The sequence below is a fragment of the bacterium genome (genome assembly GCA_030685015.1).
Taxonomy (GTDB): domain Bacteria; phylum CAIWAD01; class CAIWAD01; order CAIWAD01; family CAIWAD01; genus CAIWAD01.
On sequence record JAUXWS010000068.1, the window covers coordinates 1 to 57,671 of the forward strand.

Sequence of the window (57,671 nt, forward strand, 5' to 3'; positions counted from 1 at the left end):
CATCCCGAACAGAGAAGTTAAGCCCGCCCGCGCCAATGGTACTGCAGGGGTAACCCTGGGGGAGAGTAGGTCGTCGCCTGTGCTTTCTTCAAACGAAATGCCCCAACCGGGGCCTTTCGTGCTTTTTCGCGGGAAATTGCCGCCACGAGTGCTGGAGAGCATTTCCTAGTCTGGAGGAAAGGTGCAAAGCAGATTGGAGATCGCCCGCAATTGGCTGCCGCGCTACACCGGCATGCCGCTGGATGGGTTTGGCGATTACATCCTCCTGACCAATTTCCATCACTACATGGTCAGCTTCGCCCAGCAGTTCAAGTGCGAGATCCAGGGCATGGGTCGTCCCATGCAGGCCGCCACCGCGTCCAATGGCTTGTCCATCATCAATTTTGGTATCGGGAGCGCCAACGCCGCCACCATCATGGATCTGCTCAGCGCCCGCGCTCCCCAGGGCGTGCTTTTCCTGGGCAAATGCGGCGGCCTGAAGAGTTCCAGTGAGATCGGCAACTTCATCCTGCCCATCGCCGCCATCCGCGGGGAGGGCACCAGCCTGGACTACATGCCGCCCGAGGTGCCGGCCATGCCCTCTTTCAAACTGCACAAGTTCGTTTCGGAGAAGTTGAACGCCCGCCGCCTGGATTACCGCACCGGCGTCGTGTACACGACCAACCGACGCCTGTGGGAGCATGATGCGGCGTTCCGCGAGCGTCTCCAGCGCATGACCTGCCTGGCCATCGACATGGAGACGGCCACCCTCTTCATCGTGGGACATGCCAACGAGATCAGCCGTGGCGCCCTGCTGTTGGTGTCGGACGTGCCGGTCACACCTGAGGGCGTGAAAACCGAGGAGTCCGATCGCCAGGTCACCGAGAACTGGTCTGATCTTCATCTGCAGATCGGGATCGAATCCATGCTGGAGATCGGCATGAAGGGCGAACCCATCCGCCATTTCCACTACTAGGCATGCTGCCCTGGATTCCGGTCTTCCTGGGCTGCGGGTGGCTGGCCCGGCGGCGTGGCTGGCAGGCGGAGCGCCTCTCCACCTGGTTGAGCGCCTGGGCCCTGCGTGTGGCCCTGCCCGCCACTGTCCTGAAGGTTTTGGCGGGCATGCCCCTGTCCCAACTGAACCACCCCGCCGTCTGGTTGCCCTGGTTGCTGCTGATCCTGGTCCTGCCCCTGCTCTGGTTCAGCCTGCGCCGGGTGCCATTCCTGGACGCGGAGCAGGCGCGACTGCTGCTGCTGCTGATTCCCCTGGGCAACACCTCCTTCCTGGGCCTCCCCCTGTTGCAGGCCGTGCGAGGTGACGAGGCTCTGTCGTCCGCCCTGCTCTACGACCAGTTTGGCAGCTTCCCGCAGCTGCTGCTGTTGGGCACCTGGTTGCTGGAGAGCCATGCCGGCGCCGCCGGGTCCGGCCAAAGCGGCAGCAGGCGGGGCCACCCCGGCCAGGTTGTGGTGCGGCGCCTGGCGTCCTTCCCGCCTCTTCCTGTCCTTCTGCTCGCCTTGAGTCCGGCGGGACCGTGGTTGCGTGATGCGGCCGAACCCTTGCTCAGCCTGGTGGCGTGGACCCTGGTGCCGACCGTGATGGTGGCGCTGGGGGCGCGGTTGCGCATCAGGTTGCTGCCCAAGGATCGGCCCGCCCTGGCGCTGGGCCTGATGGGCAAAATGGTGGTGGTGCCGGCCCTTGCCCTGCTCGTGGCATGGCTGCTTGACTGGCGCAGTCCGGAGGTGCAGGTGGCCCTGCTGGAGTCGGCCATGCCGCCCATGGCCACTGCCGCGGCCTGGGCCGGCGATCGCGGCCTTTGCCCTTCGCTGGGCGCCGCCTTGGTCAGCGCGGGGATCATCGTGGCGCTTGTCTGGATCCCCCTGCTCTCGCTTGGCCTGACCTGGTGGATGGGATCGTGAAGGACTGGCGCGCCGATCTGGTGGTGCTGGGCGCCGGCGCCGCAGGGCTGATGGCCGCCATCCAGGCCAAGCAGGAAAGGCCCTCCCTCGATCTCTTGCTGGTCGAGGGGCGGCCCCGGCCCGGCGCCAAGCTGCTGGTGTCGGGCGGGGGACGCTGCAATCTGACCAACCGTCAGATTCGGCCCGGTGATTTCAACAGCGCATCCCCCCGCCAAGTGGCCCGGGTGCTCAAGGCCTTCCCGCTGACCGCCACCCTGGACTTCTTCACGGCCCTGGGCCTGACCATCGCCCAGGAGGAACATGGCCGGCTCTATCCCGCCAGCAGGCGGGCCGCCCATGTCCTGGAGGCCCTGCTGGCCGCGACCCACCGATTGGGCATCCGCTGGCTGATGGGCAGCCGCGTCACCCATGTCCGCCCGGAGGGGACGGTCTGGTGCCTGGAGGGGGAAGGCTTCCGCATCCAATCGCGACGGGTCATCCTGGCCATGGGTGGGTGCAGCCTGCCCCGGTCGGGATCCGACGGCGCCGGACTGCGCCTGGCGGCCCGCCTGGGGCTGCGCCTGACCGAGCCGATCGTGCCGGCGCTGGCATCCCTCACACTGCCGGACGGTCATGTCCTCCGTTCCCTGGCCGGGGTGGCGACGCCGGTCTCCCTGCGTCTCGAACACGAGAAGCGACGGTGGCGGGGTGAGCTGCTGTTCACTCACTTCGGGTGTTCGGGTCCCGCCGTCCTGGACGCCTCGCGCCACGTGCTGGCGGCACGCGCCCGGGGACGGGGCACCCGCCTCCTGGTTGACTGGCTGCCGGAGATGGCCGAAGACCGGCTGCACCAAGTGCTCGCTGCGCCTGGAGGAAGGGGCAGGGCGGTCGCGAGACTGCGGGAATGGCTGCCCGAACGGCTTGCTCAGACGCTTGTCGAGCTGGCCGGCTTGACGCGGGACGGCGGCCTTGCCCAGTTGGACCGGGGCCGACGCGTGCGTCTCGTCGATTGCCTGAAGAACCTGGAGTTGCCGGTGATCGGTGCCCGGTCCTGGCATCACGCCGAGACGACAGCGGGCGGCGTCTCGCTGGACGAGCTGGAGGCCACCACCCTGGAGGCCCGCCCCCGGCCGGGTCTCCACCTGTGTGGCGAGCTGTGCGACGTGGATGGGCGACTGGGAGGCTTCAACTTCCAATGGGCTTGGAGCAGTGGGGCTGTTGCCGGCAGGGGCGCGGCGCGGCTCCTTGATCAGCAGCGAGTCGACCAAATCGCGTGAGACATCCGCAGCATGCGCGCAGATAGCTCCAGCATGAACAGCGAAATCTCTGAGACACCGGTCTCGACCAGGACGCGAGTCTCATCAGAGGCCCGGGCCCGACAGGCTGCTAGTCCTCGGGTGGGCGTCCCGCCTCGGCCCGTTGATCCCCTTCCTGCAGCAGAGTGTCGAGGCGCTCCCGGGCTTCCTCCAGATCGGGAAGCGACTGGCGCAGATCCTGCAGCAGGGCGATGGCGGCCTCTCCTTCACCAGACTCAACCAGTTGCTTGGTCAGGTCCATGGCCGTTCGTTGCAGGCGCGACTCCAGATCGTCACGCAGGGCCTCGTGCAGGGCCTCGTACAGGTCAGGGAAGAGCGTGCCGCGGCGGGTCAGCGCCAGACAGGCGCCCAGCGCGTCCCGGGCGGGGAGGAGCCGCTGCTCGCGCAGGGCCTGTTCCGCCTGGTGCAGGGCTTGCCACGCCTCCAGGGCGTCCACCCGGACCTGCGCCAGATTCAACTGTGGAAGCCCGGAACCTGTCAGCACGGATCCGGCGCCCAGCATCTCCCGCAGACGGTGCACGGCGATGGCCAGACGGTGACGCGTGCGGGTTCGGGCCGCCGGGTCGGCATCATCCCCCCCCGTCGCCATGCGTCTGAACTCGCTTCGGCCCAATGGCTTGCGCAGCATGGCATTTGCCACCAGCAAGGAGAGCAGGATCCTGCAGCGCCGTCCGCCGGGCGCATGCCAGTCCAGGCTGCCTGGATGACGGAGGCGAATCCGGCCGAAGACCTGGACGTGCAACAGATTGTCCCGCTGGCCGTGATCGCCCGCCAGCTCGCGCGGATTCCAAATGCAGGCCTGCTCGGCGCGCCGCATCCAGGTCCGCTTTCTGCCCGTGGACAGCAGGCGGCCATGTTGCCGGCACCAGGCCTGGATGACCCGGCCCAACTGACGCTCCGCACACCACGCAAAGGCCGCCTCCTGCGCTGCGGAGGCCGCCGGCGCCAGATCTGGCCAGCGAAGGGACAAGGCCGCCATGACACGCAGGATGAGCAGGTGGTCCAGCCGTGCCACGGGCATCTCCAGCAGGACCTTGCCCTCCGCCAGCGCCTGGTCCTGCGCTCCCCTTTTCCAGGCTTGCAACAGACCCAGGAGAGCGGCGAAACGCGGCGGGTCATCCTCGTGGCTCGGGGGCAGGTGCGCCAGAAGGAAGGACTCGTCAGGCGCCGTCGATCGACGACGGGGCGACCATGTGCTGAGACAGTGCCAGAGCAGCAGGAATCGTTGAATGGGACGCTCGCCCTCCGCGTCCGGGGGCAGCCCGTCCAAGTGGACATCCAGCCACTCCTGGCGACCAAGCAGCATGATGCATTCGTAGCAGGCCAGTTCCTGTGCGATCCGGCTCATGGGATCGGTCGGGGCATGGGCGATCGTCTCAGGGGTCTCGCCGCACAACAGGAGCACGGCCCGGTGCCAGACTCCGGCGATGGCCATGTTGCGCGACAGTTCGCGCGTCTGCCAGATCTGCCGTGCCTCCTCCCACCGTTCCAGGAAGTCCGCCAGGCGTCCGCTCTGCAGCAGGAGGTGCAGGCCCAGGGCCGGCAACACGGCGTCACTGGCAGGGACCGTTCGCTCCAGTTCGCGCAGCTCGGCCAGCCGCGCCTCAGCCTCCTGCCTCGTCTCGAAGCAGCAGAGCAAGGGGATGCCCACGCGTTGCCTGACTAGATGTTCGAATTCGGGCGAGACAGGTTGGGCCAGCAGCAGATCAAACTGATGGCGGACCCACTGGGACAGGGCATGGCGGCCGCGCCCCCAGGCGATCAAGCCCATGTCGCCCAGGTAGACCAGCCAGGCCCGATGGTGGCGCAAGGTGGGATGACGATCCAGCAGGCCTGTCATTTCCCGGCGCAGGGCCTCATCGTCGGGGGCGCTGTGTCTCATGTAATGGCGGTTCAAATGGATGCAGCCCAGCAGCCTGGTCTCAGCCAGGTCCAGACGGTCGCCGTGGCGGCCCAACTCCATCAGGTCCAGGGCCAGATCGCGGAAGGATGCATCGCCCGCCTTCCCCTTGAGCAGGAAGAGCCGGGCGGCCAGCAGGCGGCTGACGGCCAGCCGCAGGTCCTCGTCGTCGCGCCAGGGCATGGCGTGGTCAAGCGCCTCGAGCAGGGCCGTCGCCACGGTTTCACCGTCGTCGATTCCGGCTTCACGTTCCAGCGATGTGACCATCTGGGTGGCGGTGCCCAGCAGGTCGAGCAACACCTGCTTGTCCGGCGACCGGGGCAGGACTGCCGCCAGATGACGGAAGACGGCGGGGGAATGGAGGGGAACGCCGCCGCGCAGGCACTCCACCAGCCGGGTCGGAGGAGGGACATGGTCCTGGCGCAGGAAGCGGGCGACCAGGCTGTCCTGGATCTGGAGAAGGGGACCCTGGACCGGCGGGCCGGCCAGGCGGTAAGGGAGACGGGCGGGCGGGCCAAGCACGCCGGCATCCTCAAGCCGATCGAGACATGATGCGCCTTCATCACCCAGAAGGAGGAGGGCGCTCTCGCGAGCAAAGCAGGACCCAAGCAGGGCCAGGGACCGCAGCAGAGTCCGCTCTTGCGCGGTTAGAGCCGCCAGGCGACCCTCCACCAGCTGGCGCACGCATTGCCGCACGATCTCCTTCAGCTGCTCGGGGACCAGGCGGCTCTGTCCGCGACCCGTGCCGATGTTGATCCAGCCGACCTGGAGGAGGTGGCGCAGGGCTTGTTTGAGCAGGAGGGGCCGTCCGTCGCATTCCTCCTGCAGGACGGCGGTGACCGACGGGCTGCTGGCCTGCCCCAGCAAGCTTTCCCACAGCGACCCCACTTCGTCAGCGGCCAAGCCCTCCAATTGCAGGCTGGTCATGGGGAGGAACTCCAGGTGCGAAGCCAGGGCCAGCAGGGGAGGGCGCCCGGCGATGACAAGGCCCAGCATGCAGGGGGGAAGGGATCGCAGCATGCCGGCCAGGCGCAAGGCCTCGGCGGCCGGGAGCAGGTCGCATTGATCCAAAGCCAGCAGATGGGGGCGGGCCCGCGACAGCTCGGGCAGCAGGTGCCGCAGGCGCTGTCCGCCGTCCACCCCACCGCGGGCAGCGGCCCGTCTGGCCGTTGTCGGACTGCGGGATTCCAGGTCCGCGGACAGGGCCTCCAAGGTGGCGCCGGCCAATGCGCCCCACGATGCGCGGGTCAGGGCCATTTCCTCGATCAACCGGCTCTTCCCCTGTCCCTCCTCTCCGCTCAAGAGAAGGATGGCCGGACCGGAACGATCCTCGATGGAGCGGCCGAAGGCGGCCATGGTCTCCCGCGCGGACCTGCGTCCGGCGAAGGGCAGACGTCCGCCGTGGAGGAAGTCGTGGAGGGGAGAGGGGGTCGCGCCAAGCATGTCTGAATGTATCAGTCCCCATCTGGCGGTGGAAAACAGGCTTTGGAACCGCCGACCGCACGGTTGGCCTTCGTCAGCTTGCTTGTTAATTGACTGATCCTTAGAATCACTGTTTCCTAACGCGGGCATGTGCATGACGGCCGATCTCAGCTTCCTGGAATACCGCCCCGTGGCCTCCTGCCTGGAAGAAATCCGGCGGGTCGCCCACCAGTTCCCGGATGAGCCGGCGCTGATCACGGAGAGCCTGGAGCAGACTCATGGCGCCTTGCAGGCCAGCGTCGAGGCAACCCGTGCCTGGCTCGCGGGGCAAGGTTTGCCGCCTGGCTGCAGCGTCCTGGTGCTGGTGCCCAACTGCCCGGAAATGGTCTGGCTGCAATTGGCCCTGCTGGGCATGGGCTGCCGCAGCGCCCTGATCGATGTCAAGACCAAGCGCGAAGCCCTCATCCAGATCGGGCAGGAACTCCTGCCGGCCGTGCTCATCTGCGCCGCTGAGTTGATCGCCCGGGGCGAGGAACTGCGCAAGCACCTGCCGCCCCGCACCGTCCTGCTGTCCACGGCGGACCTGCGGGCGGCGGCGCTGGTCGCGCCCCCCGCCACGTGGTCCGACCTGTCCACGGAAGGGCGCATCGCCTACTTCCGCATGGATCGGGAAGACCGTTGGCGGGGCGCCTGGTTCGGCCTGCCCCAGTTGGGTGCGACCGCCCAGCAGGTGAGGCAGCTCTACTCCCTGCACCGCGGGTGCGCCGTGCTTTGCCAGATGCCTGCTTCCCATTATCTGGCGCTGTCCTCCATGATCCTGCCCGCCCTCTGCGCGGCCGGGCACCTGGTCCTCCTGGATCGCACCTGCAGCGTGGATCTTGTGCTGGACATGGTGGCCCGCACGGAGCCCAGGTTGATGATCCACTACCGGAGGAACTACTGGTTCCTTCATCGCGCCGCCCAGCAACGCCACGAGGCGGGCCAGCCGCTGGGCCGGATCCTTCATGCCGTGGTCAATGCCGATTCCCCCCAACTGCCGTTTCGTTCCAGCTGGGAGGACCTGTTTCAGGGCCACCTGCTGGCCGGCTTCGCCACCACCTGGGCCGGCGCATTCCTGGCGCTCAACCTGCCCTGGCTGGAGGATCGGGAAGGCTTCGTGGGCAAGGCCCTGCCCGGTGTTGATCTGAGGATTCTTGATGAGACCGGCCAGGAGCGTCCCAGCGGGCGCTGGGGAGAGGTGATCTTCCGCAGTCCCGGCATGGCCGGCGAGCTGACGGCGGATCTGCGCAGCAGTCCGGAGGCGACGGAGGACGGCTGGCTGCGCAGCCAGCAGATGGCCATGATGGACACGGACGGCTTCCTGACCCTGGCCGATGAGGTCTTCGACGTCATCTGGCTGCACGGCTTCAAGGTCAGCCCATTGGAGATCGAGGAGCCCCTGTGCGAGTTGCCGGGCGTGGTGGATGCGGCGGCTCTGGGCGGCGCACGGGGCTCGCAGCCCGATCAAGTGCTCCTGTTCGTGCAATGCGAGACGGATGAGAGCGGACATCCCTGCTGGACGGAAGAGGCCCTGCGCGAGGAGTGCGTTCGTCTCTTCCCCCCCTATCTGCGTCCATCCCGCATCATCTTCGTGGACGAGATCCCCTATGACGATGAGGAATTCAAGCTGCGCAAGGACCTGAGACACCGAACCGAAACTGCTGATCCGTGGAGGACGACTTGAACATCCACAAGGCGGAGACCATCCGCAACATCGCCCTGGTGGGACACGAATCCACGGGCAAGACCATTTTCGTGGAAGCCATGCTGCGCCTTGCCGGAGAAATCAACCGACTGGGCACGATCGAAGGGCACAATACCGTCTCCGACTACACGGTCTTCGAGCAGGAGCGCCAGAAGTCGGTGTTCACCACCCTGTCCCAGTTCGAATGGCAGGGACACAAGTTCAATGTCCTGGACACTCCGGGCTTTTCCGACTTCTACGGGGAGGTGCAGGCCGGTCTTCACGTGGCGGACATCGCCGTTGTGCTGGTCAGCCCCATGAACGGCCCGGAGGTGATCACCGAGATGGTGATGGAGACGGTCGACGCCCGCCAGATGCCCTGCCTCTTTGTCTTCAATGGTCTGGACAAGGACCACATCCGCTTCGAGGAGGAGCTGGAGAATCTCAAGGGCAGCTTCCGGGGAGTGGCGCAGGTGCAGTACCCGCTGGAGACGGGCGAGTCCTTCACCCGCATCGTGGACGTGCTGAAGCGCAAGATCCTCGTCTTCGACGCCGAGGGACGCGTCAGCGAGCAGGACCTGGGCGGCGAGGCGGACCGGGTGGAGGAGCTCTACGCCGCCTTGCAGGAGACGGTGGCCGAAAGCGACGACGCCCTGATGGAGGCTTTCCTTGAGAACATGGAGCTGAGCGAGGAGCAGTTCAGCCAGGGACTGGCCCAGGGCGTGCGGTCGGGAGCCGTGCGCCCTGTGTTCTGTTCGGCCGCCCGCAAGCTGGTGGGCATGTCCCGCATCTTGGAGGTGATCGCGGCCAGCTATCCCTCGCCCCAGGCCCGGCCCGGCAACGGCCGGCGCGGCACGGAGGAGGTCGCGGTGCCCTGCGACGCGGCCGCCCCGGTCAAGGCCTTGGTCTTCAAGACGGTCAACGAGCAGCATGTGGGCGAGCTGTCCTTCTTCCGCGTGTACAGCGGCACGATTCGCACCGGCGACGAACTGGTCAACGCGCACACCAGCAACGCGGAGAAGATCGGCTCCCTCTTCAGTGTGGTGGGCAAGACACGCAAGGACTTGAACGAGGTGTCGGCCGGGGACCTGGCCTGCACGGTCAAGCTGCGCGGCACCCGCACCAACGATTCCCTTTGCACCAAGGGCAGCCTGCTCGAACTGACGCCGATCGTTTTTCCCGAGCCGGTCATGCGCACGGCCATCGAACCGGAAAAGGCCGACGACGACGAGAAGATGTCCACCGGCCTGACCCTCATCCACAACGAGGACCCCAGTTTCAGCATCCGCCAGGATCCCGAGTTGAAGCAGACCATCCTGGCCGGCCAGGGTGAGCAGCAGTTCAACCTGTTGCTGGAGAAGCTGGAGCGCCGCACGGGCGTCAAGGTGAAGCTGATCAAGCCGCGCGTGCCCTACCGGGAGACGATCACGGGCAACGCCGACGTCAAATACCGCCACAAGAAGCAGACGGGCGGCGCCGGTCAGTTCGCCGAGGTCTGGGTGCGCATCAAGCCGGGGGAGCGCGGCAGCGGATTCGTCTTCAAGAGCGAGGTGGTGGGCGGCGCCGTCACCATCCCCTTCCAGCAGGCCACGGAGAAAGGCATGCGCCAGCTCCTCGATGAAGGCGTCATCGCCGGCTGCCGGGTGGAGGACGTGGAGGTCACCATCTACGACGGCAAGATGCATCCGGTCGACTCCAAGGAGATCGCCTTCATGATCGCGGGGCGGGAGGCCTTCAAGCAGGGCTTCCAGGATTCCAAGCCCATCCTGCTCGAGCCGATCTGGGAGGTGGAGGTGAAGACGCCCGACGAGTACATGGGCGACGTGATGGGCGACCTCAGTTCCCGCCGCGGCAAGATCCTGGGCATGGATGGCGCCGGCAAGTACCAGGTGATCAAGGCCTTGGTGCCGCTGGCCGAGCTCTACCAGTACTCCACCACCCTGCGCTCCATGAGCGCCGGTCGCGCCACGCACCGCCGGCGATTCGACCACTATGAGAAGTGTCCGCCGGATGTGCAGCAGAAAGTGATCGAGGAGTATCAGGCGGAGCGGGCCAACGCCTGATCTGCCCTTTCCATGGCGAATGGCGGGGGGCCGGGCGTCAGCCTGGTCCCCTTTCCCATGCCGGGCCATCGGGTGGAAGTGGGTCGGCCGCTCCTCCGCTGGATCGGATCGAGGCTTCGCTACCTTCTCCCATCAAGAGCGAGGATGGCATGGACCGCATCTGGGCGCCCTGGCGCATGGCCTACATCCGCGGCTTGGACGCCTCGCGCAATGCGGGGCACACGGAGGGCGGGGTCGAGGAGTGCATTTTCTGCTGGAAACCCCGGCTGGAGTCGACGCACGACGAATCGAACCTGATCGTGGCGCGGCGCGAGAGCTGCTTCGTCATCATGAATCTCTATCCCTACAACAACAGCCATCTCATGGTCGTGCCCTACCGCCACCTGTGCGACTTCACCCTGCTCGAAGCTGTCGAATTGCTCGACTGCCAGCGCGCCCTGCAGGATGCCGTGCGCGTGATGCAACGCACCCTCCAGCCCCAGGGCTGGAACATCGGTCTCAACCTGGGCAAGGCGGCCGGCGCCGGCATCGACCAGCACCTGCACTGGCACGTGGTGCCCCGCTGGGTGGGCGACACCAATTTCTTCCCGGTGCTGGGGGAGACCAAGGTCATCTCCGAATCCATCCAGGACAGCTGGCAACGCATGCGAGATGGATTCGCCGCTCTCTGAGGGCGGTGCGCCGTCCCAGGGCCCACGCCGATTCTGGCTCCGGGCCTGCGTCTGATTGGCTCACCTGCGGAGGATTTCTACCTTGGCCGGGCGTGAAACGGATTCGATTCACAGATGTGAGGAGTGCGCCGTGAAGATGCGGATCCTGGCCATCCTGGCCCTGCTGGGTTGCTGGAGCGCTGGCCTGGCGGTCGAGACGGACAAAGCGACGGGCGACGCGATCAAGCTGGGCTTCACGGCGGACAAGCAGGCTGCCCTGGCGCGGGCCAAGGCCGAGGGCAAACCGCTGCTGGCCTTCTTCACCACCGAGTGGTGCGGCTGGTGCCGACGCCTGGAGGCGGAGGTGCTGGCCACGCCCGAGTTCGAGGCGGGCAGCGCCAGCTGGGTGAAGTTGGTCATCGACGCGGAAAAGGGCGATGGCGTGGACTGGGCCCGACGCTTCCACGTGAGTGGCTTTCCCACCCTCATCCTGCTGGACGCGGGGGGCGAGGAGATCGATCGCCAGCCGGGCTACTCCCCCATGCCGGATTTCCTGCGCACCCTCCAGGATTTCGAGCGCGGCGTGGGAACCCTCTCCGCTTTGCAGGCCGAACAGACCGCCCGCCCCGGTGACCACGGACTCACCCTGCGCATCGCCCGCAAGTTGACGACCCGTGGCCGGCCGGACGAGGCCACCGCCCTGCTGCAGGGCATCCTCGCGGCCGACCCCGCCAATCTCTCCGGGATGGCGGACGAGGCGGCCGCCGAACTGGCACTCCACACCTTCAGCCAGGAGCACGATCCGGCCGTGTTGGAAGCCGTCCTCTCCACGTGGAAAGGCGTGGAACAGGGACCCCAGATCTACAACCTGCTCATCGCCGGCGCGGCCCGCGCCGGGGACGAGACCCGCATGCGCACCTTGCTGGACAGGGCCGTGGACGACTACCCGGAAGATGCCCAGCTGCTCAACAGCTACGCCTGGACCTGCGCCGAGAAGGGCTGGAACCTGGAGAAGGCCGAGCGACTGGCCGAGAGAGCCGTGCGTCTCAGCGGGCAGGATCCCAACGTGCTGGACACCCTGGCCGAGGTGCAGTTCCGCCGCGGCCAGGGCGCCGCGGCCCGGGCCACCATCCAGCAAGCCCTGGCGATGAAGCCCGGGGACGCCTACCTGGAAGGCCAGCTCAAGCGCTTCCAAGGCCAACCCTGATCTGTCCCAAACATCGTTCCATCAATAGGAGTCCCCATGACCAAGCGCTTGGTCTTTCTGGCGACGGGTGCCTGCCTGTTCTTGGGGTGGGCCACGCATCTGCCCGCCGCCGGCTTCGCCATACATGAGCAGTCCGGTCGCGCCATGGGCACGGCCGGTGCTTTCGCCGCGGCCGAGGGTCCGGCCGGCATCTTCTACAATCCGGCCGGCATCGCGCGCCTGGAAGGCCTCCAGGTCGAGTTCGGCCTCAACGTGATCATGCCTGCGACGGATTTCATCGGGCCCACGGACCGTCCCGCTTTCGGCAGCTCATCCATGGAGAGCCAGGTGTTCACGCCGGTGGACATCTACCTGAGCGGCCGCCTGAGCGACCAGGCGCGCTGGGGTCTGGGCCTCTTCACCTACATGGGCCTGGGCACCAAGTGGGAGGAGGATTGGGTGGGGCGCACGGTGACGGAGGAGGTCGAGCTGCAGACCATCACCATGAATCCGGCCCTGGCCTTCGCCCTGAACGAGCGGAGCAGCCTGGGCGTCGGCCTGGACCTGATGTACGGCAAGGCCCTCATGTCCAAGGACAGCTACACGGGCTATCCTTTCAACGGATTCGTGGATGTGGAGATCGACGGCCACGGCTTCGGCTATGGCTGGAACATGGGCCTGCAGCACCGCCTGGCCGACGACTGGACCCTGGGCGTCTCCTATCGATCGGGCATGACCCTCTTCGCCGAGGGGGAGGCGGACTTCGCCATCCAGGACGTGGAGAACGCAAGCCACCAAGCGCTGCTGGGAGCCATGTTCCCCGCCACCGACGTGAGCCTGGACCTGGACATTCCGGACCTGGTCATCGCCGGCGTGGAATGGAAGCCCCAGGGATGGCTGGGCGGCCGCCTGACCTGGCGCGGGGACCTCGTCTTCACGCGCTGGAACGTCTACCGCAGCCTGGACATCGATTTCGAGACGAACACGGCGGCCCTGCGGGACAGCCACTCGCCCAAGCTCTACGAGAACACCTGGGCTTTCCGCACCGGGGCCGAGCTGGACCTGGGCGAGCGTTGGACCCTGCGCGGCGGCTGGTATTACGAGCAGAACGCCGTGCTGGACCACATGGTGGAACCCAGCCTGCCCGACGCCGAGCGCAACGGCATCAGCCTGGGAGCCACCTGGCAGGCCCGGGAGGATCTGGCCCTGGACGCCTATTTCATCCAGGTCATGTTGCAGGATCGGGTAAGCGAGTTCGCCGAGCTGCCCGGCGGCTACGAAAGCAGCATTCCCATCGTCGGCCTCAGCATGCGGAAGGGCTTCTGACATGAACACATCCCTGACCAATCGTTCGCATCTGCTGCTGCCCCTGGCGGTGGCCCTGGGCGTCGTCGGCTGCGGCACGAGCGACACCATGCCCACCTCCCCCACCTATTCCACCGCCGCCCAGCTGTCCGGCCTGCAGGCCTACGTGGCCATCGGCAACAGCCTGACCGCCGGCTACCAGAGTGGCGCCTGGGGCAATCCCGATCATGTGGCGACCAGCTATCCCAATCTCATCGCCCGCCAGGTGGGCATCACGGGCTTCAAGCAGGTCAGCTTGACGGGCACCGGGCTGGCCATGGTGGACAGCGACGGGGACGGCGTGCCGGATCGTGGCAACATGGTGGTCAACTTCACCGCGACAGGCAGCCCCGTGCTCAGCTACACGGCCACCGATCCGGCCAACCTGACGGCCTTGGCCACGGGGGCCGGGACCACCTTCGATTTCAGCGCGCCGCGCAACTTCGGCATCCCGGGCATCTCCCTCATGCACGCCGCCGGCGCGCCGCTGGGCCAGTACGCGGCGGGCAATCCCTACGCCTCATTCTATACCAATGCCGAGTCGGCGCCCAAGACCCAGGTCCAGTTGGCGGCCGAGGCGGGTGCCGGCTTCATCACCTGTTGGCTGGGCAACAACGACGTGCTGGGCTACGTGACCAGCGGCGGCACGGGCGCCATCACCCCCGCCGCCCTCTTCCAGGCCTCCCTGGACGGCACCCTGGCCGCCCTGGGCGCCACCCCGCGCCTGGTGGTGATCAACCTGCCCTCGGTCACCGCCATTCCCTACGTCACCTACTTCAATCCTGTCCTGATCGGCCTGCTGGACCAGATGGGCGCCCCCGTGCACGCCGTGTGGGCCATGGACGACGCCCTGGGCGCCGCCGTGCCGCTCTACATCGATCCGGGCACCAACAACTACGTGCTGCTGCCCGCCGCCAGCGCCATGGCGGCGGATCCCACCCTGGGCGCCAGCTCCGCCAATCCCCTGCCCGACGCCCTGGTGCTGGATGCCGCCGAATTGGCGGCGGCCCAAGCCGCCGTGGCGGATTTCAACGCGCGCCTTGCCGCCGGCGTGGCGGCGCTGAACACGCCGCAGCGGGAGCTGCCGGCCCTGCTGGTGGACATGCACGCCTACTTCAACGAAGTGGCCGCGGGCGGTCTGCATTACGGCGGACAGCGTTTCACCACGCAGTTCGTGTCGGGCGGCCTCTTCAGTCTGGACGGCGTCCACCCCACCTCCCTGGGCAACGCGGCCGTGGCCAACGAGATCATCGCCGCCATGAACGAGGGGTGGGGACTGAACGTGGCCGAGGTGGACCTGGCCGAGTTCATCGGCGTCAACATTGGCCTCGGCTCCGCCGGAGTGCCCCCCCTGCTGCCGGACTTCCGACAGGTGGTCGAGCTCTTCCAGCACTGATCGATCATTGCCTGTATCATGAAGCCCCGCGGCAACCGCCACGGGGCTTCATGTTGCCGCCCCGCGAATCGCTTGCGCCATCGGAATCGATATCGGAATCGGGATCGGGATCGGGATCGGGATCGGGAACGACAACCCCATGATGCCAGACAAGGAGAAGCATGGGAACCACGCTGCTGCTGGAAATCGAAGAGGGCATCGCCCTCCTCACCCTCAACCGTCCGGCCAGCCTCAACGCGCTCAACCATGCCTTGCTGGGCGAGCTGGAGGAGGCGGTCGTTCAGCTTGAGCAGGACAGCCAACTGCGCGCCGCCGTGCTCATCGGCGCCGGTGTGAAGGCCTTCGCCGCCGGGGCGGACATCGCCGAACTGGCGGGGCTGGACTCCCGGGGCGCCGCCGGGGTGGCCGCCCGCGGCCAGGGCATCCTGCGCCGCCTGGAGCGCTTGCCCAAGCCTGTCATTGCCGCCGTCAACGGCTTCGCCCTGGGCGGCGGCTGCGAGCTGGCCATGGCCTGCCATCTGCGCCTGGCCGCCCCCCACGCCCGCTTCGGTCAACCTGAAGTCAACCTGGGTCTCATTCCGGGATATGGCGGCACCCAGCGCCTGGCGCGTCTGGTGGGACGCGGCCGGGCCACCGAACTCTGCCTGACCGGAGCCATCATCGGCGCCGAGGAGGCCCTGCGCATGGGCCTCGTCAACCGGGTGGTGACGGCCTGGGCCAAGGACGCCCAGGGCGAGCCCGTCCGAGACGATAAGGGCCAGCCGGTCTTCGACCGCGAAGCCTTCCTGGAAGCCGCCCTTTCCCTGGCGCGGGACATCCTGGGCAAGGCGCCGCTGGCCGTGGCGGGCTGTCTGGCGGCCATCGACCGGGGCTTCGACCTGCCCCTCGACGCCGGACTGGCCGTGGAGCGGGACCTCTTCGCCGCCTGCTTCGGCACGGAGGACATGCGCGAGGGCACCGCAGCCTTCCTGGAGAAGCGGCCGGCGCAGTTCCGGGGCTGCTGATCCCCGCCGGCCGGTCGTTCCGCAGGCCGCTCCGTCCGCCTGTGCCTGGGGCCGCAGCTGCCGGACATGGACCAGGGTCACATGTGGGCATAATGTGCCCTTGCATCTCTGGGGACTGGGTGGTACACTTGGCGGTCCTGTTTCCGGCTCAAGCATCTGTCGCCGGGTGACGATAGACAGGGCACAGACGGGACGCGCCACGTCACACTCGAATGCAAGGATCCATATCGACGCCTGCCTGAATTGTTGTTTCGGTCTGCGCAAGGTTCGCTGACATGGAGACGATAATTCCCGCAGGCGTCCGTTGCCGGACGCAGGTCCGGTTTTTCTTTATCCGGGCCGCGTGGCCGGACGACAGCCGGAATGGACGAGGCTGTCACACAAGTTTCCAGGAGGATGCTACATGAAGCGAGTGACTCTCACCGCGGCGGCCCTGGCCATGGTGGCCATGCCTTGGCAACAGGCCCACGCGGTGTCCGAGGCCGCCGTGATCTGGCTCTTGATCAGCCCCGGTTCCCGCCCCGCCGGCATGGGCGAGGCCTTCGTGGCCCTGGCCGACGACGCCTCCGCCACGTGGTGGAATCCGGCCGGCCTGGCTTTCAGCCAGGGCCGCGACGTCCGCATCATGCATTCCGACTGGCTGCCCGCCTTCAACCTGGACGACATCTTCTTCGACTTCGCCGCCTTCTCCTGGCGGGCGGAATCCCTGGGCGGCACGATGGGCGTCTCCATCATCTATCTCAACGAGGGTGACCAGACCCACACTGGCGAGAACGGCGAGGTGCTGGGCGTCATCACCAGCAAGGAGTACGCCCTGGGCGTCAGCTACGGCACCAACCTCAATCCGGAGCTGGGCCTGGGCCTCACCGGCAAGCTGATCGTCTCCGACCTGGCCAGCGGCGTCAAGGTGGGCCAGCAGGAAGCGGGCATGGGCATCTCCTTCGCCGTGGACCTGGGCATGCTCTGGCAGACCCGCCTGCCCTACGCCGACCGGCCCCTCAACCTGGGCTTCAACCTGGCCAACATCGGGCCGGAGATCAGCTACGCCGACGAGGCGCAGGCCGATCCCCTCCCCACCAACCTCAAACTGGGCGCGGCGCTCAATGCCTACAACGACCAGCACAACGAGGTCAACCTGGTTTTCGACATCAACAAGCAGCTGGTGCACAAGGCGCTGAGCAACCTGACGCGCAAGCAGCTGGACGGCGAAGACGCCTATTGGAACAACCAGGGACAGCTCACCACCGAGGCCTTCGACAACCAGGGCAATCCCAACTCGCCGGCCTTCGACGCCGAGTACGAGACGGACCCCGTCTTCAAGGCCATGTTCACCTCCTGGTTCCCGCGCGGTGTGAAGAACGAGCTGCAGAACTACATCTACAACGTGGGCGCCGAGTACTGGTACCGCGGCGAGGCGGGCGGCCTGGGCAAGACCGCCTTCGGCCTGCGCAGCGGCTACCTGAACGACATGGCGGGCCACATCAAGTCCTACACGCTGGGCATGTCGCTGCTCGTCAACATGGTCTCCCTGGACTTCAGCTACGAGTTGTCCGCGGACAAGGACAACCCCTCGCCGCGCGACAAGACGATCCGCTACTCCCTGGGCTTCACTTTCTAGGCGGACATGAGGGGTCTAGGACCGGCTCGACGCATCCCCATCGTCCTGGGACCGCTGTTGGCGGTCCCAGGGCTGCTGCTGGCCCTGGCCGGAACGGCCCGGGGGGAAAGCCTGCGCCTGCTGGCCTTGCGCGTGGATTTCCAGCCCGACACCCTGGAGACGACCACGGGGGACGGCCGCTTCGAGAGCGCCTTCCAGTTCTCCCGTCGGTGGACGATTGATCCCCTGCCGCATGATTCCCTCTACTTCGATTCGCACCTGCGCTTCCTGTCCCACTGGTACGGCCGCGCCTCCCAGGGCGGGCTGGACCTGGAGTGGGAGATCTGGCCGCGGGGCGGGCAAGCGGCCTACCGCCTGCCCCACCCCATGTGGCACTACCACTGGAACCAGTCCCGCGACCGCACCGACGAGCAACTGGCCGAGCTCTTCCGCCACAGCCTGGAGGCCGCCGACGCCGACCCCGCGCTCGCTTTCTTCAACGAGGCGGGAGAACGGCGCTTCCACAGCGTGATCATCTTCCACGCCGGCGTGGGGCAGGATTTCGGCGAGGACGACACCCCCCACGACATCCCCTCCGCCTGGCTGGGGGCGCTGGACGGACAGACGATGCCGCATGAGACGACGGTGGGCGACGAGACGACGGGCTTGAGCTGGACCGTGCGCCAGGGCCTTATCCTGCCGGAGGGGGAGAACCACGAAAACTACCAGCACGGCCTGGCCGGCCTGCTGGTTCTGCAGTTCGGGCACGAACTGGGCCTGCCCAACCTGTACGACGGCCGCACCGGCCGCAGCGTGATCGGCAAATGGGGCCTGATGGATCAGGGCAGCGCCAACTACAGCGGCCTGTTGCCCGCCCCCCTCGACGCCTGGAGCCGCCTGCACCTGGGCTGGGGCAGCGTGGAGGTCGTGGCCGCGGCGCGGGACAGCGTGCAGGTGGCGGCGCCCGACGGCCCCGCCCTGCTGCCCCGCATGGTGCGCATCCCCCTGAACGACGACGAGTACTACCTGGTGGAGTACCGCCGCCGGCAGGAGGAGGGCCGCAACTGGACCTGGGCGCGGGACCGCGCCGGCCGCTGGGCCCGGCTGGACAGCTCCTTCACCATCAGCTTCCAGGACACCCTGGGCCAGCCCGGCGACAGCACGGGCGTCTTCATCGAGGCGGGCAATCTGGACTTCGACTTGCCGGGCAGCGGCTTGCTGGTCTGGCACGTGGACGAGCGCGCCGCCACGCCGGAGGCCATCGCCGCCAACACGGTGAACGACGATCCCCGGCGTCGGGGGGTGGATCTGGTGGAGGGGGATGGCGTGCAGGACATCGGGCGCGACTACGGGTTCTTCTCCATGCGCGGCTCGGTGGCCCTGGGCGGCAACGAGGATCCCTGGCAGCAGCCCAACACGGGCTGGACCCTGGCCAACCCGCACTATTCCTACCGCAACGTGAGCCTGGCCTGGGACACGGAGCCTCCCACCAGCACCAACGACGGCCTCTTCACCGGCCTGCGCCTGGACGGCTTCAGCGGTCCTGACGGGCAGGGCGTCTGGCCCGACCACGGGCGCTTCAACCTTTCCTGGGATCTGCGTCCGGCCGCCCATGGCCTTTCCCTGACACCGCCCCTGGAGGGGACGGCCGCCGTGGATGTCATGTTGCAAGCCTTCTGCTGGCCTGAGGACGGGGAAAGCCTGGCGGCCTGCGTGGCCTTGCGCGACGGACTGGGCCGCTCCTACGGCCGGGTGCTGGGCGGCGACCTGGCCACCTGGCCCCGGGCCGACGGCCATGCCAGCCTGCTGCCCACCGACTGGCAGGACGGATTGGACGGCCTCTGGGCTTTGGAGGACGGCGGCGAGGCGCGCCTGCTGGCCTGGCGCGGCGACAGCCTGGCCCTCTTCCGTCCCATGGGCCTGCCGCGTCTTTTCACCACCGAGCGCTTCTGGGCCGGCGAGCAGGGGATCCAGGCCGTGCTGCCCACGGGAGGAGGCGCCCCGGCCGCGGGCGACCCCTGGCGCGGGCGCCAACCCGGCCTCTTCGTCGTGAGCGGCCAGATGCTGCTGCGGCTTGATCCGGCGGCGCTCACCGTGGTCCAGGTGCTGGGCTCGGTCCCGGCGGGCGAGCTGCGCCTGGTGGAGGTGGAGGACGACAGCGGCTACCCCGGCCTGCTGGTGAAAGGCGACCACCCCCGCGTCTATCTGGCCGGGCGCAATGTGCTGGGCGAGGGTGGGACACTCCCCGCCGGCGCGGACCTGCTGGCCCTGGATGCCGTGTGGGAGGCCCGGGTTCCCGAGTCCACCGACACGCTGGAGGCCACCGCCCTGCTGCGCGATGAGGATGGGGCCAGCCTCTTCCGGGGATCGCGGCTCCTGCGACGCCTCGATTGCCCGAACCTGTCGGTGCGGCCCCTCCAGTTCGGACCCGATCCGGGGCTGGAGCTGGCCTTCCAGCTGCCGGGGGGCGGCCTGCGGATCTACAGCCAAGCGGGCACCCTCCTGGCCCAGCTGGCGCTGGAGGACGGTCATGGCGCCCCCTTGACCGGATCGCGGACGGACGAGGGCGGCCTCGCCGTGATGGCCGCCTCCTCCGATCGGTTGTCGGGCCTCGAAGCTGCCGGGCTGGCGCCTCCCACCTGGCCCCGCATCATGCCGCCCCTGGTGGACGGCCCGCTGCTGCTGCCCGAGCTGGGGCTGGTGCTGGGCCTGCGCCGGGACGGCCGCCTGGCGGCCTGGGAAGCGGAGCTGGACCACCCGGTGTGGACCCAGCGCCGGGGCCTGGACGGCCGCGGTCGACCCTGGTCCAGCGGCGCAACCCACCAGGAGGCGGTCCGGATCGTGCGGGAGAACCCCGCCTTCGTCTGGCCCAACCCGGCCTCGACCGTGGCCCACCTGCGCTTCCTCCTGGGGGCGCCGGCCCGGGTCACCCTGCACGCCTACGACACGGCGGGGGATCGCGTCGCCAGCCTGGGCGCCTCCTTCGACCGGGCGGGTGAGCACGAGCTGAGCTGGGACCTGCGCGGCGTCGCCCCGGGCGCCTACTTCTGCCTTCTGCAGGCGGAGGGCGGCGAGTCCTGGACGAGGCGCGTCAAGCTGGCGGTGATCCGATGATCGCCCTCGTCCAGCTGCGGCGCCTGTGGCTGCCGCTCCTGCTCGCCCTGGCGGCCAGGATCGCCGCCCAGCCCGTCGCCTACAACCACCCGGACCTGGAGTGGCACTCCAGCGAGCTGGCCCACTGCACCATCCATGTCCACGAGGGGCTGGAGGACCTCGGTCTGGTGGCCGCCCAGATCATGGAGGAGATCTGGGATCCCATCACCTCCCTCTACGGCTATGAGCCCGACACCCGCGTCCACCTCATCTTCTACGACACGGACGATTACTCCAACGGCGGCGCCTACTTCTACAACAACAAGATCATCATCTGGGCGACCAGCCTTGACTTCGACCTGCGCGGCCAGCACAACTGGCTGCGCAACGTGCTCACCCACGAGTTCACCCACATCGTCCAACTGGGGGCCGCCCGCAAGTTCAGCCGCCAAATGCCCTTCCTCTACTTCCAGATGATGGGCTACGAGCCGGAGAAGCGGGACGACGTGGTGCAGGGCTTTCCCAACCGGGTCGCCTCCTATCCCCTGGCCGGCACGATGGTGCCCGCCTGGTTCGCCGAAGGCACGGCCCAGCGCATGGTCGAAGGCCACCGCTACGACTTCTGGGACAGCCACCGCGACATGGTCCTGCGCGACCGCGTGCTCCACGGCGCTCTCTTCGATCTGGACGAGATGGCCTCCTTCGACAAGAACTCGGTGGGGGGCGAATCCGTCTACAACCAGGGCTTCAGTCTCGTCAACTGGATCGCGGAGCGGCATGGGGACGAAAGCCTGCGCCGCCTGTCGGAGGAGCTGGCGCGGCCCCACCGCCTCTCCATGGCCACGGCGATGGAGCGGGTGCTGGGTGTGGACGGCCACGAGCTGTGGCGCCGCTGGAAGGCCGACCTGGAGGAGGACTATGCCCGGCAGTTGGCCGGCGTGGACGGCCGGGGCGTGGAAGGGCGCCTCGTCTCGACCAGCCGCGTGGTCAGTCAGGCGGGGGGCGGCCGCGACGAGCACCGCGAGGAGCTGCGCACTCCGCCGACCAGCCTGGCGCCCCACCTGCCGGCAGGCAGCTGCTGCGCGGGCCTGGGCGCGGTCTGCGCCTTCCCCGAGGCGGCCGATGAGCTGGGCCCCACCAACAACATCAATCCCCGGGTCTCACCGGACGGGCGCCATGTCTACTACGCCTCCAACGGGGATGCCGACTGGCTGGGCATGACCGACCTCTGGCGCTACGACCGCCAGGCCGGCACCTGCGAGAAAGTGCTGCCCAACATCCGCGGCCCCTTCGCCCTGAGCCCCGACGGAGCCAGCGTCATCTTCTCGCGCACCAGCCCGGTGGACAAGCTGGGCCGCCATTACCGCGACCTCTACCAGTACTGGTTCGAGGAGAAAGTGACGCGCCGCCTGACCGAGGGGGCGCGCCTCAGCCAGCCTGACCTCGCCCCCGACGGCCGCCGATTGGTGGCCGTGCAGAACGGCGGCGGCTCCACCTGGCCCGTCCTCTTCGAGCTGGACAGCCTGGACGGCCCGGCCTGGCAGGCCCTGTCCAAGCGCCAACGCAAGGCGGCGCCGCGGCTGCAGGCCCGTCGGCTGGGGCAGGAGCCCTACGGCAGCCAGTTCTTCCAGCCGCGCTGGGACCCGCGCGGCACCCGCATCGTGGCCGCCCGCGCCTGGGGTCATGGCCGCGACCTGGTGGAGCTGGACCCCGCCACCGGCGCCACGCGCGAGCTGCTGGCCACACAGCTGGACGAGCGGCAGGCCACCTTCAGCGCGGACGGACGGTGGCTGGTCTACGCCCAGGACGAGGGCGGCATCTTCAACATCTGGCGCCTGGACCTGGAGGAGGGGCGACGCGAGCGCCTGACGGCGGTGACGGGCGGCGCCTTCATGCCGACCCTGGCCGGCGACACGCTCTACTACAGCGGCTACCGGGACCAGGGCTTCCGCCTCTTCGAACTGGCCCCCCTGCACGACCAGCAGGACGCCCCGGCGGCCCTGCGCCCGCACTACGCGGAGGCGATCCCGCCCCTGGGCACGGCGGACCAGGATCCGGCCCCCCGGACCTGGCAGCCCCTCCGCACGGAGTTCGAGAAACCCTTCTGGATCCCGCGCCTGGTGGTGGATGACGGCGAGCTGAAGCCCGGCCTCTTCTTCCTCAACATGGATGTCTTCGAGAAGGTGGAGCTGAGCGGCGGCGTGGCGGCGGCCCGTCTCACCAACATGGACCTCTTCGCCTCGGCCAGCGCCGCGCTGGGCAAGGGCGCGGTCTTCACCGAGCTTTACGGCATGACGCGGGACCACGACGAGCGCTTCGATGATCCCTTCGTCATCGTGGGCGAGACGCCCGACGGCGCCCCCCGCTTCGACCAGTACGGCGTCCGCTACCGCTTCAGCCTGGCCGAGGGCCACCTGGGCTGGCGCCGTCGCCTGAGCGACGTGCTCAGTGTCGAGGGCGCCGTCAGCCTGGCCAACTACAAGGCCTCCTACAAGCGGCCGCCCCTCACTGTCAACTACGACTACTACAAGGGGACGGGCCTGCGCCTCCGCTTCGACCACCAGCTGGAGGCCGGGCGGCGGGTGGACGACTTCATCAACCCCCGCGGGCGCCGCTGGGCCAGCCTGGAGCTGCGCCAGCACTGGGACCGCCTCATCGACGGCTTCGAGGTCAGCTCGGCCGGCCTGCTCGAGGAGGTCTACACGCCCGCCACCTTCCTCGAAGGGGAGCTGGCCCTGGGCCGCAGTTGGGCCCTGCCCTTCTGGCCGGCCCTGTCGCTCACCGTGGACGGCAAGGCGGCGCTCATCGGCGACGCCGAGGTGGACGACTTCTTCCACACCTACGCCGGCGGGCTGATGGGCCTGCGCGGCTACTCCTACTACAGCCTGGGCGGGGTGCGAAAGGCGCTGGGGCACGTGCGGCTGGGCTTTCCCATCATCCGCCGCGTGGGCTGGCCGCTGGGACCTTGGCATGTCAAGCGCCTCTACGGCAGCCTCAATGCCGGCGCCGGCGACGCCTGGGGCGGCCGCGGCCCCGCCTTCGACCTCAAGCGCGAGGTGGGCGGCGACCTCAAGCTCTTCCTCACCTCGTGGGCCATGCTGCCCACCGCCCTGACCGTGGGCGCCGCCTACGGCCTGGACGAGTTCCGCGTGCCGGCGCTGGATCCGGGTGAATTCTACGGCCGGGAGTGGCGCTGGTACGCCACCCTCCTTTTCGAATTCGATGTCTTCCAGGAGCGGATACCATGAAATTGCTGGAGGAATTATCGATAGGAAAGCTCGTGTTGACGGGATTCCTGTTGTCGAGTGGATGCGTTCCAGCCGAGGCTAGCACTGGGTCGATTAAGGAGCGTTTGTTCGCCCAGAGCGCTACTTCCAGGGGAATGCAGAGGGCGGCACCCGCTGCTTTCGGGACCTGTGAGAGTACCGGGGATTACACATATACATACGGTGATAGAGAGAGCATCCTGGATGCGAAGCGCTTGTGCGAAGAACTGGCCATTCGTGCGGCGGTCGAGCAGTGCGGACTCTTCATAACCGCTACGACCGACATCGAGAACAGCCAGCTGAAGCAGGATCTAGTCAGGATTATCGCCGCTGGATTTGTGAAGCGAAAGGACGTGATCGATCACCGCGTCGAGGACCGCACCGTTTATTACAAAGTCACCATTGTTCTGGAAGAAGAGCAGCTGTCGCAAGCCTTCATTGCTGGGCAGGATCCGCGATCAAACATTTCGTTAGCTGCGCCGATTAACAAGCCTGAGAAACAGCACAGAGGGATTGACCTGCTGCAGGCCCTGCTCCTGCCCGGCTTCGACCAGGCCCAGCGCGGCCAGTGGGTCAGGGCCTCCCTCTTCTTCGCCGTTGAGGCCGGCGTGCTGCTGGGCGCCCGCGCCCTCAACGCCCGCGGCCGGGAGCTGGACGACGATTTCAAGGCCTTCGCCAATGAGCACTGGAGTTACGAGCGCTACATCCAGTGGCGCACCCATCGCGGGGAGTACGCCCTGGAGGAGGGCTACCTCGACCGCGGTTTCGCGGCGGCGGACCTGGCCGGACTGGACGAGGCGGGCATCGCCGCCCTCTTCGCCCACACGGCGGACGACGTGTTCAGCCCCACCGGCGGCCAGGGCAGCCATATCCTGCCCGGCTTCTTCCTGGAGGGCTACAGCGCGGGAATGGACGGCGCCTGGGACCACTTCTCCCTCAGCCGCACCCAGCAGTTCTACGAGATGATCGGCAAGTACGCCCAGTTCCAGCGGGGCTGGGAACTCTACGGCACGGACAACGGCTGGCAGTTCGTGGCCCAGCAGCCCTGGCACTTCCAGGAGTTCTGCGGCCAGAGCCGGACCTACATGCAGATGCGCGCCGACAGCAACGACAAGCTCATCCTGGCCGACCGCTTGATGGGCCTGCTCGTGCTCAACCACGTCGCCTCCTTCCTCGACGTGCTGATCCAGACCCGCCGGGAGGGCGGCCCCGACCTGCGGGTGCGCACGGCCAGCCTGGAGACGGGGCACGGTCGGCAACCCGGCCTCAGCCTGGCCTGGCGCTTCCGATGAGCCTGTGCCCCATCGCCGGGCGGCCCGTCCCGCTGCTGCTGCTGGCCGGCCTCCTGCTGGCCGGGGCCGCCGCCGCCACCCCCTTCCGCCGCGCGCCGCTGCCCGCCGCGCCGCTGGATTCCCTGCGGATCGAGGCGGCGCCTCCCGCCCTGCCGCGTCCAGCGGGCCTCGTGTCGCCGGGCGGCGCTTTCCTGCGCTCGCTGGTGGTGCCGGGCTGGGGCCAGGCCGCCGTGGCGCGCCATCGGCCGGAACTGAGGGGCAAGGGCCGCACCGGCTTCTGGCTGGACCTGGGCCTGGTGGCGGGGGCCTGGGGTCTCAACCGCCTGAGCGGGATCAAGGCCAGCGAATACCGGGCCTATGCCCGGCGGCAGGCCGGCGCCGGCGACCATGGCCGCGGCAGCGATTACTGGGTGGATGTCTCCAACCACCAGAGCCGGGCCGACTTCAACCGCGCCATGTTGGAGAACGGCCTGCCCCAGCGCCGCTACCTGGACCCGGCCGACGGCTGGAGCTGGCCCCAGGAGGCGGACCTTCTGCGCTACCGCGACCTGCGCGCCGTGTCCGAGCACGCCTCCTCCCAGGCCCTGGCCGTGGGCGGCGCCATCTTCGTCAACCACGTGCTCAGCGGCGTGGGCGCCCTCCGCTTGGCCCGCCAGGAGCTGGAGCTGGCCGCCTACCCGGTGGAGGGCGGACTGGGCCTGGCCCTTTCCCTGGACCTGACGCCGCGCCTGCGGTAGCGGCATGTTCCGGACATGATCCTTGTGGCGGGCCGCGGCCCCCACCCAACCACGGGTGCGGCAATCCCATGAGACTCTACCTCACCGGCATCAGCGGCTTCGTGGGCTCCCGGCTGGCGGAGGCCTGGGCGGACCACCATGAGCTGGCCGGCTGCAGCCGCCAGCGGCCGGACTGGCTTGAGGCCGAGCACCATGTCCTGGATCTGGCCGAGGAGCCGCGCCACGTGGCCGACCGCCTGGAGGCCTTCCGTCCGGACTGGGTGGTCCACTGCGCCGCCGTCTCGCAACCGGCCCTGGTCGGGCGGGATCCGGCCCAGGCCCGGCGCGTCAACGTGGAGGCCGCCCACTGGGTGGCGGACTGGTGCCGGCGCCGCGGGCGCGGCCTCATCGCCTTCAGCTCGGACACGGTCTATCCCGACGCCGCCCTGACTCCCGCTCCCGCCACCGGCTGGAGCGAAAGGGCGGAGCTCGACCCGGCCCACCTCTACGGCCGCAGCAAGGTCGAGATGGAGGAGGCGGTGCGGACCCTGCTGCCCGAGGCGCTGCTGCTGCGCTGCAGCCTGCTCTGGGGCAGGTCCCGGCCCGGGCAGAATTCCTTCTCAGGCTGGTTATTGGCCCACTGGCGCGAGGGGAAGCCCGCCCCCGTCTTCCGCGACAACCGGCGCCACCTGCTGGCGGCGGGCGCCCTGCCCGCCATGATCGACGGACTGCGGGCGGTGATGGAGGCGGGAGGCGGACCGCGCGGCGCGTTGAACCTGGGAGGGGCCGATTATCTGAGCCGGGAGGACTTCGCCCTGCTCTTCTGCCGCCACCTGGGCCTGGATGAGGGTCTGCTGCGGCCCCTGGACACGGCCGAGGCGGGGCTGGCCGAAGCGCCGGCGCGGGAGTTGCCGCTGGATCTGGGCCGCCTGCGCCGCTGGCTGGGCGAGCCGCCCACCACTGATGAGTGGCTGGCGCGGGACTATGGCCCCCCGCATCCCATCAGCACCGGCGGCGCCTGAAGCCGCCATTTCTCGGGGCGACCCGGCGCCACCCGGAAGCCGCGCCAGCCTGGCGGAGTCAGTTGCATGCCGGGCGCCTCCAGAATAGGCATGATTTGTGCAAAAGAATCCCGCTGCCGGACTGGCGCAGCTTGCCTAGCTTGATGCCCAACAGCAGGCCCCCCCAGGCGTCGCATCCGCCCGACCATGTGTCAAGAGTTCCATACATCTGACGAGGCGTGTTCCGCCTTGGCCTGACGGTCCCGCCAGCCAGCCAGGAGGGAGTCATGTCGCGCGTGTTCGTCCTCATTGCCATTCACATGGCGCTGGCCCTGGCTGCTCCCGCGGCCCATGCCCAGGCTGTGGTGGGCCTGGCCGAGTTCTCCCTCGTGGCGGACCTGCAGCGGAGTCCCTTGGGCGCAGTGCCCATATTCAACCAAGATCAAGTCTGGACCGGACGAGTGCACCTGGGTGGGAGTGCCCGGCTATCGCCATATGGATACCCTTTGTTCACCGGCCCCTATTCTCAGACAAGCGAACAGATCGTCGACATGGCACCAGGCCAGTTTGACCAGGCTTTTCAAGGGGGCCTGTGTCTCGCCCATGCCCCTTTGGCGTGGAATTTCGCGGAGGAGCTGGACCTCATCCGCCAGGTGTGTCCGCCGGAGCACCGCTGGGCGGCCGTGGTGGACAGCCTGCCTCTCACCACCCTGATCCGCTTCGACGGTCCCGTGTACCACGCGGCCCAGTTCAGCCAGGGCCAAGTGCAGGGCACGGACACCCTCTACACGGTGCCCTGGACCACCCTCCCCCTGCCCGCGGGGAACCAGCCCCAGCTCATCTGGGTGGAGGGCGTGGCCCGTGTCAAGGGAGTGGTGGAGGGGCAGGTGACCCTGCTGGCCTCGGACAGCCTGTTCATCATGGGAGATGTGATCACAGCCGACACCATCTTGTCGCCCTGTCCATCGGGAGATCCCTATCCTCCTCAAGCGTCCCCTTTTGGCACCGTTCCCGTGGGCTCGCCCAACCGCATCGGGCTGATCGGCGAGCAGGACGTGCTCATCGCCGCCACCCTGGAGAACGGGTTCGCCAATGGGGCCAGCACGCCGGCCGTCACCTGCGGCATGCCCAACGAGCCGGTGGTGTCCGCGTGCTCGCAGGGTCGCCGGGACCTGATCATCACGGCGTCCATCCTGGCCGGGTGCAGTTTCGGGACGGAGTTCTGGAAGACCACGGCCTGGGCCGCCCTTCCCCCCGCGCCTTATCCCCAGTGGGACTGCGGCGACTCGTCCTATACCCACGTGCGGCTCTGGGACACCGTGCCCGGCGGCCAGTGGCCGGATTGCCCCAATGCCTCCTCCACCAGCGATCGGCGGGGCACCCTCTGGTTCTACGGCTCCCTGGCCGTCTTCCGGCCGGGCTACAACAGCATCAACCCGCCCGGTGCCATGGGCAATGTCTGGGTGGGCTACCAGAGCCGCCGTCATGCCCATGACGCCAACCTGTTGCTGTCATCACCCCCCTACTGGCCCACCACCCGTTGGCTCCCGGAGCGCGCGGCGGTGGTGGAGGCAGCCCCGGAGACCCCCCCCTGCGGCTTGGTGGAAGATCCCGCCGCCTTGGCCCAGGCCTGGGCCTTCGGCGTGCCGGCGCTGCACATCCGCAGCAGCAACCCGGAAGCGGACACCCCCCTGCATGGCCAGGTGCGCGCCTGGGTGAACGACGAGCCCCAGGCTCTTTCCCGCTTCTCCCTTGAGGGGGATTCCCTGCTGGTCTGGCGACCCGAGCTTAATCTCCACTCATGGATGGAGGGTCCGGCGCGGGTGTGGTTCGAGGTGGAGACCGGCGACTTCTGGGGCTGGGACCGCGACTTGGAGGTGGAGGCCAGCTGGAACGTGGACGGGGCCGAGTGCGCCTGGTTCTGGGTGGAGACCACCGCAACCCCATCCCCGGCGCAGCCCGCCGCATGTCGGCTGGGCGAGCCCTGGCCCAACCCCTTCAACCCTGGCTGCCAGGTCACCGTGGACCTGTCCGTCGCCAGTTCATTGCGCCTGGAGGTTTTCGACCTGCTGGGACGCCGGGAGGCCCTGGTGTTCGATGGCCTGCTGCCGGCGGGCGCCCATGCCTTCACCCTGGACGGCGCGTCCTGGCCGGCGGGCCTGCACCTGCTGCGGGCCACCCATGTCAACGGGGTGGAACTGAGGAAGGTGGTCCTGGCGAAGTGAGGCGGGCCCTGGGCTCAGGACTGTCCTCGGCCCGTCCGATGCCACTTCCTGGGTGGTGGCCTCCCGGGAAGTGGCATGCCCGGCAAGGGTTCGCCCATGCGCATGGCCCGCCGTGGCGTGGGACCCGCTCAGGCCTCGCCCTGGATGTAGGTCTGCTCCTTGAAGTGCCGGCTGACCAGCAGGTAGATGCCGAACACGCCCAGCATGAGCAGGGCGAAGAACCAGTAGTAGCTGGCGCCGGGCAGGCGGCTGGAGCCGTCCGCGTTCTGGATGAAGAGGTTGACCCCGCTGACGAAGAGGTTGCCCGCCGAGACGCTGACCAGGTAGAAGGCCATGAGCAGGCTCTTCATGCTGCGCGGCGCCTGGGTGTAGGAATACTCCAGGCAGGTGATGGAGACGAGGATCTCCCCCGCCGTGATGATGACGTAGCTGAACAGCTGCCAAGCGATGTTGACGCTGTCCCCCGCCACCAGGCGCGCCTCGATCCAGCCCGACAGCCAGAAGCTGAGCGCGGCCAGCAGCAGGCCGGCGCCGATCTTGCGCAGGGGTGTCAGCTTCACCACGCGCTCCACCGCCGGATAGACGACCCGCCCGAAGAGGGGGATGAAGGCGAGGATGAGGAGGGGATTGATCGCCTGGATCTGGCTGGACAGCCAGGTGATGCCCAGGAAGCTCCGGTCCATGCGCTCGGCCTGGAGGACCCAGGCGCTGCCCGTCTGGTCGTAAAGGGACCAGAAGACGGCGACGAAGATGTAGAGCACGGCCAGGCGGCCCAGGGCGCGCAGGCCCTCCGGGCTGAGAGTCTCCTTGATGAAGCGCTTCCCCGCCGGCGGGATGTGGACGAACTTGTGGCGGCCCAGCCAGAAGACCCAGGTGGCCAGCGCCATGAGGACGCCGGGCACGCCGAAGGCCCAGGCCGCGCCGTAATGGGCCAGCAGCCAGGGCGTGAGCAGCGTGCTGACGAAGGAGCCCAGGTTGATGGCGAAGTAGAACCAGCCGAAGACGCGGCTGAGCAGGTGCTGGTTGAGGCGTCCGAACTGGTCCCCCACATGGGCCGAGACGCAGGGCTTGATGCCGCCGGCGCCCACGGCGATGAGGCTGAGTCCGATGGCCAGGCCCAGCCGTGTGTCGTCCAGGGCCAGGGCGAGGTGCCCCAGGCAGTAGACGAGCGAGAGCAGCATGATGGTGCGGTACTTGCCCAGCAGGATGTCGCTGAGCAGGGCCCCCAGCAGCGGCGTGAAATAGACGGCGCTGGTGAAGAGGTGGTACCAGCTCATGGCCTGGGGCTCCGTCATCACGTCCAGCAGGCCGCCCGGTCCGGCCAGGTACTGGGTCATGAAGACGACAAGGATGCCCTTCATCCCGTAGAAGCTGAAACGCTCGGCCGCCTCGTTGCCCACGATGTAGGGCACGCCGCCGGGCATGCCGGCCTGGAGGGGAGGGGTGTTGGCGTAGGCGGGACGGCGGTTCTCCGGCGAAGCGGGCATGGAGGGCTCCTCTGCTCCAGGGTGGCAAGTCACCTGGACTCGCGGGAGGCCAGGCCGGAAATCGGCGGCCAATGTACCAAGAATCGGGCCGGCGCGGCTGGACCCCTTTGCGGCAAAGCCAGGCCGCCGGACGATTGAGAAAGCGCGGGCCATGCCCTACCTTTTCCGTGCAGGAGACGGGCGGCCGAACTCCCTTTGCAGCAAGGATTTCACAATGGCACTCCGCCGCCTGGCGGTCTTCGCCTCGGGCGGGGGCAGCAATTTTCAGGCGATCCACACATCCTGGCGGGCCGGGGTCCATCCCTTCGAGCCGGTGGCCCTCGTGGCGGATCGGGCCGGCGCCGGCGCCCTGGAGCGGGCCCGCGCCGCCAGGGTCGAGGCCGCCGTCTTCGGCCGCGCCTGCTGGGGAAGCGCGGCGCAGGGGGCGCCCGCGCTGCTCGCCTGGCTGCGCGAGCGCCAGGTGGAGACCATCGCGCTGGCGGGCTTCCTGCGCATGGTGCCACCCCTGCTGGTGGAGGCCTTCCGCGGCCGCATGCTCAACATCCACCCGGCCCTCCTGCCCTCCTTCGGCGGAGCCGGCATGTACGGCCATCATGTGCATGAGGCGGTCTGGCGGGCCGGTTGCCGGGTCAGCGGCGCCACCGTCCACCTGGTGGACGAGGCCTTCGACCGCGGCCCCATCGTCCTCCAGCGGGCCGTCGACCTGCGGCCCGAGGACGGCCCGGCCGAGATCGCCGCCCGCGTGCTGGAGATCGAGCACATCATCTATCCCGAGGCCCTCGCCCTGCTGGCCGGCGGCCTTGACATCAAGGAAGGACGGGTCATCCCATGTCGCGCCTCCCGCTGAGCCGGGCCCTCATCTCGGTCCATGACAAGACAGGAGTGGTGGAGCTGGCGAGGGCCCTGGCCGCCCGCGGCTGCGAGCTGGTCTCCACCGGCGGCACCGCCCGCCTGCTGCGGGAGAAGGGCCTGGCCGTGCGCGACGTGAGCGAGCTGACCGGCTTCCCCGAGATGATGGACGGCCGCGTCAAGACCCTCCATCCACGCATCCACGGCGGGCTGCTGGCGCGTCGCGACCACCCGGAGGACCTCGCCCTGGCCGCGGCCAACGGCATCAGCCTGATCGATCTCGTGGTCGTCACCCTCTATCCCTTCGCCGAGGTGAGCCGCCGTCCCGGCGCCTCCCTGGCCGACCTGGTGGAGAACATCGACATCGGCGGCCCCTCCCTGCTGCGGGGCGCCGCCAAGAACCACGCCTTCGTCACGGTCCTGTGCGACACGGCCGACTACGGGCCCCTGCTGGAGCAGCTGGAACAGGGCGGTCCCGACCTCGCCTTCCGGCGCCGCCTGGCGGCCAAGGCCTACGCCCGGACGGCGGCCTACGACGGCCTGATCGCCTCCGTGCTGGGGGAGCGCTTCGAGCGGGAGGCGGGCGGGGAGGGCGCGGCCCCCGTCCTGCCGCCGGTCCACTCCCTCACGCTGCCACGGGTCCAGGACCTGCGCTACGGGGAGAACCCCCACCAGGCCGCCGCCGTCTACGGCTCCCTCGCCGGCCTGGAGATCCTGCACGGCAAGGCCCTGTCCTACAACAACCTGCTGGACGTGGACGCCGCCCTCGAATTGATCGGGGATTTCCCCGCCGCCGAGGGCCCGGCCTGCGCCATCCTCAAGCACACCAATCCCTGCGGCGCGGCCTTGGGCGCCACGGCCCTCGAGGCCTTCCAACGCGCCCTGGCCACCGACCAGGTGAGCCCCTTCGGCGGCATCGTCGTCTGGAACCGCCCCCTGGACGCCGCCACGGCCCGGGTCGTGCACCCCCTCTTCATGGAGATCCTCATCGCCCCCGCTTTCGACGAGGAGGCCCTGGCCATCCTCCGCAAGAAGAAGGACCGTCGCCTCTTGGCCTGCGGGCCGCTGCCCGGCCCGGACCTGCAACTGCGCCACTTCTTCGGCGGTCTGCTCGTGCAGGGGCGGGACCGCCTCGCGGCCGAGGATCCGGCCGCCTATCGCTGCGTGACGAAGCGCCAGCCCAGCGCGGAGGAGCGCTCCAACCTGCTCTTCGCCTGGCGCATCGTGCGCCATGTCAAGTCCAACGCCATCGTCCTGGCCCGGGAGGGACGCACCCTGGGCATCGGCGCCGGCCAGATGAGCCGGGTGGACGCCAGCGACGTGGCCGTGCTCAAGGCCCGGCGCGAGGGGCACGAGCTGGCGGGCGGCGCCCTGGGCTCCGACGCCTTCTTCCCCTTCCCGGACGGGATCGCGGCGGCGGCGGCGGCGGGCATCACGGCGGTGATCCAGCCGGGCGGCAGCGTGCGCGACGAGGAGGTCATCCGCGCCGCCGACGAGGCGGGCCTGGCGATGCTGTTCACGGACCGGCGGCACTTCCGCCACTAGACGGGACCATTCATGGGATTTTCATTCCTCAGCCTCTTCGGAGGCGTCTTCTCCAACGACATCGCCATCGACCTGGGGACGGCCAACACCCTGGTCTACGTCAAGGGCAAGGGCATCCTCGTGCGCGAGCCCAGCGTGGTGGCCCTTTCCAAGAGCGACCGCCGCGTCATCGCCATCGGCTACGAGGCCCGCGAGATGATGGGCAAGACCCACGCCGACGTGGAAGTGATCCGCCCCATGCGCGACGGCGTGATCGACGACGACGAGGTGGCCGAGGAGATGATCCGCGCCTTCATCCGCAAGGTGACGCGCAACCGGCTGACCCGTCCGCGCGTCATCGTCTGCGTGCCCAGCGGCGTGACCAAGAGCGAGAAGCGCATCATCAACGACAGCGCCGAGCACGCCGGCGCGCGCGAGGTCTACCTCATCGCCGAGCCCATGGCGGCCGCGCTGGGCGTGGGCCTGCCCGTGGACCAGCCCATCGGCAGCATGGTGATCGACATCGGCGGCGGCACGACGGAGATCGCCGTGATCAGCCTTTCCGGCATCGTGACCGACACCTCGATCCGCACCGGCGGCGACGAGATGGACGAGAAGATCATCCAGTACATGCGGAGCAACTACAACCTTCTCATCGGCGAACGCACGGCCGAGGAGATCAAGTGCCGCATCGGCAGCGCCTATCCGCTCAAGGACGAGTTGAAGATGACGGCCAAGGGGCGTGATCTCATCGCCGGCATCCCCAAGGCGGTGGAGATCTCCAGCCAGGAGGTGCGCGAGGCCCTGGCCGAGCCGGTGCGGCAGATCGTCGACGCCGTCCGCCTCAGCCTGGAGAAGACCCCGCCCGAGCTGGCCGCCGACATCCGGGACCACGGCATCATGCTGACGGGCGGCGGCGCCATGCTCAAGGGCCTGGCCAACAAGCTGCGCGACGAGACCAGCCTGCCCGTCAACCTGGCCGAGGACCCCCTGACCTGTGTCGTGCGGGGCACGGGCATCGTGCTTGACAACATGGAGCGCTTCCACAAAGTGCTGCTGCGCAAGTAGCCGGAGGCCCCCTGCCCGCAAGAAGCACCCATAGGCCCTGGCTGGGCTGGGCCGTCTGGAGCGGACTCAGCCTGTTGTCCTGCCTCATCATCCTGGCCCAGGACAGCTATCCGGCCCTGGTCTTCCGCGCCTCCGCCGCCCGCCTGGCCGCCATCCCCCTCAGCCTGGTCAACTGGATGCCCCAGCGTCTGGACCTGGCCCGCGAGAACCGCGAGCTGCGCCGGCGCGCCACCGTGCTCTTCGTGGAGAGCAGCCGCCTCCAGGAGTTGGCCCGCGAAGCAGGACGCCTGGAGGAGATGCTGGGCCTGGAGCCCCGCCCCGGTCTCAGCTACCTGCCGGCGCGGGTCATCGCCCGCTCCAGTCCTTTCGGCACCCACAGCGTGGTGCTGGACCGGGGGCGCGTCGACGGTGTGACCGGCGGCGAGGCGCTGGTCACGCCCTGGGGATTGGCCGGCCTGGTGGTCGACGTGGGGGCGGGCGAGTGCCGCGCCCTCCTTCTGGGTCATCGCGACTTCCGCTTGCGGGCCCTGCTCAAGCGCAGCCGCGAGGAGGGCATCCTGGCCGGCGGGGCCGGTGAGCTGGTCCTGATGGACATCCCTTTCTCCAGTCCGGTGGCGACGGGGGACACGGTGCTCAGCGCCTGGACCGGATCGCGCTTCCCCGGCGGCCTGCCCGTGGGCATCGTCTCACGCGTGATGGAGAGCGGCGGCATGTTCCGGGAAGTGCGCGTCCAGCCCATCCGCCGCCTGGCCAGCATCGAGGAGGCCTATCTGGTGGGCAAGCGGGAGCAGGCCGAAGGGGCGGCCCCATGATGCGCTGGCTGCTGCTGGCATTCTGCCTGCTTCTGCATCTGAGCTGGGGCGACCTCCTGGCCATCCAGGGCCGCTCGCCGGATCTGCTGCTCATCGGCATCATGTGGGCGGCGGCGCCCCTGCCGCCCTGGCAGGCCGCCCTGCTCGGCTTCCTCGCCGGGCTGGGGGCGGACCTGGCCGGCGCCCAGGACCCGCTTGGCGCCTCGGCCCTGGCCGGCAGCAGCGCCGCCTTCTTCACCGCCCTCTGGGTCTCGGCCGGCCTGCGCCTTCCGGCCTGGCGGAGCCTGGTCCGCCTTGCCGCCATTCTGGCGCCCCTGGAGCTTTTCCAGGCCCATCTGCGCCACCGCGGCCTGGACTATCGCATCCTCGACACCAGCCTGGGACTGGCCCTGCCGGTCTGGGCCTACACCGTGGCGCTGCTGGCCGTCCTCATCGCGCTGACTCCCGGCCGCGGCGCGGACGGGCGCCGGTGAAGCAGCCGACGGACATCCAGCGGCGGGGCACCGTGCTGGTGCTGGCCCAGGCGGGCCTGCTCCTGCTCCTGCTGGGCCGCCTGGCGCAACTGCAGATCATCGGACGCGAAGGCTGGGACGACCGCAGCCGGCGCAACCAGATCCGCACCCAGGAGATCGCCCCCCACCGGGGCCTGCTGCTGGACCGCCAGGGCCGCGTCCTGGCGGGCAACCGGCCATCCTACACCCTGTTCGGCATCCCCGCCCACCTGCTGCGGGACAGCAGCACCGTGCGGAAGCTGGCCGCCACCTTCGGCTGGGAGGAGGCCTTCCTCTACCGCCGCCTGGCCCAGGGCGGCCGTCACAGCCTGAAGGCGGTCAAGCTGGTCCCCGACATCACCTTCGACCAGCGCGCCCATCTGGCCGAGTACCGCCTCGACTTCCCCGGCCTGCAGGTCCAGGTGGAACCCCGCCGTGAGTACCCGGAGCCCCTGGCGCCCCATCTCCTGGGCTATCTGGGCGAGGTGAGCGAGGAGGAGCTGACCCGCGGCCTGCTGGCGGACGGCACCCCCGGGGACCTGGTGGGACGGCGGGGCCTGGAGCGCCACCATGACGCCGAATTGCGCGGCCTCAAGGGCGTGGAGTACCTGCGGGTGGACGTCCATGGCCGTGTCCTGGGCCACGCCGCGCATTTGCCGCAGGAGGCCCCGGTCAACGGCATGGACCTGGAGACGGGCCTGGACCGGGATCTCCAGCGCCTGGCCGAATCCATGCTGGAGGGCGGCCGCGGCGCCATCCTGCTCATGGAGGTGCGCAGCGGGCGCCTGCTCGCGCTGGTGAGCAAGCCCGACTTCCGCCTGGACTGGTTCAGCGGCCGCATGCCGCCGGAGATCTGGTCCATGCTCAACGACGCGGAGGCCCGCCCCCTGCTCAACCGGGCCATCCAGGGCCTCTATCCGCCCGGTTCGGTCTTCAAGATCGCCCTGGCGGCCTGGGCGCTGGAGAAGGGGATCGTGGACGAGAACTGGAGCGTGACCTGCACCGGCGCCTTGCAGCTTGGCTCACGCACGGCCCGCTGCTGGAATGAGGGCGGTCACGGCACGGTGAGCATGCACAAGGCCATCCAGCAGAGCTGCGACGTCTACTTCTATCAGCTGGGCCTCAAGCTGAGTCCCGACCACATCCGCGAGGCCGCCTCCTGGTTCGGCCTGACCGAGGCCTCCGGGTGCGACCTGGACGGGGAGAAGGAGGGCCTCATGCCGGACAACGCCTGGTTCGACCGGCGCTTCGGAGCGCGACGCTGGACCCAGGGCGTGATGCTCAATCTGGCCATCGGGCAGGGGGAGATCCTGGTGACGCCCATGCAGATCCTGCGCTACGCCGGCATTCTGGCCGGACGCGGGCGGGGTCCGACGCCCCACCTCGGCGTCCGCCTGGTGGATCATGCCAGCGGCGAGGAGCGCCTCCTTTCCTATCCGTTGCTGCAAGTCAAGCTCTCGCCCCGCACCTGGGCCATGGTGGAGGCCGCCTCCCAGGCCGTGGTGGAAGTACCGGGAGGCACGGCCCATGCCCAGCGGCGTCTGCGCTTCCGGGCGGCGGGCAAGACGGGCACGGCGGAGAATCCCCATGGCGAGGCCCACGCCTGGTACATGGGCTGGATGCCGGAGCCGGAGCCGGAGGTGGCGGCGGTGGTGGTGGTGGAGAACGCCGGGCATGGCAGCTCGCAGGCCGCCCCGCTGGCCACCGCCCTCTTCGAGGCCTGGCTGGACCAGCGGGAAGGACGCTGGCCGGTGGAGCTGTCCGCCAGTGAGCCGATCGAGGCCATGCTACCGCCGCAGCGGCTGCCGGTCCTCCTCCCGGTGCGAGAGCCTCCCCGCGCCGGACACGGTGCGCAGCCGCCCATGCTGCGCCGGGGAGCGGAGTAGGCCATGCTGGATTCCCTCAAGCGCCGGCTGGACTGGACGATCCTGCTCAGCTTCCTGGCCCTGGCGGCCATCGGCGTCATCATGCTGCACAGCGCCTCGGGCGCGCGCGACCTCGACTATGGCCTGCGCCAACTAATGTGGCTAGGGCTGGGCCTGCCCCTCCTCCTGGTCTGTGCCCTGGCGCCGCCCTCCTTCTGGTTCGCGGTGAGCTGGCTGGCCTACGGTCTGGCCGTCGTGCTGCTCCTGCTGGTGGATCTGATGGGTCTGGCGGGGATGGGGGCCGAGCGCTGGCTGGGGGTGGGCGACCTGCACTTCCAGCCATCGGAACTGGGCAAGGTGGCTCTCGTCCTGGCCCTGGCCCGCCTCCTCTCCGACAACCGGGTCGACCTGGCGCGACCCCGCTGGGTGCTGGCGGCCCTGGGCCTGGCCGGCCTTCCCCTGCTCCTGGTGGCGGCCCAGCCCGACCTGGGGACGGCCCTCGTCTACGCCTTCCTCACCGTGCCCATGCTGGTGCGCGCCGGCCTGCCCTGGAGCTGGCTGCTCATCCTGCTCTCGCCGGCCATCGCCGCTGTCTGCAGCCTGAACATCTTCGTGCTGCTGCTCTTCATCCTGCTGCTCGCCGCCATCCTCTATTTCAGCGAGGTGGGGATCGGGGCGATGGCGGCCAGCCTCTCCCTCAGCGCCACCATCGGCTTCGCCCTGCCCTGGCTGTGGGACCTGCTCCATGACTATCAGCAGAAGCGCATCCTGGTCTTTCTCGATCCCGAGTCGGATCCGCTGGGGGCCGGCTACCAGATCATCCAGTCCAAGGTGGCCATCGGCTCCGGCGGCTGGTGGGGCAAGGGCTACATGGAAGGAGGACAGACCCAGCTGGCCTTCCTGCCTGAACGCCACACCGACTTCATCTTCGCCGTGGTGGGCGAGGAGTGGGGTTTTGTCGGAGCCGTGGTCGTGCTGGCCCTCTTCGGGGCCCTCCTGACACGGGCGATGGTGATCGCCCTCAAGCACCGCAACGGCTTCAGCGGCCTGGCCATGACCGGTTTCGCCTCCATCCTCCTCTTCCATGTGGTGGTGAACACGGGCATGGCCATGGGCATCATGCCGGTGACCGGCCTGCCCCTGCCTTTCCTGACCTATGGCGGGACCTTCCTCTGGACCTGCATGGCAATGGTGGGCCTCATGCTCAACCTGTCCTGGCATCGTCGGGACTCCCTGACCTGATCCTGTCGCCTGCCATCGAGCCACGGGCGTGCACGTGGGATTGGCTGCGGTTTGTCACCCCAGCGGAAGGTGGGGTCCCGTGGGCTGGCCCTTGTCGAGACCTTCGACACGTGGCTGCCCAGCATCCATGGATCAGGCGCCGCGCGGCGCCTGGCCCGCACGATTCCGGCAGCCAGGATGCGAGGGCATGCAGGTGGGATGGCCCATGGGGTCCCAGCCTTCGCTGGGATGCGATGTGCCGCTCCTCACCTGCGCTTTTCTATTGACGGATCGGGGCGGACCATATTTGACAACAATCGCTGGGATGCCAGAAGGTCGGGGAGGACCGCCGCAGAACCCATTGGACCCAATGGCCCCACGCCTTTTCTAACTTGGCAGCCGTTCAACATGCGGCCGGGACGGGAAGGCTGCCCCGGTCTGGAACCATTAAACATAAAGGGAGAGCTGGATGAAGCGCATCAAGACTCTCATCATGGGCGCCGCAGGGCGCGATTTCCACAATTTCAACTGCGTCTTCCGGGGCGATGAGCGCCACGAGGTGGTCTGCTTCACGGCCACCCAGATCCCGGACATCGACGGTCGCCGCTATCCCGCCGAACTGGCGGGTCCTCTTTATCCCCAGGGGATTCCCATCCATGACGAGAGCGAACTGGCCGACCTCATCGCCCGCCACGGGATCGAGGAGGTCGTCTTCAGCTACAGCGACGTGCCGCACGAGGTGGTGATGCACAAGGCCGCCCTCGTCAACGCCTGCGGCGCCGACTTCCGCATGCTGGGCGGTCGCCTGACGGAGCTGCCCAGCTCCAAGCCCGTGATCAGCGTCTGCGCCAGCCGCACCGGCTGCGGCAAGAGCCAGACCACCCGCCGCGTCATCGAGCTGCTGCGCGCCGCGGGGAAGAAGGTGGTGGCCGTGCGCCACCCCATGCCCTACGGCGACCTGGCCGCGCAGAAAGTGCAGCGCTTCGCCGCCCTGGAGGACCTGGCCAAGCACAAGTGCACGATCGAGGAGATGGAGGAGTACGAGCCCCACATCGCCATGGGCGGCGTCATCTACTCGGGCGTGGACTACGAGGCGATCCTGCGCGAGGCGGAGAAGGAGGCGGACATCATCCTGTGGGACGGCGGCAACAATGACACGCCCTTCTACAAGGCCGACATCCAGATCGTGGTGGTGGACCCCCACCGTCCCGGGCACGAGCTGAGCTATTATCCGGGCGAGACCAACCTGCGCAAGGCGGACGTCGTCGTCATCAACAAGATCGAGACGGCGCAGCCGGAGAACGTGGAGGAGGTGCGCGCCAACTGCCGCCTCGTCAATCCCGGGGCCCTCGTCATCGACGCGGCCAGCCCCATCCAGGTGGACGAGCCGGGGATCATCACGGGCAAGCGCGTGCTGGTGGTGGAGGACGGACCCACCCTCACCCACGGCGAGATGGCCTACGGCGCCGGGATGGTGGCCGCCGAGCGCTTCGGCGCCGCCGCGGCGGTCGACCCCCGTCCCTGGGCCACGGGCACCATCGCCGCCACCTTCGAGAAGTATCCCGAGATCGGCACCCTGCTCCCGGCCATGGGCTATGGCGAGCAGCAGGTGAAGGATCTGGAGCGGACCATCAACGACACGGAGTGCGACGCCGTCATCATCGGCACGCCCATCGACCTGCGGCGGGTGGTGAAGATCGCCCACCCCTGCACCCGGGTCTACTACGACCTGCAGGAGATCGGCCAGCCGACCTTGGTGGACGCCCTGAAGCGATACCTGTAGTCAATTCCCGCGCCCAGTGCCCCCTGCCGACTGCCGGCAGGGGCGCCTGGGCGGGTGTGGTGAAAAAAGGCCGGGCGACGGGTTGACATTGCCCAGCCCATCCCATATCATTGGGCCTTGTTTTTCTGGCGAGCTTGCCGGGCCGCCCAAGGTCGACCGCTGGTAGCGGCGAGGCGGACCCGGTTCATGGCGTAGCGGCAGTGAGCGCGCGCCGAACAGGGGGTTTTATGCGACATGACCATGGTTGACGCCGGCTTCGGCCCTCACCTGATGCTCGACTTGGGCGAGTGTGACGTGAACCGTCTGTCTGACCTGCCTTACATCTTCAATCTCCTCAACACCCTGCCCGATGAAATCGGCATGACCCGCATCACCCAGCCCTATGTCTTCCCCTACGAGGGATTGGTCCCCGACGACGAAGGCATCACGGGCACGGTGATCATCGCGGAGAGCCACATCTCGGTCCACACCTTCCCCCGGAAGAAGTATTGCTTCGTGGACCTCTTCTCGTGCAAGACCTTCGACGTGGATCGTGCACGCGAGCGCCTGATCGAGGCCTTCGGCAGCCGGAGGCCCGAGGTGCACCTGGTGCAGCGCGGCAGCGAATTCCCCCGCGGCATGCTGGTGGAATCCGCCGCCGAGGCCTGCACCGACGGATCGGAACCGATGCGGCTGAGATAAGCCGGGCAACCCCGGACCCCAACATCAGGACCACCCATGCTGCTGGAACGGCTTGTCGCCGGCGCCAGCGGGGATTTCCTTGGCCTCGAGGCGGCTGACTGCGCCTGGGACAAGGCCCGCGTCGCCGTGCTGGGCGTGCCTTACGACGGCACCTCGACCTACCAGAAGGGGGCCGACCACGGCCCGGCCGCCCTGCTGGCCGCCTCCAGCCAGGTGGAGCTCTACGACCTGGAGTGCCACACGGAGGTGCACCGGCTGGGCATCTGCACCCTCGCCCCGCTCCCGGTGGAGCGGAGGGAGGATCCCTGCCTCCTGGCGGATCGGGTGGAGGAGGCGGTGGGCGCCATCCTGGCGGCAGGGCGCCTGCCCGTGCTGCTGGGGGGGGAGCACAGTGTCAGCATCGGGGCCATCCGCGCCGCCCAGGCGGCCCATGGCGACCTGACCGTGGTGCAGGTGGACGCCCACGCCGACACGCGGGAGGAGTACCACGGCTCCCCCTGCAACCACGCCTGTGTCATGGCCCGGGCACGGGAGGGGGGGCCCATTGTCCAGGTGGGGATCCGCTCTCTGGACGCGGCCGAGGCTGCGGTGATCGACGCGGCGCGGGTCCACCCCGCCCACCGCATCCACCGGGACGCGACTTGGCTGGAGCGCATCCGGCCCCAGCTCAGCGCCCGCACCTGGCTCACCATCGACCTGGACGGCCTTGATTCCAGCCAGATGCCGGCCACCGGAACGCCTGAGCCGGGCGGCCTGAGCTGGGTGCAGGTGGTGGACCTGGTGGGCCTGGTCTGCCGCCACAGCCAGGTGGTGGGCTTCGACGTGGTGGAACTCCGCCCCTTGCCCGGCAATGCGGCCCCCGACTTCCTGGCCGCCCGCCTGGTGCATCGCATCCTGGGCGAGATCTTCCGCGAGGATCCGGCCGCCCGCCTGCCCGGGCCGGCGCCATTGGCCTGAGCGGCCGCCCCACCGCCGGGCAGCCCTCTCACTTCAGCAGCACGGCCTTTCGCTGGTCCACCGGCTGTCCGTCCACTTCCAGCCTGAGCAGATAGAGCCCGGCGGCGAGGGCGCCCCCGTCGAAGGGGAGCTCATGCCATCCGGGCGCCAACAGGCCCGCCAGGGGGCGCGCCACCTCCCGGCCGAGCAGATCGTGGACCAGCAGCCGCACCTGGCCGGCGCGCTCCAGGTGGAATGACACACGCGCCATCGGATTGAAGGGGTTCGGCCACAGGTGGTCCAGCCGGGAGCCGCCCTGGCGCTGGACGGAGACGCGATCCAAGCCTGTGTCGTTCTGCAGGGCGCGACGGGCGTTGATGCGGCCAGCGCCCGTGGCGCAACCGGCGTTGCAGGTCAGGTCGTCGATGGGGTCGGCCGTGGCCAGCAGGCGCCCGCGCAGGCCGACGTTGTCCAGGGTGGGATCCATCGCCAGCAGCAGGGCGGCCAGGCTGGTGGCCATGGCCGTGGCGAAGGAACTGCCGCTGATCGGCTCGTAGCCGCTGTTGGTGGTGGTGAGCAGGTCGAAGCCGGGGGCGGCCAGATCGATCCAATCGCCGCAGTAGAAAGCGCAGTCCTGGGCGCTGGTCGCCGTCACGCTGACGATGCCCGTCGCCAGGTCCAGCTGGTCCTGCATGTCGGAGGCCGCGTGGAGGCAGAGCACGCCGCTGTTCCAGGCGGCCGTGGCCGGCGTGCGCACGGTGCCGGAGCCGCTGAAACTCAGGTTGATGAGGCGCGCCCCCTGCAGCGTGGCATAGTAGATGGCTTGGGCGGCGGCGGTGGAAATGATGTAGCTGTTCCCGTCGTCGGCCAGGTATCCGGCCCGCAGGGGCATGAGGCGGGCGTTCCAGGCGAGGGAGGCGATGCCCCTTCCGTTGTCGGCGCGGGCGCCGGCCAGGCCGGCCACCTGGGTGCCGTGCGGGCTCAGGCTGACGGGGTTGTTGTCCTGGTTCAGCACGTCCTCGCCTGGCGCGCCGTTGGTGGTGTGCACGAAGTCCCAGCCGAAGAAGTCGTCCACGAAGCCGTTCCCGTCGTCATCCAGGCCGTTGCGGTCGTCGGGATCCCCGGGGATCTCGTCGGGACTCTGGGCGCCGTCCCCGTCCAGATCCTCCCCCGGGTTGATCCACAGCTGCTGGAGCAAGTCCTCGTGGGTCCAGGTCATGCCGGCATCCACCACGGCGATGATGGCCTGGGGAAAATCCGGCTCCAGGGGCAGCTGGTCCCAGGCGGCGAAGGCCTCCACCCGGCTCAGGGCCCATTGCTGCTCCACCAGGGGATCGTCGGGCGTGCGGCAGAGGGGAAGCAGCCAGTCGGGCTCGGCGTATTCCACCAGACCAGTGGCCTCGAAGCGGACGGCCAAGGCCGGGATGTCCCGCCCCTCGTCCACCAGGAGGACGTGGTTGAGCGACAGGTCGGGCGTCGTGGCGTGGCGCCCGGTTCAGAACAGCGGCTCCAGGCGGGCCTCGGGCACCATGGCCAAGACCTCGCGGAAGGCGGGGCCAAGGTCGAGGCGCCCCTCGACCAGGCCGGGAGCGGGGTCCACCAGGAAGCGGAGGGAGAGGCGGCCGGGCAGCCAGCCCCCATGGCCCGGGGGCGCCACCGCCGCCAGACCGTGTGTCGCCACCAGGAGCCCTGCCGCCAGCAGGAGTTGGCGGGAATGATGGCCACCTGTCGAGTCCATCGCGGCCTCCAAAGAAAAGCGGCCTTTCCTTGCGGAAAGGCCGCCCCGTCGGGTCAGCGTCCCTCGAAGTCTCCGCCGCGGTCCGATGCCGCGCGCGGCCCTTCCACTGACGTCGATTTCATTTGATCAACATGGCCTTCTGCTGGCCAGCGGGCTGGCCGTCCAGCTCGAGGCGCAGCAGGTAGAGGCCGCTGGGCAGTCCGGCGGCATCGAAGCGCCGCTGGTGCTCGCCCCCGGGCAGCAGTCCCTGCGCCAGGAGGGCGACTTCCTGGCCGAGCAGGTTGAAGGCGGCCAGCCGCACCTGGGCCGGATGCTCCAGATGGAAGGCGACCTGGGTGACCGGGTTGAAGGGGTTGGGCCAGGCGGTCGACAGCCGGGGCCCGGCCGGTGTGACGGCGGCGGGAGCCAGCTGGGTGGCGAAGAGGAAATCCTTCAGCACGGGCAGGATCTCGGAGATGCTGTGGCTGGCGCCGGCGCCGCCCGCCGCTTCCAGGGCGAAATTGAGGTAGATCAGCCGGTAGGTGCCCAAGCCCGTGTGGATGCCCGTGGAGAAGACAGAGCTGTTGTCCAGGAAAAGGGTGGCGCCGTCGCCGGCGGGCAGGATCTCCGTGATGGGCACGTCCTGGTTGCCGGCGCCGCCCGCCCCCTGCAGGATGAGGTAGAGACCCTCGGTGGCGGAGCCGGCCACGCCCCGGGCCCCGCGCGTGCCACTGGTGGAGGTGCCCGTTTGCGCCTCAAGCACCTGGGTGAAGAAATCCGTGCCGGCCAGGTCGCTGTCGGCGTACTGGCTGGAGACGACCAAGTGATGGTTGGCGGCGTAGGCCGCGAAGAGCGTCTGTTCGCCCGCATCCAGGGTGCTGGTGTTCTGGCCCGAGGCGTAGATCGTCCAGCTGTAGCGGTTCATGTCCAGGGCCAGCCCGGCGATGTTGGGAAAGTCCCCGGTGGCGCTGCGGTACCAGTCGTAGATCCAGCCCCGCTCCTTCAACGCGTTGCGGTAGGCCGAGTGGATGCCGGCCTCGCCGGCGGAATCGTCGTAGACAAGCAGGTCGGGCAGCCCCACCATGGCCTCCAGGGTGGCGGTCAGGGTGTTGGCGTTGGGCGTGGAGACGCTGAGGCTGATGTCCAGGTACTGGGGGCTGTCATCGACAATGCGGATGAGGGCCGGCCAATTGCTCCCCTGGTAGGTGCTGCCGGTGGGCAGCACGGGCAGGGTGATGCTGGGCGTCAGGATCTCGATGCCGCCGGCGGGGCAGCTCAAGGTCAGGGTCAACTCCTCGGTGGGGTTGATCCCCGTGTTGGTGATGGAATAGTTCACACGCAGGGTGTCGCCCGCCAGCAGATGGCCGCCGTTGATGTCCAGGGCGGCGGTGGCGCCCAGGCTGACCGTGGTCTCCCGGATGTTCATGAGCGCCTTGTAGGCGTTGATGCGCCCCGTGCCCAGCATGCCCGCATAGGCGCTGTTGCAGCCCAGGTTGTAGATGTTGTCCACCGTGCCCAGCAGGCGGCTGCGCACCTCGGCATTGGTCAGCTCGGGGTTCATCCACCAGATGAGGGCGGCCAGGCTGGCGGCGTTGGGACAGGCCATGCTGGTGCCGTAAAGGCTGGCGTAGGTGTTGTTGAAGATGGTGGAGTAGATGGCGGAGCCCGGGGCGGAGATGTCCACCCAGGTGCCGTAGTTGCTGAAGTCGGACTTGCAGTCGTTGGAGCTGGTGGAGGCGACGCTGATCATGCCGACGGAATAGTCCAGCTGATCCTGCGCGGTGCTGTTGTCGTTGCCGGCGGCATGGAAGCAGAGCAGGCCGCTGTTGTAGGCGGCGGTGGCGGGGTTGCGGACGGTGCCGCTGCCGCCGAAGCTCATGCTGATGATCTTGGCGCCGTTCTCGATGGCGTAGTAGATGGCCTGGGCGGCGGCCGTCTGGATGACGTAGCCGTTGCCGTCTGCGGCGTCGTAGCCGGCGCGCAGGCACATGATGCGGGCATCCCACGCGATGGAGGCGACGCCGATGCTGTTGTTGGTCTGGGCGGCGGCGATGCCGGAGACATGGGTCCCATGGCCGTTGAAGTCCATCGGATTGTTGTCCGGCTCGGTGCAGTCCTCGCCGGCGGAGCAGCCGGTGGTGCTCACCCAGTCCCAGCCGTAGAAATCGTCGATGTAGCCGTTGCCATCGTCGTCGATCCCGTTGCGCTCGTCGGCTTCGCCGGGCGTGCTGCCGGTGGGGGGCATGGCGCCGTCACCGTCCAGGTCCTCGCCGGGATTGACCCAGATGCGGTTGATAAGGTCGGGATGGTTCCAGTCCACGCCGGAATCGATGATGGCGATGATCATGCCTGGGTTGCTGGGGTTCTCCGGGATGAGGTCCCAGGCCTGGGGCGCCTGCACGCGGTTCATCGTCCACTGCTGGCCCAGGTACTGGTCATTGGGTGTCCGGTAGACGGGCATGATGTAGTCGGGCTCGGCGTATTCCACCTTGCCCGTCGCCTCGAAGAGGGCGGCCATGCTCTCCATGTCCAGGGCGTGGTCGAAGGTCAGGACGTAGTTGAGGGAGAGGTCCGGCACCGTCTGGCGGCGCAGGACCGGATAGAGCGGCTCCACCGCGGCGGCCGGATGGTCGGCCAGGATGCGGTCGAAGTCCCCGCCCAGGCGGATGGCGCCCTGGGTGCGGCTGATCTGCGGGTGCTCCAGGAAGCGCACCGACAGGCGGCCGGGCACATAGGCGTCGCCGGGGGCGGCGGACAGGGTCGTGGCGGCCACCAGGCAGCCGGCCAGAATCGAGATGAGGCGCAAGAGGAATCCTCCCCTATGATATGTTGCGAACCGCGTCCAAGGCTGGGACCGATGAATCCCGGGGCGGCCTTCAGGATGGTGCCCACCGGGCTGAATGTCAATACGACGCAATAATCGTGCCTCGCCCAGCCGGTCCAGTTCGATGGATGGATTTGATGGAATCGGTTGATGGATAGCACCTTCAGCCCATGCCTTCAGCACCTGGTCGGTGCCTGCATCTGGATTCCCAGACAGTTGTCAGCCGGGAGGAGGGGATGAGACGGCTGCTGGCGCCCCTGCTGCTCCTGGCGGCCGCCCTCGCCTTGCGCGTGGACTGGCACTTGGCCTTCCAGCAGCTGCCCCTCTACCTGTCCCCCGCCGTCGACGAGGCCCTGCACTGGGACTGGGCCCAGGCCCTGGCGGCGGGCCGCGGCTCGCCCGAGATCCCCTACTTCCGCGCGCCGCTCTATCCCTGGTGGCTGGGCTTCCTCCACAGGGCCGGACTGGGCATCGCCGGCCTGCGCTGGGCGGGCACGGCCCTGGGCGTGGCCAGCCTCCTGCTGCTCACCTGGTTGGCCGGACGCTGGCTGGGCCGCTCCGCCGGCCTGGCCGCCCTTGCCCTGGCGGGTGGCTGCGCCGCATGGATCTACTACGAGCCCCAGCTCCTGCTGGAGCATGGTGTCCTCTTCTTGCTGCTGGCCGCCACCACCGCCTGGCTCCTGGCCGGGGAGAGACCGCCCGGCCCCTGCGACCTCGCCTTCGGCCTGGCCCTGGGTCTGGCCGCCATCACCCGCCCCAACGCCCTGGTGCTGGCCCTCCTCGCCCTGCTGCTGATCTGGCGGATGCGCGAGAGCCGCTCCCGCCGTGGCCTGCGGCTGCTGTGGTGGCTGGGCGGCTGGCTGCCGCCCCTGGCCCTGGTGGCGGCCATCAACGGGTGGCCGGGTTCGGGCGTGCTGGTGGCCAGCCAGGGCGGCGTCAACCTCTGGATCGGCAACAACCCGGCCGCCAACGGCTGGAGCGCCGTGCTGCCTGGCGCCGGCCACGCCTGGGAGCGGGCCGACGCCGCCGGCTGGGCCACGCGCGAGGCGGGGCGCCCCCTGACGGCGGGTGAGGAGAGCCGCTTCTATGCCCGGCGGGCGGTGGACTGGTGGCGCACCCATCCCGGCGAGGCGGCGCGCCTGTGGGGACGCAAGATCGTCCTGCTCCTGGCCCCCGAGGAACTGGGAAACAACACCAGTCCCGCCGTCCTGGCCGCCCGGCGGCCTTGGATGGCCGCCCTCCTGCCCATTTCGTGGTGGCTCCTGCTGCTGCCCGGCCTGGCCGGACTGGCCCTGGGCTTTCCCCGCCACGCCGCCCTGCGCGCCTGGGTGCTGGGCGCCTTGCTACTGTATGCGGCCAGTTTCATTCCTTTCTTCATCACCGGGCGCTTCCGCCTCCCCCTTCTGCCGCTGCTGGCCCTGCCCGCCGCCGACCTGGCCGCCTACGCCCTGCCCCGGGTCTGGCGCACGGTGGCCCGGCACCTGGTGGGCCGCCCCGTGCCCGAGCCCGCACCCAGCCGACTGCCCCTGCGCCCGGCCCGCCTGCTGCTGCTGGGTCTCCTGCTGGCGGCGCCGGTGCTGGCCTGGCGGCAGGTCCATGAGGAAGTGGCCGGGGAAGGGGGCCGACGCGGTTGGCAGTCCTTCCAGCTGGGCAACGCCTGGATGCGCCTGCAGCAGCCGGATTCCGCCCGCGCCTGCTTTTTGGACGCGCTGGAGGACGCCCCCGCCCTGCCCGAGGTGCGGCTCAACCTCGGCCTGCTGGCCTGGAGGGTAGACCCCGCCCGCGCCGAGAGCCTCTTCCGGGCGGAGCTGGCCTGGAACCCGACCTGCGCCAAGGCCTGGAACAACCTGGGCGGTCTGTGGCTGGAGCAAGGCGAGCCGGCGCGGGCGGCGGAAGCCTTCCGCCTTGCCCTGCGCCTGCGGCCCGACCTGGCCGACGCCGCCTGGAACCTGGGCCTGGCCCAGACCCGGCTGGGCCTGGCCGCCCTGGCGGCCGGCGACAGCGCGTCAGCCCGGGCGGTCCTGCAAGAAGTGTTGAGTAGTCCTTATCGTGGAGCCGGTCAAAGGCGCCTGGCCACCGTCCTCACATCGGCAGGGAAGCCGGCCACGCCTTGACGCCACCTCCACATCGATATCGGTATCGCTATCGCTATCGCTATCGACCCGCATCATAGGTCCAGCGCCGCCACCCGAAAAAAAGCCGCCTCCGGCCACAGCCCGTCCACCAGCCAGAACTCCTGCCCCTCCTGAACAACCAGCGGCATCCAGGGACCCATGACCTCGAGCGCGATCTCCACGCGGTAGGCCGTGGCGCCGGGGATGGCGTTCCAGGTGAGGCGGCTTCCCCCGGCTTCCCGCTGGATGGACAGGTCCGGCGCTTCAAGTCCCGGCGTCAGCCAGGTCCAGAACAGGGGCAGCACGCTCTGGCCGGCGGAACTGTCCAGCAGAAGATTGGCCTGGCCGTCGCAGGGGCCCTGGATGGTGAGCGGGAAGAGGAGGCCGGCGCCCGGGGCCAGGCTGGCCGGCACGGTGCCCGGAACGAGGCAGTCCGGCTCGTCGCTGACAAGGCTGTGGATGATGAGGGGGCTGCCACCCGGATTGCCCAGCCAAAGCTGCACGGTGACCGGCTCGCCCGGGCAGGCCCGGCGCAGCGTGTCGGGCCGCATCACGCGGGCGGCCGGCCCCGCCGGCAGGTCGGCGCTGCCCGCCAGGGAGGCCAGGCGCAGGAGGAGGCCGGGCTGCTCGATGAAGGGATTGCGGTTGGCCTGCAGGGCGGCGATGCCCGCGTTGCGCGTGGTCTCCTTGGGGGAGACGGGATCGCTCAGATGCCAGGCGCGCAGGACCGCTTCCTGGGCGGCCATGTCCAGGAAGCCCTCCCGGTTGCCATAGCGCAGGGCGAAGTACATGACGGCGCGGGCGCAATCCCCTTTGTGCAGGTCGCGCGGCTCGAAGACGGTGACTCCCGCCGCGTTGGTGCCGCGGTTGGACCCGCCCAGGGGATAGCCCGGGGAGGAGTTCAGCACCACGCCGAAGGGCAGGTTGCCGCGGCTGTTGTTGACCCAGGCGTTGGTGGGGTAGAGGTGGTGCAGGTCGCTGCGCGCCTCCCCCTCGGCGCCATAGGACTGCGGCCAGGTGTGCTCCGTGTTCATCACGGCGGGGTCGGGAATGCCCGCCGTCTGGACGAGGGCGCCCGTGTAGACGCACTCCACCCAGCCGTCGACGTTGTCAAGATTGCTGAACATGGCCAGGCGCGCCGCGTCGTAGGAGAGGGGCGTCTGCCCGGCGACGAGGCCGGCCAGCACGGTCTTGAGGGCCGAGCCGCTCAGATTGTAGGTGCCGTCCCAGGTGGTGCCCGGATAGTCGCCGTCCGCCGACAGCGGCAAGGCCGTGGCGCCCCAGTCCCCGCTGGCGGTCAGCCAGGCCTCGTAATGGAGGTTGTGGGGCGGCTGGATCTGCACCAGCAGCTCCAGGACCTGGCCGGGCGGGATCCAGGCGGAGGCGGGGGAGACCGTGAAGGGACCGCCCACCACCTCGATGCGCTTGACGTGGACCGCCTGCTCCCCTTCGTTGACCAGATGGGCCGTGGCCGTGCCCAGGCCGGTGGTCGACACTTGTCCCAGGGCCAGGCCGCTTTCGAGGAAGACCGGTGCCGCCGCGTCCGTGGGAATGGGATCCGTGCCCACCAGATAGCCGCCGCCGGCGCTGACGCTTTCCAGGTCCTGGTCGTCCACCGCCCGCACGAAGTACTCGACCAGCGCGCCCGCCGGCTGGGCGGGAATGAGGCCCTGCCAAAGGGGCGCCGCCGCGGAACTCATGGGCGTTGTGGTCCAGGCGGCGCCGGCGCTCCAGGACAGTTCCACCAGCGCCAGCAGTCCATCGTCGCTGACCTCCGCGCTCACCGTCACCGCCTGGCTGTCCGTGGGCAGGGCGGGCAGGTGGGCCACGTTCGCCACCAGGGGCGGGCTGTCGGAGTCCACGGCATGGCTGCCGAAGCCCGTGAAGGTGTCCTGGGGCAGCACGTCCCACTGGGAATCCGCCGGACTGGTGCCCGCCGACAGGCTCCAATCCACCGTGCCCTGCGCCACAGCAGGCTTGCGGGCCAGGGTGCGGTCCTTGGTGGCGGCGGCCACGCCGGCCACAGGCCAGCCGGCGCCGGGATCCTGGCCCAGCACGCCGATGCCGTCCAGGAGGAGGGGGCTGCCGCCCTGCATGCGGTAGAGTCCGACGAAATCATTGCCGTTCCAGTTGGCGAAGGTGCTGGAAGTGGCATGGGCGAGGGCGAGCAGGGCGGGGGCGGCGTTGGGATGGGCCACCACAAACACGGCACCCGGAGCGAGGCTGCCGCTGAAGGTGTGCAGGGTCGGGGTGGCCGCGCCGTTGGAGGCGAGGCCCAGCCGGTGATCGGCCAGATGGATGGTCGCCGCCGTCCCGTTGTAGATCTCGATGGCCTTGTTGAAGCTGCTCCCCTCGCAGTACTCGCTGATGAAGAGCTCGCCCGCCCGGGAGGCGGCGACCAGACAGACGCAGGCCAGTAGAATGAACAGCTTCACGCAGGATTCCCCCGTTCAGGCCCCGCCCGCCGGCGGGGATCCGGACTCTCATCGGCAAGGCGCCGGCCTGCCTGCAGGTGGCGCGCTGAAGAGAAGGCGGCCCCCCGCAGCGGGGGACCGCCTTGTTCAGATGGTCGACGTGCGGGTGGCGCTCAGTTGACCGCCACCACCTTGTAGAAGGCCCGCCCCGTGGCCGGCACGGACAGGAAGGTGGCGCCGCCCGTGGGGACACCCGCGTTCCAGCCGTCGTAGCCGGTGGAGGTGGAGCTGAACACGATGTAGTCCGTGGCGCCTTCCACCGGCGCCCAGCTCAGGTTGACCAGCCCGCCGCCATAGGCGGCGCTGACCACCGGCGCGTCCAGCTCCTGCGGTGCCAGGGTGATGTCGGCCCAGCGGCGCGGGGTCATCTGGTAGCCCTCGAAGTAGGGCGCGGTGCCGTCGAACTGGCCGATCACGCCCACCACATGGAAGGGACCCCCCGGCGCCGGGTTCTCATCGATGTTGGTGTCGCGGTCGATGCGCATGACAAACTGGTCGGCGCCCTGGGCGATGGTGACGTTGGCATGGCTGCCCGGGGCCGGCCACTGCAGCGGATCCACCAGTGTGCAGTTCAGCAGCTGCACGAACTGGGCCTCGAAGGACTCGGGATCCGCGCTCAAGGCGGCGATGGTCGTGGCGACGGGGACCGGCTCGCCCACGTGGCCGAGCACCACCACGCCGGCGATGTTCTCCATCTCGGTCAGGCCGTTGTAGAAGCCCACCGTGCCCACCGCCTGGATCTCGTCGCCGATGATGGCGGTGGAGCTGTAGAGTTCGCCGCCGAAAAGGGCGACGCTGCCCGTGGCATGGGTCAGGTAGAAGGGGCCGCCCGAGCCGAACTCGGAACCGACGGTGAGCACGCCACAGATGTACTGGGTCGTGCCCTGAAGCAGGGGCACGCCGTTCCCGTCGTTGGCGCGGATGGTGGCGATGTCGGCGCAGGGGAAGACGGCGTAGACCGTGTAGCTGAAGGTGGCGCTGGTGCTCGTCTCCGCCTCGTTGTCGGTGGCCTCCACGTAGTAGTCCACCATGGCGCCGTCGGCCTGGGCCGGAATGGTGGCGCCCCAGATGTCGCCACTGACCACGCTCATGGGCAGGGTGACCACGCCGCCGCCGTTGACCTGGTAGTTGAGAACGACGCTGGCCAGGGACACATCGTCCACGACCAGGGCCGTCACCGTCACCGCTTCCGTGTTGTCCGGCACGTAGGGCAGACGGGTCATGGCGCTGATGGAGGGCGGCTGGTTGCCGGCATAGGTGAAGTCGGCCAGGCTGCGCGGAATGAGCTGGTGGCCGTCCAGGTAGGGGCTGCTGGCGTCGTACTGGCCGATGACGGCGGTGAGGGTGAAGGCGCCGGCGGGGGCCGGGCTGCCGTCGATGTCCGTGTCGCGGTCGATGAACATGACAAAGCTCTCGGCGCCCTGCAGGACAGTCACCGTCCCGTTGCTGCCGGAGGCGGGCCAGGTGGAGCCGGGATCCAGCTCCAGGCCGGTGACGCGCACGAACTGGGCCTCGTAGCTCTCGGCGCCGGCGTTGAGCTGGGCCAGCGTAAGGTCCACCGGGGCGGGTTCGCCGGGATGTCCCAGGATGTTGATCACGGTGCAGTTCACCAGCTCGGTGAGGCCGTTGAAGAAGCCCACCGTGCCCGTCACCTGCACCTCGTCGCCGATGACCACCCCCGTGCCGATGACGTTGGCCCCGTAGGCCGTCATGCTGCCCGTCTCATGGGTGAAGTAGATGGGGCCGGCGGTGCCCAGCTGATTGCCCATGGTCACCACGCCGCACAGGGTGCGCACCTGGTTGAGCAGCACCGGCTGGCCGGTGGCGTCGTTGGCGCGCACGGTGGCGATGTCGTCGCAATCAGAGGGGTCGTAGACCTGGTAGTCTTGGGTGCCGGACACCGTGGTGTTGCTCTCGTTGTCCGTGGCCTCCACCCGGTAGCCCACCATGGCGTTGTTGGCCTGGGCGGGGATGGTCCCGGCGTAGCTCGGCGCCACGCCCAGGGTCATGGCCGTGCTCTGCTCGGGACCACCGTCGACGGTGTAGACCAGGGTGACGGCGGTCAGGGCGCCGTTGTCCGTGACGTCGGCGCTCACGGTGACCGGATCGCTGCTGGAGGGCATGGCCGGCAGGTGGGCCAGGTTGCTGATGATGGGCATGCCCGTGTCGATGACGTGGCTGCCCAGGTTGGCGAAGGTGTTGATCGGATGGATCACCCACTGGGAGGTGGCGGCGTCCGTGCCGGCCGATGCGGCCCAATCGGTGGTGCCGCCGGTCACGGCGGGCTTGCGGACCAGCGTGTGGTCCATCGTGCCCGAGGCGTCGCCGGCCACGGTCCAGGAGGTGCCCGGGTCCGTCCCCAGGATGCCGAAGACGTCGATGAGGACCGGATTGCCCTCCACCATCTGGTAGAGGCCGATGTAGTCGTCGCCGTTCCATTGCGCAAATCCGTTGCTCACGACGTCCGCCTGGGCCAGGATCGCCGGGTCCGCCGCGCCGTTGGCCACCACGAAGACGTCGCCGGGGGCGATCACATGGTTGAAGGTGAACATGGTGGGGTTGGCGTTGCCATTGAAGGCCACACCGAAGCGGTATCCCGCCAGGTCCACCGGGGAGGCGGTGGGATTGTAAACCTCAAGGGCCTTGTTGTTGCTTGATCCTTCGATGTATTCGCTGATGAACACGCCGGCAAAGGAACGCGCGGCCAGCATCAGCAGCAGGCCGCCCAGCATGGCTTTCTTCATGGGACCATCCTCTGATTTGGAGAACACTCGATGTTGATTCCGTCCGCCCCGCCCCCTCCGCAGGCCCAAAGTGGGCCGGCCGCGTGAGATCCGGGTGAGCTCGACAGGCTGCCTTGTGCCTTGGGCGGACCAAGGTCAGGAAAGCTTGGCACAGCAAGAATCATGCCTTGAAAGCTGGACACCTGCCCCCACCCGCCGCCGCTGGAAGGGCTTGCGTGTCAAGACAATGGAAGACATCCCAGGCCGTCCCGTCCTGCCCGCCGCGGCTCTGTGCCCGATTCTGGCCGCAGCAGCGCGCCGCTGGCGGGAAGTCCATGCCAGTGCCGGAGAGCCGCCTGTTCAAGATCCGACAGGCCGGGCAGGCCTGAATGGGCCTGCGCGCCCTGGGGACAGGCCACGGACCACGTACAGGACAGAAGGCCGGTGCCGGTCATCGCCTGATGACCATGCGGCGGATGCTTTCTACCTTGCGGCCGGGCGTCCTGAGCGCGCCGCACCGCACCCAAGCGAGGAATCCCATGAGCTGCAATCCTTCCCTGCGTGCCCCGCGCGGCCGCGAGCTTCATTGCAAAGGCTGGCTGCAGGAGGCCGCCTACCGCATGCTGCTGAACAACCTGGATCCGGAGGTGGCCGAGGATCCGGATCAGCTCATCGTCTACGGCGGCACGGGCAAGGCGGCGCGCGACCGGGCCAGCCTGGGGGCCATCCTGGCCAGCCTGCGCGTGCTGGAGGACGACGAGACCCTGCTGGTGCAAAGCGGCAAACCGGTGGGCGTGGCCCGCACCCACCGCGACGCCCCGCGGGTGATGATCGCCAACTCCAACCTGGTGCCGCGCTGGGCCACCTGGGAGCACTTCCACGAACTGGAGGCGGCCGGCCTCATGATGTACGGCCAGATGACGGCCGGCAGCTGGATCTACATCGGCACCCAGGGCATCCTGCAGGGCACCTACGAGACGCTCGTCGCCGCCGCCCGCCAGGATCTGGGGCGGGAGGACCTCAGGGGCACGCTCACCGTCTCGGGCGGCCTGGGCGGCATGAGCGGCGCCCAGCCCCTGGCCGCCGTGATGGCCGGCGGCGTCTATCTGGGAGCCGAGGTGGATCCCGCCCGCATCGCCCGCCGCGCCGCCAGCCGGCGCCCGCGCTACCTGGACGAGGTGGAGCCCGAGCTCGACCGCGCCATCGACCGGGCCCTGGAGGCCCGCGCCGCCGGCCGCGCCCTCTCCATCGGTTGGGAAGGCAACATCGTCACGCTGCTGGAGCGCATGATCGCGCGCGGCGTGACGCCCGATCTCCTGACCGACCAGACGAGCGCCCACGACGAGCTGCACGGCTATGTGCCGGCCGCCCGGCCCGACGGCCGGCCTCTCGACCATGCCGCCGCCCTGCGGCTGCGCGGGGAGGATGCCGCCGCCTATCGGGCGGCCAGTTTCCACACCATGGCCGCCCACGTGCGGGCCATGCGCCTGTTGCAGGAGCGCGGCGCCGTCACCTTCGACTACGGCAACAACCTGCGCGCCAAGGCGCTCGAGGGCGGCTTCCTGGCGGAGGGGGAGATCCGCTCCCCCGACGGCCGCTGGCTCTATCCGGGTTTCGTGCCCGCCTACGTGCGGCCCCTCTTCTGCGTGGGCAAGGGCCCCTTCCGTTGGGCGGCCCTCTCCGGCGACCCGGCGGACATCGCCGCAACCGACCGCATCATCCTCGAGCTGTTCCCGGAGGACCGTGCCCTGGGCAACTGGATCCGCCGGGCGGGGGAGATGATCCCCTTCCAGGGCCTGCCGGCGCGCATCTGCTGGCTGGGTTACGGCGAGCGGCACCGGGCCGGCCTGGCCTTCAACCAGGCCGTGGCCGAGGGCCGGCTGCGGGCCCCCATCGTGATCGGCCGCGACCACCTGGATTGCGGCAGCGTGGCCAGCCCCAACCGGGAGACGGAGGCGATGCGGGACGGCAGCGACGCCGTGGCCGACTGGCCCCTGCTCAACCTCATGCTCTCCACCGCCTCGGGCGCCACCTGGGTCAGTTTCCACCACGGCGGGGGGGTGGGCATGGGCTACAGCCTGCACGCCGGCCAGGTGGTGGTGGCCGACGGCACCCCCGAGGCCGCCCTGCGCCTGGAGCGGGTCCTGACCAACGACCCGCTCAGCGGCGTGCTGCGCCACGCCGACGCCGGCTACCCGGAGGCCCTGGCCTGCGCCCGGCGCCACGGCATCCCGCTGCCCATGGTTGGACGCGGCGCATGAGAAGGGCGGCGCCCTATCGTCCCTCGCCCTGGCTGACCCGGATCAGCGCCCTGGCCGTCCGCGCCCTGGGGCGCCTCTACGCCCCCGTCCAGGTGAGCGGCCGGGAGCGGCGCCCCGCCGGACCCTACGTGGCCGTCTTCAATCACGGCTCCGCCCTGGACGTGGCCGCCCTGGCCCATCTGGTCGACCGGCCCGTCTGTTTCTGGGCCAAGGCCGAGCTGCGCGGGAAGCCGCTCCTGGGAGCCTGGCTGAGCGCCTGCGGCGCCGTCTTCGTGCGGCGCGGCCAGCGGGACACGGGTGCTTTCGAGGAGGCGCTGGACCGCCTGCGCGCGGGCCTGCCCTTTTTCCTGGCGCCGGAGGGCACGCGCCACCATGGGGAAGAGGGGGTCCGGCCCCGCACCGGTTTCGTGCGACTGGCCCAACTGGGCGGGATCCCGGTCCTGCCCTGCGCCATCGCCGGCGCGCGCGCGGGCCTGCCCCCCGGCCACGTCTGGCCGCGCCTGCGCGGCCGCAGCCCCGTCCACGTGCAGGTGGGCGAGCCGCTGCGGCTGCCACCGCTGCCCGTGGACGAGGCCCATCGCGCCGAGCTGGCCGACCAGGCCGCCTCGATCATGGACATCGTCTACCGGATGAAGGCCGAACTGGAGGAGCGAGGCTGATGGACCTGCTGGTCGAGCGCTGCGGACCGGTGTGGAGCCCCGATCCGCACATCCCCTACCGCATGGAGGAGCTGCCCGGGGACTGCATCGTGGTCCGCCGGGGCCGGGTGGCCTGGACGGGCGGGAGCGCTGCGCCCGAGGTCCTCCGCGCACGCCAGGAAGGCATGGCGACGCTGGACGCCGCCGGCGCCATGGTCCTGCCCGGTTTCGTGGACAGCCACACGCATCCCGTCTTCTTCGAGCATCGCGCCGCGGAGTACGAGCTGCGCAACGCCGGCCGGAGCTACCTGGAGATCCAGGAGGCGGGGGGCGGCATCCTGGGCAGCCGCCGCAGCCTGATGGCCGCCGATCCCGCCGGCCTCAAGGAGCGGGTGCGCGCCCGCCTGCGCCGTTTCCTGGCGCTGGGCACCACCACGATCGAGGCCAAGAGCGGCTACGGCCTCAGCGTGGAGCACGAGCTGCTCTCGCTCTCCATCCTGCGCGAGCTGGCCGCCGAGGAGCCCATCGGCATCCATCCCACCCTGCTCGCCGCCCATGGCGTCCCGCCCGAGCACCGCGCCGACCGCGGCGAGTGGTTCCGCCTCATCCGCGAGGAGATCCTGCCCGTCGTCGCCCGTGAGGGCCTGGCCGAGGCGCTGGACGCTTTTTGCGAGCCGGGCGTCCTCTCCGTGGAGGAGACGGAGGACCTGATGCGGGCCGGCCAGGAGCTGGGCCTGGCCGTGCGCCTGCACGCCGAGCAGATCGGCCACGGCGGCGGAGCCCGCCTCGCCGCCCGGCTGGGGGCCCTCTCCGCCGATCACCTGGAGCAGGTGGACGAGGCGGACATCGCGGCCCTGGCCGCGGCCGGCACCGTCTTCGGCCTCCTGCCCGGCTCCACCTTCTTCCTGGGGCAGCGCGAGTACGCCCCGGCCCGCCGCATCATCGCCGCCGGCGGGCGCATCGCCCTCGCCACGGACTACAACCCCGGCTCCAGCCACATCCAGTCCATGCCCTTCATCCTGACCCTGGCCACCTGCCAGCTGAAGATGACGGCAGCGGAGGCGATCTGGAGCGCCACCATGGGCGGCGCCGTCTCCCTGGGGCGGGGCGACCGCCTGGGCTGCCTGCGGCCGG

Annotated in this window: 38 protein-coding genes and 1 rRNA gene (1 of these 39 running past the window's edge); 32 read left to right on the forward strand and 7 right to left on the reverse strand. The window is 69.2% G+C overall.

Going from position 1 to position 57,671, the window contains the following annotated elements; genetic code table 11:
• From rrf to Q8O14_10020, 4 genes are all read left to right on the forward strand, one after another.
• A 5S ribosomal RNA gene (rrf, locus tag Q8O14_10005) occupies positions 1 to 82 on the forward strand; the annotation flags it as partial.
• 99 nt (positions 83 to 181) lie between these two features.
• Complete coding sequence (locus Q8O14_10010) at positions 182 to 955, forward strand: AMP nucleosidase (GenBank protein MDP2361073.1); 774 nt, start codon at positions 182 to 184, stop codon at positions 953 to 955.
• A 2-nt stretch (positions 956 to 957) separates the two neighbouring features.
• Positions 958 to 1,896, forward strand: coding sequence for an AEC family transporter (locus Q8O14_10015; GenBank protein MDP2361074.1), 939 nt, complete (start codon positions 958 to 960; stop codon positions 1,894 to 1,896).
• Positions 1,893 to 3,152: an aminoacetone oxidase family FAD-binding enzyme gene (locus Q8O14_10020; GenBank protein MDP2361075.1), complete on the forward strand. Its 1,260-nt coding sequence runs from the start codon at positions 1,893 to 1,895 to the stop codon at positions 3,150 to 3,152. The genes Q8O14_10015 and Q8O14_10020 overlap by 4 nt, the downstream gene beginning before the upstream one ends.
• A gap of 109 nt (positions 3,153 to 3,261) precedes the next feature.
• Here the strand turns inward: Q8O14_10020 and Q8O14_10025 are convergent, their stop codons facing one another.
• Entirely contained in the window at positions 3,262 to 6,534 is a 3,273-nt protein-coding gene (locus tag Q8O14_10025; protein ID MDP2361076.1) for an ATP-binding protein, read from the reverse strand.
• Positions 6,535 to 6,667: 133 nt separating this feature from the next.
• Between Q8O14_10025 and Q8O14_10030 the strand changes: the two genes are divergently transcribed.
• The 14 genes from Q8O14_10030 to Q8O14_10095 all read left to right on the forward strand — a co-directional run bounded on the left by Q8O14_10030 (position 6,668) and on the right by Q8O14_10095 (position 29,069).
• A complete protein-coding gene (locus Q8O14_10030; protein MDP2361077.1) occupies positions 6,668 to 8,236 on the forward strand; it encodes a class I adenylate-forming enzyme family protein in 1,569 nt (522 codons plus the stop codon).
• A complete protein-coding gene (locus tag Q8O14_10035) occupies positions 8,233 to 10,299 on the forward strand; it encodes an elongation factor G (protein ID MDP2361078.1) in 2,067 nt (688 codons plus the stop codon). Before Q8O14_10030 ends, Q8O14_10035 begins: the two co-directional genes overlap by 4 nt.
• Before the next feature lie 149 nt (positions 10,300 to 10,448).
• Positions 10,449 to 10,970, forward strand: coding sequence for an HIT domain-containing protein (locus Q8O14_10040; protein MDP2361079.1), 522 nt, complete (start codon positions 10,449 to 10,451; stop codon positions 10,968 to 10,970).
• A 136-nt stretch (positions 10,971 to 11,106) separates the two neighbouring features.
• On the forward strand, positions 11,107 to 12,156 hold the full coding sequence (locus Q8O14_10045) for a thioredoxin fold domain-containing protein (GenBank protein ID MDP2361080.1): 1,050 nt from the start codon (positions 11,107 to 11,109) through the stop codon (positions 12,154 to 12,156).
• A gap of 36 nt (positions 12,157 to 12,192) precedes the next feature.
• Positions 12,193 to 13,461, forward strand: coding sequence for an outer membrane protein transport protein (locus tag Q8O14_10050; GenBank protein MDP2361081.1), 1,269 nt, complete (start codon positions 12,193 to 12,195; stop codon positions 13,459 to 13,461).
• A gap of 1 nt (position 13,462) precedes the next feature.
• Entirely contained in the window at positions 13,463 to 14,875 is a 1,413-nt protein-coding gene (locus tag Q8O14_10055) for an SGNH/GDSL hydrolase family protein (protein MDP2361082.1), read from the forward strand.
• Between the two features lie 161 nt (positions 14,876 to 15,036).
• Positions 15,037 to 15,879 (forward strand): enoyl-CoA hydratase-related protein, encoded by an 843-nt coding sequence (locus Q8O14_10060; GenBank protein MDP2361083.1) that lies wholly within the window; start codon positions 15,037 to 15,039, stop codon positions 15,877 to 15,879.
• Between the two features lie 403 nt (positions 15,880 to 16,282).
• Entirely contained in the window at positions 16,283 to 17,497 is a 1,215-nt protein-coding gene (locus tag Q8O14_10065) for a PorV/PorQ family protein (protein MDP2361084.1), read from the forward strand.
• A gap of 6 nt (positions 17,498 to 17,503) precedes the next feature.
• Positions 17,504 to 20,590 carry a hypothetical protein gene (locus Q8O14_10070; protein MDP2361085.1) on the forward strand — a complete coding sequence of 1,029 codons (3,087 nt, stop codon included), beginning with the start codon at positions 17,504 to 17,506 and terminating at the stop codon, positions 20,588 to 20,590.
• Positions 20,587 to 23,817 (forward strand): hypothetical protein, encoded by a 3,231-nt coding sequence (locus Q8O14_10075; GenBank protein MDP2361086.1) that lies wholly within the window; start codon positions 20,587 to 20,589, stop codon positions 23,815 to 23,817. Before Q8O14_10070 ends, Q8O14_10075 begins: the two co-directional genes overlap by 4 nt.
• Before the next feature lie 371 nt (positions 23,818 to 24,188).
• Positions 24,189 to 25,127: a hypothetical protein gene (locus Q8O14_10080; GenBank protein ID MDP2361087.1), complete on the forward strand. Its 939-nt coding sequence runs from the start codon at positions 24,189 to 24,191 to the stop codon at positions 25,125 to 25,127.
• Positions 25,124 to 25,864, forward strand: a complete 741-nt coding sequence (locus tag Q8O14_10085; GenBank protein MDP2361088.1) for a hypothetical protein — start codon at positions 25,124 to 25,126, stop codon at positions 25,862 to 25,864. Before Q8O14_10080 ends, Q8O14_10085 begins: the two co-directional genes overlap by 4 nt.
• A gap of 68 nt (positions 25,865 to 25,932) precedes the next feature.
• Entirely contained in the window at positions 25,933 to 26,865 is a 933-nt protein-coding gene (locus tag Q8O14_10090; GenBank protein MDP2361089.1) for a sugar nucleotide-binding protein, read from the forward strand.
• 266 nt (positions 26,866 to 27,131) lie between these two features.
• Positions 27,132 to 29,069, forward strand: coding sequence for a hypothetical protein (locus Q8O14_10095; GenBank protein MDP2361090.1), 1,938 nt, complete (start codon positions 27,132 to 27,134; stop codon positions 29,067 to 29,069).
• A gap of 128 nt (positions 29,070 to 29,197) precedes the next feature.
• Here Q8O14_10095 and Q8O14_10100 read toward each other — a convergent pair whose 3' ends face one another.
• Positions 29,198 to 30,556, reverse strand: coding sequence for a POT family MFS transporter (locus Q8O14_10100; protein ID MDP2361091.1), 1,359 nt, complete (start codon positions 30,554 to 30,556; stop codon positions 29,198 to 29,200).
• Positions 30,557 to 30,770: 214 nt separating this feature from the next.
• On the opposite strand from Q8O14_10100, the gene purN reads away from it, so the two are divergent.
• The 10 genes from purN (at position 30,771) to speB (ending at position 41,807) form a co-directional block, all read left to right on the forward strand.
• Positions 30,771 to 31,403 (forward strand): phosphoribosylglycinamide formyltransferase, encoded by a 633-nt coding sequence (purN, locus tag Q8O14_10105; protein MDP2361092.1) that lies wholly within the window; start codon positions 30,771 to 30,773, stop codon positions 31,401 to 31,403.
• Positions 31,385 to 32,950, forward strand: coding sequence for a bifunctional phosphoribosylaminoimidazolecarboxamide formyltransferase/IMP cyclohydrolase (purH, locus tag Q8O14_10110; protein ID MDP2361093.1), 1,566 nt, complete (start codon positions 31,385 to 31,387; stop codon positions 32,948 to 32,950). Before purN ends, purH begins: the two co-directional genes overlap by 19 nt.
• A gap of 12 nt (positions 32,951 to 32,962) precedes the next feature.
• On the forward strand, positions 32,963 to 33,997 hold the full coding sequence (locus tag Q8O14_10115; GenBank protein ID MDP2361094.1) for a rod shape-determining protein: 1,035 nt from the start codon (positions 32,963 to 32,965) through the stop codon (positions 33,995 to 33,997).
• Between the two features lie 74 nt (positions 33,998 to 34,071).
• Positions 34,072 to 34,809 carry a rod shape-determining protein MreC gene (gene mreC / locus Q8O14_10120; GenBank protein MDP2361095.1) on the forward strand — a complete coding sequence of 246 codons (738 nt, stop codon included), beginning with the start codon at positions 34,072 to 34,074 and terminating at the stop codon, positions 34,807 to 34,809.
• Entirely contained in the window at positions 34,806 to 35,282 is a 477-nt protein-coding gene (locus Q8O14_10125) for a hypothetical protein (GenBank protein MDP2361096.1), read from the forward strand. The genes mreC and Q8O14_10125 overlap by 4 nt, the downstream gene beginning before the upstream one ends.
• Positions 35,279 to 37,186: a penicillin-binding protein 2 gene (gene mrdA / locus Q8O14_10130; protein MDP2361097.1), complete on the forward strand. Its 1,908-nt coding sequence runs from the start codon at positions 35,279 to 35,281 to the stop codon at positions 37,184 to 37,186. Before Q8O14_10125 ends, mrdA begins: the two co-directional genes overlap by 4 nt.
• 3 nt (positions 37,187 to 37,189) lie before the next feature.
• Positions 37,190 to 38,407, forward strand: coding sequence for a rod shape-determining protein RodA (gene rodA / locus Q8O14_10135; GenBank protein MDP2361098.1), 1,218 nt, complete (start codon positions 37,190 to 37,192; stop codon positions 38,405 to 38,407).
• Positions 38,408 to 38,855: 448 nt separating this feature from the next.
• Positions 38,856 to 40,169 carry a cyclic 2,3-diphosphoglycerate synthase gene (locus tag Q8O14_10140; protein ID MDP2361099.1) on the forward strand — a complete coding sequence of 438 codons (1,314 nt, stop codon included), beginning with the start codon at positions 38,856 to 38,858 and terminating at the stop codon, positions 40,167 to 40,169.
• Positions 40,170 to 40,439: 270 nt separating this feature from the next.
• Positions 40,440 to 40,850 carry an S-adenosylmethionine decarboxylase gene (locus Q8O14_10145; protein MDP2361100.1) on the forward strand — a complete coding sequence of 137 codons (411 nt, stop codon included), beginning with the start codon at positions 40,440 to 40,442 and terminating at the stop codon, positions 40,848 to 40,850.
• A gap of 36 nt (positions 40,851 to 40,886) precedes the next feature.
• A complete protein-coding gene (gene speB / locus Q8O14_10150) occupies positions 40,887 to 41,807 on the forward strand; it encodes an agmatinase (protein MDP2361101.1) in 921 nt (306 codons plus the stop codon).
• Between the two features lie 28 nt (positions 41,808 to 41,835).
• On the opposite strand, the gene Q8O14_10155 is transcribed toward speB, so the two are convergent.
• The 3 genes from Q8O14_10155 to Q8O14_10165 all read right to left on the reverse strand — a co-directional run bounded on the left by Q8O14_10155 (position 41,836) and on the right by Q8O14_10165 (position 46,309).
• Entirely contained in the window at positions 41,836 to 43,230 is a 1,395-nt protein-coding gene (locus tag Q8O14_10155; GenBank protein MDP2361102.1) for a S8 family serine peptidase, read from the reverse strand.
• Positions 43,231 to 43,281: 51 nt separating this feature from the next.
• Positions 43,282 to 43,524 (reverse strand): hypothetical protein, encoded by a 243-nt coding sequence (locus Q8O14_10160; protein ID MDP2361103.1) that lies wholly within the window; start codon positions 43,522 to 43,524, stop codon positions 43,282 to 43,284.
• A 118-nt stretch (positions 43,525 to 43,642) separates the two neighbouring features.
• Complete coding sequence (locus tag Q8O14_10165; GenBank protein ID MDP2361104.1) at positions 43,643 to 46,309, reverse strand: S8 family serine peptidase; 2,667 nt, start codon at positions 46,307 to 46,309, stop codon at positions 43,643 to 43,645.
• 254 nt (positions 46,310 to 46,563) lie between these two features.
• Between Q8O14_10165 and Q8O14_10170 the strand changes: the two genes are divergently transcribed.
• Positions 46,564 to 48,441: a tetratricopeptide repeat protein gene (locus Q8O14_10170; GenBank protein MDP2361105.1), complete on the forward strand. Its 1,878-nt coding sequence runs from the start codon at positions 46,564 to 46,566 to the stop codon at positions 48,439 to 48,441.
• Between the two features lie 53 nt (positions 48,442 to 48,494).
• Here Q8O14_10170 and Q8O14_10175 read toward each other — a convergent pair whose 3' ends face one another.
• Both Q8O14_10175 and Q8O14_10180 read right to left on the reverse strand, forming a co-directional pair.
• The gene (locus Q8O14_10175) at positions 48,495 to 50,876 is read right to left on the reverse strand and encodes an endonuclease (GenBank protein ID MDP2361106.1); all 2,382 of its coding nucleotides are present in this window, start codon (positions 50,874 to 50,876) and stop codon (positions 48,495 to 48,497) included.
• Positions 50,877 to 51,028: 152 nt separating this feature from the next.
• Positions 51,029 to 53,659 carry a lamin tail domain-containing protein gene (locus Q8O14_10180; protein MDP2361107.1) on the reverse strand — a complete coding sequence of 877 codons (2,631 nt, stop codon included), beginning with the start codon at positions 53,657 to 53,659 and terminating at the stop codon, positions 51,029 to 51,031.
• Between the two features lie 518 nt (positions 53,660 to 54,177).
• On the opposite strand from Q8O14_10180, the gene hutU reads away from it, so the two are divergent.
• The 3 genes in view from hutU to hutI are tightly spaced (each overlapping or abutting the next) and all read left to right on the forward strand, a layout consistent with a single transcriptional unit that may run on beyond the window.
• A complete protein-coding gene (gene hutU / locus Q8O14_10185; GenBank protein MDP2361108.1) occupies positions 54,178 to 55,899 on the forward strand; it encodes a urocanate hydratase in 1,722 nt (573 codons plus the stop codon).
• Positions 55,896 to 56,558 (forward strand): lysophospholipid acyltransferase family protein, encoded by a 663-nt coding sequence (locus tag Q8O14_10190; protein ID MDP2361109.1) that lies wholly within the window; start codon positions 55,896 to 55,898, stop codon positions 56,556 to 56,558. The genes hutU and Q8O14_10190 overlap by 4 nt, the downstream gene beginning before the upstream one ends.
• A protein-coding gene (hutI, locus tag Q8O14_10195) for an imidazolonepropionase (GenBank protein ID MDP2361110.1) crosses the window boundary here: on the forward strand, positions 56,558 to 57,671 show its 5' portion. The gene runs 164 nt beyond the window's last position; 1,114 of the gene's 1,278 nt are visible here — the first part of the coding sequence; it begins with the start codon at positions 56,558 to 56,560; the stop codon falls past the right edge of the window. Before Q8O14_10190 ends, hutI begins: the two co-directional genes overlap by 1 nt.

Bases quoted from the DNA above. Each gene is read 5' to 3' on its own strand.
- Q8O14_10160 (MDP2361103.1), bottom strand. From the start codon at position 43,524: ATGGACTCGACAGGTGGCCATCATTCCCGCCAACTCCTGCTGGCGGCA.
- Q8O14_10030 (MDP2361077.1), top strand. From the start codon at position 6,668: ATGACGGCCGATCTCAGCTTCCTGGAATACCGCCCCGTGGCCTCCTGC.
- Q8O14_10170 (MDP2361105.1), top strand. From the start codon at position 46,564: ATGAGACGGCTGCTGGCGCCCCTGCTGCTCCTGGCGGCCGCCCTCGCC.
- purH (MDP2361093.1), top strand. From the start codon at position 31,385: ATGTCGCGCCTCCCGCTGAGCCGGGCCCTCATCTCGGTCCATGACAAG.
- hutU (MDP2361108.1), top strand. From the start codon at position 54,178: ATGAGCTGCAATCCTTCCCTGCGTGCCCCGCGCGGCCGCGAGCTTCAT.
- Q8O14_10055 (MDP2361082.1), top strand. From the start codon at position 13,463: ATGAACACATCCCTGACCAATCGTTCGCATCTGCTGCTGCCCCTGGCG.
- Q8O14_10190 (MDP2361109.1), top strand. From the start codon at position 55,896: ATGAGAAGGGCGGCGCCCTATCGTCCCTCGCCCTGGCTGACCCGGATC.
- Q8O14_10050 (MDP2361081.1), top strand. From the start codon at position 12,193: ATGACCAAGCGCTTGGTCTTTCTGGCGACGGGTGCCTGCCTGTTCTTG.
- rodA (MDP2361098.1), top strand. From the start codon at position 37,190: ATGCTGGATTCCCTCAAGCGCCGGCTGGACTGGACGATCCTGCTCAGC.
- Q8O14_10025 (MDP2361076.1), bottom strand. From the start codon at position 6,534: ATGCTTGGCGCGACCCCCTCTCCCCTCCACGACTTCCTCCACGGCGGA.
- Q8O14_10145 (MDP2361100.1), top strand. From the start codon at position 40,440: ATGCTCGACTTGGGCGAGTGTGACGTGAACCGTCTGTCTGACCTGCCT.
- Q8O14_10070 (MDP2361085.1), top strand. From the start codon at position 17,504: ATGAGGGGTCTAGGACCGGCTCGACGCATCCCCATCGTCCTGGGACCG.
- Q8O14_10065 (MDP2361084.1), top strand. From the start codon at position 16,283: ATGAAGCGAGTGACTCTCACCGCGGCGGCCCTGGCCATGGTGGCCATG.
- speB (MDP2361101.1), top strand. From the start codon at position 40,887: ATGCTGCTGGAACGGCTTGTCGCCGGCGCCAGCGGGGATTTCCTTGGC.
- purN (MDP2361092.1), top strand. From the start codon at position 30,771: ATGGCACTCCGCCGCCTGGCGGTCTTCGCCTCGGGCGGGGGCAGCAAT.
- Q8O14_10095 (MDP2361090.1), top strand. From the start codon at position 27,132: ATGTCGCGCGTGTTCGTCCTCATTGCCATTCACATGGCGCTGGCCCTG.
- Q8O14_10140 (MDP2361099.1), top strand. From the start codon at position 38,856: ATGAAGCGCATCAAGACTCTCATCATGGGCGCCGCAGGGCGCGATTTC.
- Q8O14_10085 (MDP2361088.1), top strand. From the start codon at position 25,124: ATGAGCCTGTGCCCCATCGCCGGGCGGCCCGTCCCGCTGCTGCTGCTG.
- Q8O14_10125 (MDP2361096.1), top strand. From the start codon at position 34,806: ATGATGCGCTGGCTGCTGCTGGCATTCTGCCTGCTTCTGCATCTGAGC.
- Q8O14_10100 (MDP2361091.1), bottom strand. From the start codon at position 30,556: ATGCCCGCTTCGCCGGAGAACCGCCGTCCCGCCTACGCCAACACCCCT.
- Q8O14_10045 (MDP2361080.1), top strand. From the start codon at position 11,107: ATGCGGATCCTGGCCATCCTGGCCCTGCTGGGTTGCTGGAGCGCTGGC.
- Q8O14_10090 (MDP2361089.1), top strand. From the start codon at position 25,933: ATGAGACTCTACCTCACCGGCATCAGCGGCTTCGTGGGCTCCCGGCTG.
- Q8O14_10075 (MDP2361086.1), top strand. From the start codon at position 20,587: ATGATCGCCCTCGTCCAGCTGCGGCGCCTGTGGCTGCCGCTCCTGCTC.
- Q8O14_10180 (MDP2361107.1), bottom strand. From the start codon at position 53,659: ATGAAGAAAGCCATGCTGGGCGGCCTGCTGCTGATGCTGGCCGCGCGT.
- Q8O14_10040 (MDP2361079.1), top strand. From the start codon at position 10,449: ATGGACCGCATCTGGGCGCCCTGGCGCATGGCCTACATCCGCGGCTTG.
- Q8O14_10015 (MDP2361074.1), top strand. From the start codon at position 958: ATGCTGCCCTGGATTCCGGTCTTCCTGGGCTGCGGGTGGCTGGCCCGG.
- Q8O14_10060 (MDP2361083.1), top strand. From the start codon at position 15,037: ATGGGAACCACGCTGCTGCTGGAAATCGAAGAGGGCATCGCCCTCCTC.
- Q8O14_10115 (MDP2361094.1), top strand. From the start codon at position 32,963: ATGGGATTTTCATTCCTCAGCCTCTTCGGAGGCGTCTTCTCCAACGAC.